At 46.4% G+C, this 57,671-nt stretch carries 44 protein-coding genes and 2 pseudogenes (1 of these 46 running past the window's edge); 18 read left to right on the top strand and 28 right to left on the bottom strand.

All coding sequences use genetic code 11. The features are described from left to right. Positions 1 to 212: pseudogene (locus CBF27_RS04560) on the top strand (DDE-type integrase/transposase/recombinase) (it extends 286 nt beyond the left edge of the window). A 221-nt stretch (positions 213 to 433) separates the two neighbouring features. On the opposite strand, the gene CBF27_RS04555 reads toward CBF27_RS04560, so the two are convergent. After that, the gene (locus tag CBF27_RS04555) at positions 434 to 1,780 is read right to left on the bottom strand and encodes a glucose-6-phosphate isomerase (RefSeq protein WP_126812821.1); all 1,347 of its coding nucleotides are present in this window, start codon (positions 1,778 to 1,780) and stop codon (positions 434 to 436) included. A 234-nt stretch (positions 1,781 to 2,014) separates the two neighbouring features. Continuing rightward, complete coding sequence (gene gdhA, locus CBF27_RS04550) at positions 2,015 to 3,364, bottom strand: NADP-specific glutamate dehydrogenase (RefSeq protein WP_126812819.1); 1,350 nt, start codon at positions 3,362 to 3,364, stop codon at positions 2,015 to 2,017. A gap of 125 nt (positions 3,365 to 3,489) precedes the next feature. Between gdhA and CBF27_RS04545 the strand changes: the two genes are divergently transcribed. After that, the gene (locus tag CBF27_RS04545; RefSeq protein WP_126812817.1) at positions 3,490 to 4,761 is read left to right on the top strand and encodes a BaiN/RdsA family NAD(P)/FAD-dependent oxidoreductase; all 1,272 of its coding nucleotides are present in this window, start codon (positions 3,490 to 3,492) and stop codon (positions 4,759 to 4,761) included. Between the two features lie 26 nt (positions 4,762 to 4,787). Here CBF27_RS04545 and ybaK read toward each other — a convergent pair whose 3' ends face one another. The 3 genes from ybaK to CBF27_RS04530 are packed head-to-tail and all read right to left on the bottom strand — an operon-like array spanning position 4,788 to position 7,257. Further along, on the bottom strand, positions 4,788 to 5,282 hold the full coding sequence (gene ybaK, locus CBF27_RS04540; RefSeq protein WP_126812815.1) for a Cys-tRNA(Pro) deacylase: 495 nt from the start codon (positions 5,280 to 5,282) through the stop codon (positions 4,788 to 4,790). Beyond that, entirely contained in the window at positions 5,275 to 6,048 is a 774-nt protein-coding gene (aroD, locus tag CBF27_RS04535) for a type I 3-dehydroquinate dehydratase (protein ID WP_126812813.1), read from the bottom strand. The genes ybaK and aroD overlap by 8 nt, the downstream gene beginning before the upstream one ends. 27 nt (positions 6,049 to 6,075) lie before the next feature. After that, the gene (locus CBF27_RS04530; protein WP_126812811.1) at positions 6,076 to 7,257 is read right to left on the bottom strand and encodes a class I SAM-dependent rRNA methyltransferase; all 1,182 of its coding nucleotides are present in this window, start codon (positions 7,255 to 7,257) and stop codon (positions 6,076 to 6,078) included. Between the two features lie 213 nt (positions 7,258 to 7,470). Between CBF27_RS04530 and CBF27_RS04525 the strand changes: the two genes are divergently transcribed. The 3 genes from CBF27_RS04525 (at position 7,471) to CBF27_RS04515 (ending at position 11,165) form a co-directional block, all read left to right on the top strand. After that, on the top strand, positions 7,471 to 9,609 hold the full coding sequence (locus tag CBF27_RS04525) for an LTA synthase family protein (RefSeq protein WP_126812809.1): 2,139 nt from the start codon (positions 7,471 to 7,473) through the stop codon (positions 9,607 to 9,609). A 185-nt stretch (positions 9,610 to 9,794) separates the two neighbouring features. Continuing rightward, positions 9,795 to 10,574 (top strand): hypothetical protein, encoded by a 780-nt coding sequence (locus tag CBF27_RS04520; protein WP_126812807.1) that lies wholly within the window; start codon positions 9,795 to 9,797, stop codon positions 10,572 to 10,574. A gap of 18 nt (positions 10,575 to 10,592) precedes the next feature. Continuing rightward, positions 10,593 to 11,165 carry a hypothetical protein gene (locus CBF27_RS04515; RefSeq protein ID WP_126812805.1) on the top strand — a complete coding sequence of 191 codons (573 nt, stop codon included), beginning with the start codon at positions 10,593 to 10,595 and terminating at the stop codon, positions 11,163 to 11,165. A gap of 46 nt (positions 11,166 to 11,211) precedes the next feature. Here CBF27_RS04515 and CBF27_RS04510 read toward each other — a convergent pair. Further along, positions 11,212 to 12,237 (bottom strand): annotated as a pseudogene (locus CBF27_RS04510) (branched-chain amino acid aminotransferase); the annotation flags it as partial. Between the two features lie 108 nt (positions 12,238 to 12,345). Beyond that, complete coding sequence (locus CBF27_RS14100) at positions 12,346 to 12,513, bottom strand: hypothetical protein (protein WP_170175003.1); 168 nt, start codon at positions 12,511 to 12,513, stop codon at positions 12,346 to 12,348. A gap of 233 nt (positions 12,514 to 12,746) precedes the next feature. Between CBF27_RS14100 and mvk the strand changes: the two genes are divergently transcribed. From mvk to fni, 4 genes are read left to right on the top strand one after another with little or no spacing between them, the layout of a single operon-like run. Further along, positions 12,747 to 13,694 carry a mevalonate kinase gene (gene mvk, locus CBF27_RS04505; RefSeq protein ID WP_126812801.1) on the top strand — a complete coding sequence of 316 codons (948 nt, stop codon included), beginning with the start codon at positions 12,747 to 12,749 and terminating at the stop codon, positions 13,692 to 13,694. Beyond that, the gene (gene mvaD / locus CBF27_RS04500; RefSeq protein ID WP_126812799.1) at positions 13,691 to 14,689 is read left to right on the top strand and encodes a diphosphomevalonate decarboxylase; all 999 of its coding nucleotides are present in this window, start codon (positions 13,691 to 13,693) and stop codon (positions 14,687 to 14,689) included. The genes mvk and mvaD overlap by 4 nt, the downstream gene beginning before the upstream one ends. 14 nt (positions 14,690 to 14,703) lie before the next feature. After that, complete coding sequence (locus tag CBF27_RS04495) at positions 14,704 to 15,804, top strand: phosphomevalonate kinase (RefSeq protein WP_126812797.1); 1,101 nt, start codon at positions 14,704 to 14,706, stop codon at positions 15,802 to 15,804. Positions 15,805 to 15,808: 4 nt separating this feature from the next. Then, positions 15,809 to 16,864 (top strand): type 2 isopentenyl-diphosphate Delta-isomerase, encoded by a 1,056-nt coding sequence (gene fni / locus CBF27_RS04490; protein WP_126812794.1) that lies wholly within the window; start codon positions 15,809 to 15,811, stop codon positions 16,862 to 16,864. A gap of 63 nt (positions 16,865 to 16,927) precedes the next feature. Here the strand turns inward: fni and CBF27_RS04485 are convergent, their stop codons facing one another. The 3 genes from CBF27_RS04485 to CBF27_RS04475 form a co-directional block, all read right to left on the bottom strand. Beyond that, entirely contained in the window at positions 16,928 to 17,881 is a 954-nt protein-coding gene (locus CBF27_RS04485) for an LCP family glycopolymer transferase (protein ID WP_126812792.1), read from the bottom strand. A gap of 72 nt (positions 17,882 to 17,953) precedes the next feature. After that, on the bottom strand, positions 17,954 to 18,274 hold the full coding sequence (locus CBF27_RS04480) for an inorganic diphosphatase (protein WP_126812790.1): 321 nt from the start codon (positions 18,272 to 18,274) through the stop codon (positions 17,954 to 17,956). Positions 18,275 to 18,291: 17 nt separating this feature from the next. Continuing rightward, positions 18,292 to 19,473 carry a MalY/PatB family protein gene (locus CBF27_RS04475; protein WP_126812788.1) on the bottom strand — a complete coding sequence of 394 codons (1,182 nt, stop codon included), beginning with the start codon at positions 19,471 to 19,473 and terminating at the stop codon, positions 18,292 to 18,294. Between the two features lie 223 nt (positions 19,474 to 19,696). Between CBF27_RS04475 and CBF27_RS04470 the strand changes: the two genes are divergently transcribed. Beyond that, positions 19,697 to 19,936 carry a FeoA family protein gene (locus tag CBF27_RS04470; protein ID WP_126812786.1) on the top strand — a complete coding sequence of 80 codons (240 nt, stop codon included), beginning with the start codon at positions 19,697 to 19,699 and terminating at the stop codon, positions 19,934 to 19,936. Further along, positions 19,937 to 21,847 (top strand): ferrous iron transporter B, encoded by a 1,911-nt coding sequence (gene feoB / locus CBF27_RS04465; protein WP_126812784.1) that lies wholly within the window; start codon positions 19,937 to 19,939, stop codon positions 21,845 to 21,847. It abuts the gene before it with no gap. A 53-nt stretch (positions 21,848 to 21,900) separates the two neighbouring features. Here the strand turns inward: feoB and CBF27_RS04460 are convergent, their stop codons facing one another. Beyond that, the gene (locus CBF27_RS04460; protein ID WP_126812782.1) at positions 21,901 to 22,581 is read right to left on the bottom strand and encodes a fructose-6-phosphate aldolase; all 681 of its coding nucleotides are present in this window, start codon (positions 22,579 to 22,581) and stop codon (positions 21,901 to 21,903) included. A gap of 310 nt (positions 22,582 to 22,891) precedes the next feature. Here CBF27_RS04460 and CBF27_RS04455 point away from each other — a divergent pair, with 310 nt between their 5' ends. Continuing rightward, positions 22,892 to 23,668 (top strand): glycyl-radical enzyme activating protein, encoded by a 777-nt coding sequence (locus CBF27_RS04455; RefSeq protein ID WP_126812780.1) that lies wholly within the window; start codon positions 22,892 to 22,894, stop codon positions 23,666 to 23,668. 1,012 nt (positions 23,669 to 24,680) lie between these two features. On the opposite strand, the gene CBF27_RS04450 is transcribed toward CBF27_RS04455, so the two are convergent. Beyond that, entirely contained in the window at positions 24,681 to 26,549 is a 1,869-nt protein-coding gene (locus tag CBF27_RS04450) for an ABC transporter permease (RefSeq protein ID WP_126812778.1), read from the bottom strand. After that, on the bottom strand, positions 26,539 to 27,288 hold the full coding sequence (locus CBF27_RS04445; protein ID WP_126812776.1) for an ABC transporter ATP-binding protein: 750 nt from the start codon (positions 27,286 to 27,288) through the stop codon (positions 26,539 to 26,541). The genes CBF27_RS04450 and CBF27_RS04445 overlap by 11 nt, the downstream gene beginning before the upstream one ends. Before the next feature lie 229 nt (positions 27,289 to 27,517). On the opposite strand from CBF27_RS04445, the gene CBF27_RS04440 reads away from it, so the two are divergent. Continuing rightward, positions 27,518 to 28,435 (top strand): prenyltransferase, encoded by a 918-nt coding sequence (locus tag CBF27_RS04440; protein WP_170175002.1) that lies wholly within the window; start codon positions 27,518 to 27,520, stop codon positions 28,433 to 28,435. Positions 28,436 to 28,497: 62 nt separating this feature from the next. On the opposite strand, the gene CBF27_RS04435 is transcribed toward CBF27_RS04440, so the two are convergent. Together CBF27_RS04435 and CBF27_RS04430 are read right to left on the bottom strand one after the other, a co-directional pair. Next, positions 28,498 to 30,843, bottom strand: a complete 2,346-nt coding sequence (locus CBF27_RS04435; RefSeq protein WP_126812772.1) for a DNA translocase FtsK — start codon at positions 30,841 to 30,843, stop codon at positions 28,498 to 28,500. A 90-nt stretch (positions 30,844 to 30,933) separates the two neighbouring features. Beyond that, positions 30,934 to 32,328 carry an aldehyde dehydrogenase family protein gene (locus CBF27_RS04430; RefSeq protein WP_126812770.1) on the bottom strand — a complete coding sequence of 465 codons (1,395 nt, stop codon included), beginning with the start codon at positions 32,326 to 32,328 and terminating at the stop codon, positions 30,934 to 30,936. Between the two features lie 190 nt (positions 32,329 to 32,518). On the opposite strand from CBF27_RS04430, the gene CBF27_RS04425 reads away from it, so the two are divergent. After that, positions 32,519 to 33,367: a metallophosphoesterase family protein gene (locus CBF27_RS04425; protein WP_126812768.1), complete on the top strand. Its 849-nt coding sequence runs from the start codon at positions 32,519 to 32,521 to the stop codon at positions 33,365 to 33,367. Between the two features lie 172 nt (positions 33,368 to 33,539). Here the strand turns inward: CBF27_RS04425 and CBF27_RS04420 are convergent, their stop codons facing one another. The 10 genes from CBF27_RS04420 to obgE form a co-directional block, all read right to left on the bottom strand. Beyond that, positions 33,540 to 34,223: a response regulator transcription factor gene (locus CBF27_RS04420; RefSeq protein WP_126812766.1), complete on the bottom strand. Its 684-nt coding sequence runs from the start codon at positions 34,221 to 34,223 to the stop codon at positions 33,540 to 33,542. A gap of 20 nt (positions 34,224 to 34,243) precedes the next feature. After that, positions 34,244 to 36,820, bottom strand: coding sequence for a sensor histidine kinase (locus CBF27_RS04415; RefSeq protein WP_126812764.1), 2,577 nt, complete (start codon positions 36,818 to 36,820; stop codon positions 34,244 to 34,246). A 23-nt stretch (positions 36,821 to 36,843) separates the two neighbouring features. After that, entirely contained in the window at positions 36,844 to 37,368 is a 525-nt protein-coding gene (locus CBF27_RS04410) for a potassium-transporting ATPase subunit C (protein ID WP_126812762.1), read from the bottom strand. Between the two features lie 16 nt (positions 37,369 to 37,384). Then, positions 37,385 to 39,415 carry a potassium-transporting ATPase subunit KdpB gene (kdpB, locus tag CBF27_RS04405; protein WP_126812760.1) on the bottom strand — a complete coding sequence of 677 codons (2,031 nt, stop codon included), beginning with the start codon at positions 39,413 to 39,415 and terminating at the stop codon, positions 37,385 to 37,387. 15 nt (positions 39,416 to 39,430) lie between these two features. Further along, entirely contained in the window at positions 39,431 to 41,107 is a 1,677-nt protein-coding gene (kdpA, locus tag CBF27_RS04400; RefSeq protein WP_126812758.1) for a potassium-transporting ATPase subunit KdpA, read from the bottom strand. Between the two features lie 211 nt (positions 41,108 to 41,318). Beyond that, positions 41,319 to 44,015: an HAD-IC family P-type ATPase gene (locus tag CBF27_RS04395; protein ID WP_126812756.1), complete on the bottom strand. Its 2,697-nt coding sequence runs from the start codon at positions 44,013 to 44,015 to the stop codon at positions 41,319 to 41,321. 387 nt (positions 44,016 to 44,402) lie between these two features. After that, on the bottom strand, positions 44,403 to 46,481 hold the full coding sequence (locus CBF27_RS04390) for a DNA topoisomerase 3 (protein WP_126812754.1): 2,079 nt from the start codon (positions 46,479 to 46,481) through the stop codon (positions 44,403 to 44,405). Next, entirely contained in the window at positions 46,411 to 46,788 is a 378-nt protein-coding gene (locus CBF27_RS04385) for a DUF1033 family protein (RefSeq protein WP_126812752.1), read from the bottom strand. The genes CBF27_RS04390 and CBF27_RS04385 overlap by 71 nt, the downstream gene beginning before the upstream one ends. Positions 46,789 to 47,015: 227 nt before the next feature. After that, positions 47,016 to 48,140 carry a tRNA 2-thiouridine(34) synthase MnmA gene (mnmA, locus tag CBF27_RS04380; RefSeq protein ID WP_126812750.1) on the bottom strand — a complete coding sequence of 375 codons (1,125 nt, stop codon included), beginning with the start codon at positions 48,138 to 48,140 and terminating at the stop codon, positions 47,016 to 47,018. Between the two features lie 165 nt (positions 48,141 to 48,305). Continuing rightward, on the bottom strand, positions 48,306 to 49,619 hold the full coding sequence (gene obgE / locus CBF27_RS04375) for a GTPase ObgE (RefSeq protein ID WP_126812748.1): 1,314 nt from the start codon (positions 49,617 to 49,619) through the stop codon (positions 48,306 to 48,308). 263 nt (positions 49,620 to 49,882) lie between these two features. Between obgE and pepI the strand changes: the two genes are divergently transcribed. From pepI to CBF27_RS04360, 3 genes are all read left to right on the top strand, one after another. Next, entirely contained in the window at positions 49,883 to 50,764 is an 882-nt protein-coding gene (gene pepI, locus CBF27_RS04370) for a proline iminopeptidase (RefSeq protein ID WP_126812746.1), read from the top strand. A 24-nt stretch (positions 50,765 to 50,788) separates the two neighbouring features. Then, positions 50,789 to 52,150, top strand: a complete 1,362-nt coding sequence (locus CBF27_RS04365; protein ID WP_126812745.1) for a peptide MFS transporter — start codon at positions 50,789 to 50,791, stop codon at positions 52,148 to 52,150. Positions 52,151 to 52,238: 88 nt separating this feature from the next. Next, complete coding sequence (locus CBF27_RS04360; protein ID WP_126812743.1) at positions 52,239 to 53,321, top strand: M24 family metallopeptidase; 1,083 nt, start codon at positions 52,239 to 52,241, stop codon at positions 53,319 to 53,321. A 61-nt stretch (positions 53,322 to 53,382) separates the two neighbouring features. Here CBF27_RS04360 and CBF27_RS04355 read toward each other — a convergent pair whose 3' ends face one another. The 3 genes from CBF27_RS04355 to CBF27_RS04345 all read right to left on the bottom strand — a co-directional run bounded on the left by CBF27_RS04355 (position 53,383) and on the right by CBF27_RS04345 (position 56,567). After that, positions 53,383 to 54,033, bottom strand: a complete 651-nt coding sequence (locus CBF27_RS04355) for a 3D domain-containing protein (RefSeq protein WP_170175001.1) — start codon at positions 54,031 to 54,033, stop codon at positions 53,383 to 53,385. Between the two features lie 308 nt (positions 54,034 to 54,341). Beyond that, positions 54,342 to 55,322 (bottom strand): DUF4003 family protein, encoded by a 981-nt coding sequence (locus CBF27_RS04350; protein ID WP_170175000.1) that lies wholly within the window; start codon positions 55,320 to 55,322, stop codon positions 54,342 to 54,344. Positions 55,323 to 55,475: 153 nt separating this feature from the next. Beyond that, a complete protein-coding gene (locus CBF27_RS04345; RefSeq protein ID WP_126812737.1) occupies positions 55,476 to 56,567 on the bottom strand; it encodes a DUF871 domain-containing protein in 1,092 nt (363 codons plus the stop codon). A gap of 156 nt (positions 56,568 to 56,723) precedes the next feature. Here CBF27_RS04345 and CBF27_RS04340 point away from each other — a divergent pair, with 156 nt between their 5' ends. Next, entirely contained in the window at positions 56,724 to 57,455 is a 732-nt protein-coding gene (locus CBF27_RS04340) for a peptidylprolyl isomerase (RefSeq protein ID WP_126812735.1), read from the top strand. Positions 57,456 to 57,671: the final 216 nt, after the last annotated feature.

The raw sequence follows: 57,671 nt of genomic DNA, 5'->3' as shown, positions 1-57,671 counted from the left end.
ACATCGCACGGTGAAATACCGAAATAACCTCATTGAACAAGATCACCGTCCCATCAAGCGACGAAACAAATTCTATCGAAGCTTACGAACAGCCTCAACGACGATTAAACGCATGGAAGCCATTTGAGGATTATATAAGAAGAAGCGAAAAGAGGGTACTCTTCGGTTTTTCAGTATGCACAGAAATGAAGATATTAGGAATACCTGCTTAACATATAGCTAGTATGAAACCTGTATTGCTCATTTCTAAACTTTGCAACAGAACCCCTGAAATCAAAAAACGCGCAATGGCAAAATACGAAACCTATCTAAACGAAAAAGGCATCTGAAAAAATCTCAGATGCCTCATTTTAGACAATGTAGTACCAAATTTCGTTTTAAGCAAACATATATGTAGTACCACGAATATGCCAAACACTGGATTAACGTTGATTTACAGACGTTTGTTCAACTCGTCAGCCAACTCTTCAAATCCTGGTTTCCCTAATAGAGCAAACATATTTTTCTTGTAAGCTTCCACGCCCGGCTGGTCAAATGGATTGACAGCATTCAAGTAGCCGGAGATACCGACAGCAATCTCGAAGAAGTACATCAGATAGCCTAATGTGTAGGCATTCATTTCCGGAATAGTAATCACAAAATTTGGTACATCGCCGTCTGTGTGTGCCAGCAAAGTGCCCTGGAAGGCTTTCGTGTTCACAAAGTCGATTTCTTTTTCTTCCAGATAACCCAAGCCGTCCAAGTCTTGCGCCATTTTTGGAATCGTCAGTGTGTGTCTTGCTTTATCAACTTTAATGACTGTTTCAAAAATATTGCGTTGGCCTTCCTGAATATACTGCCCCAATGAATGCAAGTCCGTGGAGAAGTTGGCGCTGGAAGGATAAATGCCTTTCTGGTCTTTTCCTTCTGATTCGCCGAATAATTGCTTCCACCACTCTGAGAAATATTGCAGGCCCGGTTCATAGTTAATCAGCAGTTCTGTTACTTTGCCTTTACGGTACAAAATGTTGCGCAAGGCGGCATACTGATATGCTTCGTTAGTTGCCAAGTCAGGCTGGCTGTACGCATCGCGCGCAGCAGCTGCACCGCTCATCAGCTCATCAATGTCAGCACCTGTCACAGCAATCGGCAAAAGACCAACCGCAGTCAACACAGAGAAACGTCCGCCGACATCATCAGGAATCACAAACGTTTCCCAACCTTCAGCATCAGCTTCTGTCTTAACAGCGCCTTTGGCTTTGTCAGTTGTTGCGTAAATGCGTTTGTTGGCTTCTTCCTGTCCGTATTTATTTACCAGTAATTCTTTGAAGATGCGGAAAGCAATCGCCGGCTCAGTAGTTGTCCCTGATTTAGAGATCACATTCACCGAGAAATCACGGTCGCCGATGATATGAATCAAATCAGCCAAATAAGTCGAGCTGATGCTGTTGCCCGCAAAAAAGACTTGCGGTGCGTTTCGTTCTTCTTTATCGAGCAGATTGTAAAAAGAATGGTTCAGAAAATCAATGGCTGCTTTGGCACCAAGGTAAGAACCGCCAATACCGATGACCACCAGCACGTCAGAATCTTTTTGAATTTTTGCAGCTGCCTGCTTGATACGAGCAAATTCTTCTTTGTCATAGTTGACAGGTAAATCAATCCACCCTAGATAATCACTTCCTGCGCCAGTTCCTTCGCGTAATGCTTTGTCGGCTGCTGTGACTTCATTTTGCATATACCCCAGCTCATGTTCGCCGATAAATTTATCCACTTTAGAATAATCAAACTTAATATGGCTCATTTTCATCCTCCTAAAAGACTTACTTTGAATTATCGTTCACATCTATACTTTACTTTTTTTTCGGTATTTTTTCAAGTTTTAATGAAAACAAAAAAGAAAATCATCTATTTATGTGACATTTTCATCAGCTAACCTGCTTTTGGAGCAGACTGGTCAGATAATTGACATGAAAAAAACGTTTGGAAGCAGTGATTAACTGCTTCCAAACGTCATCTTTTTTCAGCGTTTCAGTCGTTACACGAGACCTTCACGAATCATGGCATCCGCGACTTTTTCAAAACCAGCGATATTGGCGCCTGCCAAAAAGTCCCCTGCCGTACAATAAGTCTCCGCTGTATCCCGGCAATTTTCATAAATATCTTTCATGATTTTCTCCAGTTCACGATCGACTTTTTCAAATGACCATGAGATGCGGTGGGCATTTTGTGCCATTTCCAAACCTGATACGGCTACTCCGCCGGCGTTTGCTGCTTTGCCGGGACAGTACACAATGCCATGCTCATTTAATAAATGAACGCAAGCCATCGTCGTCGGCATATTCGCACCTTCCGCCACAATCGAAACGCCGTTTTCAACCAGCATTTCTCCCTGTACCACGTCGATTTCATTTTGAGTGGCACATGGCAGTGCGATATCATAGGCGAACGGCATCTGCCAGACACTGGCATTTTCTCGGTAAACAGCACTTTCTCTGGCGACGGCATATTCACTCAAGCGCGCACGCCTCACTTCTTTTATTTCTTTCAATAATTCTACGTCAATTCCTTCTGAATCAAAGACGTAACCTGAAGAATCCGAGCAGGCATACACTGTTGCACCGAGCTGATGAGCTTTTTCGATGGCATAGATGGCTACGTTGCCGCTGCCGGAAGCCACGATTTTCTTTCCTGTCAGCGTGTCGTTCTGGTCTGCCAACAGGTGTTTGACGAAATAAACCAAACCGTAACCGGTAGCTTCTGTACGTGCCAAACTTCCGCCCAGCGGAAGCGGTTTGCCTGTCAGCGTGCCGTATTCATAGCCGTTCAACCGTTTGTAGGCACCAAACAAATAGCCGATTTCCCGTGCCCCCACACCGATATCCCCTGCCGGGACATCAACGTCCGGGCCGATGTGCTTTTGCAACTCCAGCATGAAACTTTGGCAAAATCTCATGATTTCGCCGTCTGATTTTCCTTTTGGATCGAAATCACTGCCGCCTTTGCCGCCACCCATGGCAAGACCGGTCAAACTGTTTTTGAAAATTTGCTCAAAAGACAGAAACTTCATGATACTTTGATTAACGGTCGGATGAAATCTCAATCCGCCTTTGTATGGTCCTAATGCAGAATTGTATTGAACCCTATACCCTGTGTTGGCACACCAGTTGCCTTCATCGTCCATCCATGGTACTCTGAATTGAATTAACCTTTCAGGCAATAACAGGATGTCCAGCAGGTTTTTTTCCACGTAGACCGGGTTCTTTTCAAGGAAAGGGGCAATTGAGGGAATGAATTCCTGGACTGCTTGGAGGTACTCATCTTGCCCTTTATTTTTGGCCTCCACTTTTGTCAACAAGTCGGCCAAATATTGTTCTACATTTACCATTGTTTCCACACCCTTATTTTTTGATGCTAATAGTATACAGATTCTTTCAGAAAGTGTACAGCAAATTTTTCTAATTTTCTAAACATTTTTTTTAAGGATAGTTTATCGAATAGAGGAGGAATGACATGACTTACGATGTCATTGTTGTCGGGGGAGGAACCAGCGGCATGATGGCAGCCATATCTGCTGCCCAGTCTGGTGCAAAGACCCTCATTATTGAAAAAAACAAAAAAATGGGACGTAAGTTGACGTTGACAGGCGGCGGCCGCTGCAATGTCACGAACAACCGCCCGTCTGCACATATCATCGAACACATACCGGGAAACGGCACGTTTCTTTACAGTGCTTTTTCTCAATTCGATAATTACGATATCATGGCTTTCTTCGAAGAAAACGGCGTCTCCCTGAAGGAAGAAGACCACGGCCGGATGTTTCCCGTAAGCGACAGCTCTAAAACGATTGTTACCTGCCTTTTAAACCGTTTGAAAGAGCTTGGGGTCAGGACATTGTACCAACGTCCGGTTGCCCATCTAATCGTGACAGACGGTGCTATTGCTGGTGTTGAGCTGGCTGACGGCGAACAGCTGGCAGCGCGCTGTGTCATTCTCACAACCGGCGGGCTGACTTACGGCTATACAGGTTCCACTGGTGACGGCTATAAACTTGCCAAAGAATGCGGCCACCATGTGACACGCCTCTATGCAACAGAATCGCCGCTCAAATCCAATGCCGGCTTCATACGCGACAAAACGTTACAAGGACTCTCCTTACAGGATGTCACACTGTCTGTTTTGGATGAAAAAGGCAAGAGCATTGCGGCACACAGAATGGATGTGCTGTTCACTCACTTCGGACTCTCTGGCCCTGCCGCTTTAAGGTGCAGCATGTTTGTCAATCAAGAACTCGTCCGGCGGCCTGAAGTACTGGTTGAAATAGATGCCATGCCGGACAGCTCTGAGGCGGAGATTGTCTCTCAATTAAAAATGGAACAGACTCGTCAAGGCAATAAATCCGTCAAAAACGGGTTGAAACAGTTTCTGCCTGAGCGATACGTGTTGTTTCTGCTTGAAGTGTCCGGCATCGGCCAGCAAGAGCCCTTTAAACAGGTGACTGAAAAAAAATTGTTGGCATTTGCTAAATTAGTGAAACATTTCCCCCTGCCGGTTCATCAAACATATCCGCTGGAAAAATCCTTTGTGACCGGAGGCGGCATTGACTTGCCGGAAGTCACTCCCAAAACGATGGAAAGCCGATTAGTTGACGGCTTGTTTTTTGCTGGTGAATTGCTTGATATCAACGGCTATACGGGCGGGTACAACATCACAGCAGCTTTTGTGACCGGTTTTGTCGCAGGAAAACATGCCGCAGAAACAGCCAGTTACTTGCAGTGGACATAAAAAAAACAGCCTGTCTGGCTGTTTTTTTATGTCTTTTCAACAGTAACATCTGCAAAGGTACCATTGACTGCTTGGGCCAGTTGCTGCGGAGAAACCCGCATTTGCAAGCCGCGCTTACCGGCTGAAACGTATATGCTGTCAAATGACAGGGCTTTGTCTGAAAAAAAGGTGGCCAGCTGTTTTTTCATCCCTACCGGCGAACAGCCGCCATGCACATAGCCTGTGAGCGGTTCAAGCTCTTTTTGCGGCAGCATGTCAACTTTTTTGTTGCCGCTGATTTTTGCCAGTTTCTTTAAATCGAGTGTGTCGCTTCCCGGAATGACTGCCACTAACGGCCCGGTTTTATTCCCGACGGCGACCAGCGTTTTAAAAATCAGTCGGGGTGAAATCCCCAATGTGTCGGCTGTTTCAAATGCGCCTGTGTGGTGTTCCGTCCACTCATATTCAGATATCTCAAAGGGGATTTTCTTCTGCTCGAGGATGCGCAGTGCATTGGTTTTGTGCGGTTTCTTTTTAGCCAAATGACTCACTCCAATTTTGTTCACACGATAATGTTTTCATAGTTTCGCGCAGTACATCCACTGATAATTGCCCTGGTGCTGAACTCTCGCCTGCCGCGGCAAATGTCAACACCGAGCCGAATAACTCCCCGGAAACTCTGGTGACCTTACCGTACTCTCCCATGCCTATCGCAACAATCGGCATGGAGATCCCTTTGTGGTAATAGGCATCCGTTGTATTCAGTATCGTCAGGACATCACTGGATGAATGCGGCATCACAGCAATTTTGCCGATGTCCCCGCCTAATGAGGCCATTGCCGTAAGACGCTGCAGCAGGTCCTCTTGTGCCGGTGTTTTTTCAAAATCATGGTTGGACAGAACGACTTTGGTGCCGTGAAGATGGGCTGTTTCAATCGTTTCTTTCAACAGGCCCTCTTCCTGAAAAAATTCCAAATCAACGGCATCGATTAAACCTGATTGTGCGAGTGTTTGATTCAGTTTGAAATAATAATCCGGATGAAGGCGGCGCACTCCGCCTTCTTTGGCAGTTCGAAAAGTAAACAGAATTGGTTTGTCGCCCAGCACGCGCCTCAGCACCCAGGCGCCTTTTTGCACAAGTTCCAAATCATGAATGTATTTAAAGTAATCTGCGCGCCACTCAATCATGTCAAAATCCACGTTCAGCAGGTTGAATGCTTCATCGAACAAATCTTGAAATGTATACCCCATCACAGGCACGCAAATTTTTGGCTGATGTTTCCCGATTGTCAAATTTCTTATTCTCAATTAAACCACCAACATTCTTTTTTGTATTTACTGCACCCGATACACGAGTACTTTTAAATAATTCCCTTCCTTGAAATCTTTCGACAATGCGAAATCGAACGGCAGACGGTGGCGGCCGATTTGTTTGTAGGAACGCTGCGCCTTCCTGATCCCCTGTTCCACCATGACCATGAAGCGTTCCATCGGCAGGTTGGCGGCATTCGTCGATGCAATCAGGACACCGTCTTTAGTTATTAATTTTACAGCATTCTCAGTTAATTCACTATAATTTTTTGTCACAGAAAACGTATTTTTCCGGTTTCTGGAAAAGCTTGGCGGGTCTAAAATAACCACATCATACATCAACTGCTTCCTCACGGCATAGTTGAAAAATTCGAACACGTCCATGACAATGATGCGGTGGTCATCCGGGTCCAAGCCGTTGACTGAAAACTGTTCCCTCGTTTTCGGCAAACTGCGCTTGGCTAAATCGACGCTGGTCGTTTCGGCGGCACCGCCCATTGCGGCGGCAACCGAAAAAGCCCCCGTATAGCTGAATGTATTCAACACGGTACGTCCGCTTGCTAGTCCGTCAATCAAGAGGTTGCGGACATCTCGCTGGTCGAGGAATATGCCGGTCATCAGCCCGTCGTTGAGGTAAGTCGCAAAATGGATGCCATTTTCCCTGATAATCAGCGGCTCCGGAGCCGGCTCGCCCCAAATCAGCTGGGATTCCGGCAAATCAGGAGACGCAAAGCGGATTTTTTCATAAACACCGCTAATCTCAGGCAGCTCTGCCAGCAGTGCAGCTAAAATCACTTTTTGGTGATAATAAATACTGTCATTGTACCAAGACAAAACTGCAAAGCCGTTGTAGATATCGACGGTCACACCGCCCAAGCCGTCGCCTTCACCGTTAAATACTCGAAAAGCTGTCGTTTCCTCCGAATGAAACAGAGGTTGCCGTTTGGCCAGCGCTTGACGGAAAAGATGCGCAAAAAAAGACTGATTGATTTTGCGGTCGGGATCATGAGTGATAATCCAGCCGACACCTTTATTTTGTCTGCCAAGATAGCCTGTTCCGAGGTACTGATTATCTTGCGAATAAAACGTCAGCCACTCCCCGATTCGCTCTAAATCGGCCCGGTTCTTCAAATCGATTTCTTGAATCAACGGGTAGCCGCGCTGAAACTTCTTAATATTTTTTTCATTTAGTAACACTTTCTTCATAATTGTGACCTACTTTATTTTATAGTATCTATTACATACTATATCAGTTTTCCCTGTTATTAGGTAACTTTTTTATACGACTTGAGTCTGAATTACTTAAATGTAAAGGAAAATTGATTGACAGCCATTTTATTTGAATGTAAAATTAGGGTTAAATGTTTAGCTGTATTTTTGTTAAGCATATGTTTGACCTAAGAAAGGAAGATTAATACATTGAAACGGAATTATACGCCAAACTGGCTAAATACAAGAATCGGATTCTTTGCGATAGTAGCCGTTTTCTTTTGGCTGAAAACCTGTTTTGCCTACCTGATTGAATTCAATTTGGGAGTTGAAAACATCTTCCAGTACTTCATACTATTGATTAATCCGATAGCGACGACACTATTTCTGCTGTCCGCAGCCCTCTATGTGAGAGGCTCGAAAAAATACTATCTGACAGTCATGATTATTACTGGGTTGAATACTCTGCTGCTCTTCTCGAATATCGTGTATTACCGGGAATTCAGCGACTTTATCACCATCAACACCATTCTTGGTGTCGGCAAAGTGGCCTCTGGTTTAGGAGAAAGTGCTCTGAGATTGTTTCGGCCGTATGATATTTTGTACTGGCTGGATATCATTGTTCTCATTGTCATGCTGGCCACTAAAAAAATCAAAGTTGATACACGCCCGATCAAAGCGCGCAACGCGTTTGCAATGACCTGTTTTGCGGCATTTGCATTTTCCGTCAACCTGACGATGGCTGAGGCCAGCCGTCCTGAATTGTTGAAACGGACTTTTTCAAGAGACCATATCGTGAAATACTTGGGACTTGACGTGTTCACCGTGTATGACGGTGTGCAGACTTATAATGCCAACAAAAACCGTGCGCAGGCAAGTGAAAACGACTTGGTCGATGTGGCGGCATATGCCAAAGAGCACTATGCCAAGCCGAATGACAGCACCTTTGGTATCGCCAAGGGACGAAACGTCATTTACGTCCATCTGGAAAGCTTCCAGCAGTTTCTGATTGATTACAAGCTGACAGACGAACAAGGTGTGGAACACGAAGTCACACCGTTCATCAACAGTTTGTACCATTCCAATGCGACGTACAGTTTTGAAAATGCGTTTCACCAAGTCAGCTCCGGTAAAACCAGTGATGCTGAGACACTTTTGGAAAACTCATTCTTTGGTTTAAGTCAAGGACCATTGTTCACACAATTAGGCGATAAAAACACGTTCCAGGCCGCACCGGCCATCTTGAATCAGGCTGCCGGATATACGTCTGCTGTCTTCCATGGCAACGGCGGCACCTTCTGGAACCGGAATGAAACATACAAACGCTTAGGCTATGACTACTTTTTCGACAGCAGCTACTATGATGTCAATGAAAACAATTCATTCCAATACGGGCTGCATGACAAACCGTTTTTCGAGCAATCCGTACAATATTTGGAACATTTGCAGCAGCCGTTCTATTCCAAGTTTATTGCTGTTTCCAATCATTATCCTTATTCAGAATTTAAGGATGATGAAGCCGGCTTCCCGATGGCTGATACTGCGGATACTACCATCAATGGTTACTTTGCCACAGCCAATTATTTGGACAAGGCAGTTGAAGAGTTCTTCAACTACTTGAAAGCCAGCGGACTGTATGACAATTCCGTCATCGTCCTTTACGGAGATCATTTCGGCATCTCCCGTTCACGTAACAAAGACTTGGCTGAGTTGGTCGGTAAAGAGAAAGACCAGTGGAGCGACTTCGATGATGCACAGATGCAGCGCGTGCCGGTGATGTACCATATTCCCGGACAAACAAACGGCTTTGTCTCAGATACATTTGTCGGACAAGTTGACATGCTGCCGACTCTCTTGCACTTGCTTGGCATTGACAGCAAACCTTACTTGTTCTTGGGACAAGACATGCTGTCCAAAGAACATGAAAACCTGGTTGCTTTCCGAAACGGCGACTTTATGACACCTAAATACACAGTGGTCGGCAAATCCGTTTATGATAATCAAACACAGCTTTTGATTGAAGAATTGACACCAGAACAGCAGCAAGAAATCGATGCACTCACTGAAAAAGTAGAACAGCAATTGAGTATGTCGGACGCGCTGACAAACGGCGACCTGCTCCGCTTCTATACCGATAGCGGGCTGACACCGGTAAATCCGGATGATTATGATTATAAAAACGCAGTTGAAAAGATGAGAGCCATTGAGAATGAGAAAGGCGACGAGTCGACCAGCCTCTATTCGAAAAACGGCGGCAAATCGACGGTCGACCTGTACAGCACCAAATCTTTTCAGGAGTATTACGGACCTGTCAAAGACGAAACAACCTCATCCAGTTCCAGCCAGTAAATAGCTGATGCTCAAAACAGAGATTGCACACTTTTTGAAAGTGTCGACAATCTCTGTTTTTTATTTTGCGGATTTGATTATTAAAAAAACACAAACACAGAATAAATCAATGTTTTATTTCCCTTTATTCATAGTTTTTTCACATATTCCGATTATAATTATTACCATAATTTGGAGGCAGGCAGATGAGACTGATCAAAACAGCTTATTCAGGAACAAAATATCATAAAAAAAGCGCTTTGTTTTTTTGTGTACTGTTTTCTTTGCTGCTTCTTTTGTTAATGACCGTCATGCAGCTGATTCATATTCAGCAAATCAACAGCCGCATCGTACGCGAACAATGGGCGTTGTTTAAAGACAAAGGTCCTGCATTTATCTCGCAAATCTATGCGACTGTGCAGGCATCCAGCAGCGTGCTGGTTACTTCTTACCGCATCGTCCTGATCGGCTGTTTAATTTTGTCGGCACTGAGCTTTTTTCTCTTCAGTTACCTGACTGCCCGCAGACGCAAATCAGATATCCAGTCGCTGCGCTATATGAACGTCCCCAAATACGGTATTGCTATCAGTTTTTTAATGGAGCTTTTCATTTCGGTGATGACCAGCTTTATCCTCGTCGCTGTCGTTCTTTTTCTTTTTAAAGCAGATATTGTTCGTTCAATCTATCAGCTCGACCAGCACTTGCTGGAAAAACAAGTCGCTGTCGAACTCGTCAATCATCCGGATTTAACTGACAGACAAACATCAGACACACCGAACAACGATGATTCGGAGAAAGACAGGCGGCTCATCATCCCTTTCAGCGATACAGCGCTGGCAATTAATTACGGGTATGACATGCCGCTGTTTCAACTGTTCCAAATTTTTCTACGAAGTTTTTTGATACTCGTCGGACTCTTTTTGATTGTATCTTCTCTAGGCTTTTACAGCGTAATTTCCAGATGCTATCAAGTTTTCTATTATTAACGAAGGTGCAGAGATATCATGCAAAAAAAAATCGAGACTCAACTTCACCAGTTGGACCGATTGTTGAGTCATAAACTGTCGCTCATTTATGATGTGGCATCCTCATCAGAGGCATGCAAGAAAGAAATAGGCAAGCTGCTCGACAAACATATACAGCTCAATCAAGTCAGTTTGCTTGGCTATAATCAGATTATGCTGCCTTATTTGCCGGCTATCGACAACATGCTTATCGGGCTGCAAAAGAAAGACAGGGAACTGATTCTGTCAGAGCTGCCTGAAATGGCTAAATTTTTTCGTTTAAGCATGTCTCAACTGAAAAAGGATGCAAGCCAGCTGAGTGTCGAGGAAACAATTATCATCCAGCTGGCACGTGCCATCATTCTTCAAAAAAGCATCATCTTTTTCGATGATGCCAAGAACCATGCCTCAGAGGAATTTATTGCCTCGATTCTCCCCGTCTTCAAAATGATCCGGGAGAATCAGAATACAGCGGTCGTACTAGTCACCACCAGAGGCGACGTCCCTAAGGAGCCGGCTATTTACGACCAGTACTTGACGCTCAATGACATGATGAAGCTGATTAATGCTTAAAAGCCGGTGGCTCGCAGTCACCGGCTTTTAATAGTTATCCCTTGGATTATTGTACTGCTTTCATTATCCAGCCTTCTGGAGCCGCTACATCCCCAAATTGGATACCTGTCAGTTCATCATACAGCTTCTTGGTAATTGGACCTACTTCCGTTTCACTATGGAAAACATGGAACGTGTCGCCATATTGGATGCCTCCGATTGGAGAGATGACTGCTGCTGTGCCGCAAGCACCAGCTTCTTTATATCGGTCCAGTTCACTCAAGTAGACATCCCCTTCAATCGCTTTTAGACCCAAGCGGTTTTCTGCCAGGTAGAGCAATGAGTATTTGGTGATGCTCGGCAAAATCGACGGCGAAATCGGTGTGATAAATTCATCATCGTACGTAATTCCAAAGAAGTTGGCTGAGCCGACTTCTTCTATTTTAGTATGCGTTGCCGGGTCCAGATAAATACAGTCGGAAAATGAACGCGCTTTGGCATCTTCGCCGGGTAAAATGCTGGCCGCATAATTCCCGCCGACTTTCACAGCACCAGTCCCTTGAGGTGCTGCACGGTCATAATCGGAAATAATAAAATTCGTCGGTTTCAATCCGCCTTTGAAATAAGCACCTACCGGCATGCAAAAGACTGTGAAGATGTACTCATCTGCCGGTTGCACGCCGATGCTGTCTCCTACACCGATGAGCAGCGGGCGCAAATACAACGTGCCGCCGCTGCCGTATGGCGGGACATAGTCTTTGTTCGCAGTTACCACTTGTTTGACTGCATCAACAAATTTTTCTTCAGGCACATTGGCCATCATCAATCGTGACGCACTGCGGTTCATCCGTTTTGCATTTTCTTGCACGCGGAACAGATTAATCGAACCGTCTTTACAGCGGTATGCTTTCAATCCTTCGAAACATTGCTGACCATAATGCAGTGCAGGCGACCCTTCACTGATGTGCAGCTGGTTATCCTCAGTCAGCCGTCCTTCATCCCAACTCCCGTTTTTCCAGTGAGAGATATAACGAAAAGGCGTCTTTATATAAGAAAAACCTAAATTATCCCAATCAATTTGTGTCATATCTTGACTCTCCTTTCTATATGTTGACTATTTTACCACAAAATACACAGAATATTTAGTCAATTCTGAAAGTTTTATGTGTTTTTACATGATTACTTTTTTCCGCCCATCACGTTAATTTGAAAGTTGCATCCCCCTAAAAACATCAGCGTTTCTTTTAAGCGTTTTTGATACACAGAAAACAGCACATTCACCTTTTATTCCAATAAACTGATTGATAAAGTCACATGCAGACATACAAAAATTGTCTTTCCAGATGATTTTGTCAGCTTCATAAACCATCAAGCAAAGACATGACAGCAACCAAAAAACACAGCTCCTTTTTCTAAAGTCCGGTCAACATAGTTAGATTTGTTTGTATCACTTTAACCAACTCTCCTTTTTTTATCCGCCAACCACTAAAAATTTATTAAAAATATATAAAAATTGATAAAAAAAGCCAATTTAAGCCCTTATTTATTCAAAGATACTGTATGATAAGGATGGCAAAATTCATTTAAGTAAGAGGGGTATGTATGGAAAAGATTAAAACTGGCGTAGGACATGCCAATGGCAAAATCATTTTAATTGGTGAACACTCGGTTGTTTACCGGAAACCTGCCATCGCCTTTCCATTACCTTCCGCCTATATAGAAGCAGAAGTAACTGATTCTGCAAATGAGATTTCGATTGAGTGCGATTTTTACTCAGGACTCTTGACAGACATGCCGGAACTGCTTGACAGTTTAAAGAAAACGGTGGAAATCTGTCTTGACAGGCTGGATAAGAAAAACAGCCGCTTTAAACTAGTCATCAACAGCGCCGTTCCGGCAGAACGCGGCATGGGCTCCAGTGCTGCTGTCGCCGTTGCAACGGTGCGGGCAATTTACGATTACTTTCAAATACCTTTGACACAAAACGAGCTGCTGGACATTGTGGCTGTCTCGGAAAAAATTGCGCACGGCAACCCAAGCGGCCTTGATGCGCTGATGACAAGCAGCGATACGCCTTATTATTACATCAAAGGCAGTGTCTGTGAACCATTGGCAAGCAAATTGAATGCCGTTCTCATTGTTGGCGATACAGGAAAAACCGGGCGGACAAAAGAGGCAGTCCAAACCATTGCTGACATGCTGCATTCCGACAAATCACAACAAATCCAGATGTATATCGACCGGCTCGGCAGACTGACGGATGACGTCCGCCAGTGCCTGCATGCCGACATGCCGCAAACACTTGGTCAGAAGATGACAGAAGCACATTACTGTCTGCAGCAATTGGGGGCGTCCTCGCCAGAACTTGATAAACTGGTCATGACAGCACTGACCCATCAGGCCCTCGGTGCCAAGCTGACCGGCGGCGGCCGCGGCGGCTGTATGATTGCCCTCGCAGAAACAAAACAAGCAGCAGCCAACATAGCACGCGCATTACGGAATGCCGGTGCTGTGTCGACATGGCTGTATGAAATGGGTGAAACATTATGATAACTACCGGCATTTGTCGTGCCCACACGAACATCGCCTTAATCAAATATTGGGGAAAAAGGTCTGAGGCGCTGTTCCTTCCGATGAACAGCAGTTTGTCGTTAACACTTGACGCTTTTTATACAGATACGAAAGTATCCCTTGATGACCGGCTAACTGACGATGTGTTTTATTTAAACGGCCGCTTGCAAGGCGCAAAGGAAACAGCGAAAATCAGTCGTTTTCTCGATCTGTTCAGGCGAACTGCCGCAAGCAGCACACGCGCACGGATTGACAGTTACAATCATGTGCCGACTGCAGCCGGTCTTGCATCTTCTGCCTCTGCTTTTGCCGCGTTGGCGGGTGCAGCAAACGAGGCGTTTGGCTTACGTTTAGACAAACAGACACTCTCAACCTATGCTCGACGAGGCAGCGGGAGCGCCACACGCAGTCTTTACGGCGGGTTTGTGGAATGGCACAAAGGCCAAGACGAGCAAAGCGGATCGAGTTACGCGATACCGGTCGACGATGCTGATTGGGATATCGGCATGATTATTATTGCCGTCAATACTGGTAAAAAAGCAATTTCCAGCCGCGAAGGCATGAAACGGACGGTTGACACTTCTCCCTTCTACCCGGCTTGGGTAACAACAGCTGAAACCGATTTGCAGCAAATGAAACAAGCGATTGCCGAACGCGACTTTACACGACTCGGTGAAATCACGGAATCGAACGGCATGAAAATGCACGGCACGATGCTGGGAGCCGTCCCCCCGTTTTCCTATTGGGAACCTGATTCCATCCGTGCGATTCAAAAAATCACACAAATACGCTGTAACGGCACTCCTTGTTATGTTACAATGGATGCTGGTCCGAACGTCAAAGTTCTTTGCCGTTATTCGGACAGCGAACGAATCAAAGAAGAATTGCTGACAGAGTTTTCCTCTCAGCAGATTATCGTGTCACGACCCGGTCCGGGCATCAAAGTGCTTTCGGAAGCGGAGTGGCAGTATTAAAAGGAGAGATTTTGTTGATAAAGGCAAGTGCACCCGGCAAACTGTACATCGCCGGCGAATACGCAGTGCTCGAACCGGGTCATCCGGCGATTCTCGTCGCGTTGGACCAGTTTGTTACGGTGATTTTGGAAAAATCAGCACAAGGAACGATACGCTCGAGTTATTCCAACGGGATTGCGATTCCTTGGACAAGACGAAACGGACGCTTTTACATCGACGAGCGGGAAAATCCTTTTTCCTACATTGCTAAATCTATTACAATTACAGAACAGTACATCAAAGAGCTTGGACATACCCTCCAATTTTTCGACTTGGAAGTCCAAAGCGAGCTGGATAATAAAGACGGCCGGAAATATGGCTTGGGCTCAAGCGGCGCCGTCACTATCGCAACGATTAAAGCACTGCTGCGTTTTTACAATATTTCATACACATCAGAATTGCTTTATAAACTGGCAGCAGTGACTCATCTGTCGTTAAACAGCAACGGGTCATTTGGTGATTTAGCAGCCAGCTCCTACGAAGGCTGGCTGGCCTATTCCTGCTTTGAGCGGGAATGGGTGCTGGAGAAGATGCAGCAGCTGCCGCTGACCGAGCTCATCAGCCTGCCGTGGCCTCAGCTGATGATTGAACCGCTGACGGCACCTGAAGATTTGCGCCTGCTGATCGGCTGGACGGGAACACCCGCGTCGACAACATTTCTGGTTGACCAGATGAAAGATGAAAAAAGCGAGATGAACGGTTTTTACCGCCAGTTTCTTGCTGACAGCAAAGAAACCGTCAACCGGATGATTGACGCTTTTTACCAAAACGATGTGACCGCCATTCAAAAAAATATCCGGCGTTCGCGCGCGCTGTTGAATTCATTATCGGCCAAAAGCGGCATCGACATCGAAACAGAAGCGCTGACTACTCTTTGCACCCTTGCGGAAGAAGTCGGCGGAGCTGCCAAATCGTCCGGCGCCGGCGGAGGCGATTGCGGGATTGTCCTCTTCAATCAAAAAGACGAAATCCTGCCGATGATTGACCGCTGGAAACAAAACAATATCGTCAACTTGCCGCTGCAAGTTTATAAGCACCCGAATATTGTCACAAAAGCGATTCACTGGGAGAAATGATTTTATGACGTCAAAACCAAACCGAAAAGACCAGCATGTCCATCTCAGCGAAATGAATTATTCAGAAACAGCGCAGCAAGGGCTTGAAGAAATCCGCTTCGTGCATCATTCACTGCCGGAAATCGGACTGAAAGATGTCAGCCTGGCGACTGCCTTTGCCGGTCTGCAATTCGACTATCCGTTTTTCATCAATGCCATGACCGGCGGCAGTAAAAAAACTGCCGTCATCAACGGCAATCTGGCACTCATTGCCAAAGAAACCGGGCTGGCAATGGCAACCGGTTCGGTCAGCTCCGCACTGACCGACGCTGATGTAACAGATTCATTTCGCACGGTGCGGGAAAACAACCCCGAGGGCATTATCTTTGCCAATCTCGGCGCCCACCACACCCTTGACAACGCCAAACGAGCCGTCGACCTGCTAAAAGCTGACGGCCTTCAAATCCATCTCAACGCCGCTCAGGAACTGATTATGCCTGAGGGCGACCGGGATTTTTCCGCATGGCTGACAAACATCGAAGACATTGTCCAGCACATCGATGTCCCGGTCATCATCAAAGAAGTCGGATTCGGCATGTCCCAGAAAACCATTCAGCAATTAGTCGACTCCGGCGTCAAAACAATCGATATCAGCGGCCGGGGCGGCACCAACTTTGCCGTGATTGAAAATCAGCGCAGACCTGCTGAGGAGTACAGCTATCTTTATGACTTTGGCCAGAGTACAGCCGAATCGCTGCTGGAGTCCCAGCTTTATCAAGGCGCTGTCGAGATCATTGCATCCGGCGGCATCAAAACACCGGTTGAGATAGTCAAAGCGCTGGCTCTCGGGGCAAAAGCTGCAGGTATTTCAGGCGAAATACTGCACCTCCAGCTGACACAAGGTAATGACCGGACCATCGCTGCAATCGAACGCTGGAAAACCGAACTGGCCACACTCATGACGCTGTTAGGAAAAAAAAGCGTGCCTGACTTGGCAACGACTGATTTGGTCATCTCCCCTAATCTGGCACATTGGTGCGAAGCGCGGGGTATCCACTGGAAAAAACTGGCAAACAGATAAGTCAAAGGCAGCTTGCCGCAACGAGTATAAGCTCACTGCGGCAAGCTGCCTTTTTATTAGAGATTATTTCAATTGATTTTTCAACAAGTCTCGAACCCGCTGCATCTCCTCATCAGAGATGGCCTGATAGGACACGCCGTCTTGCATGAAGCCTTCGCCTTGCAAGTTTTCCTGTTCAATCGTAGTTAAGGCACTGCGGTAGTTCGTTGAAATTTTAACCAGTTCATCCCAGCTTAAATCTGTTTTCATGTTGTTTTCCAGAGAAGCCAGAATATCCTGATAAGTCGTCAGTGTAGACAGGCTCATTGCCTGCTTCAAAATACCTGAAACGACTTGACGCTGCCTTTTCTGGCGGCCATAATCGCCCTCTGCATCCTGGTAACGCATGCGGGAAAATGCCAGCGCCTGTTCCCCATTCAATGAAATCGTGCCTTCGTTGAAGGTGAAACCGTCCTGCTCAAAAGCAAAACCGTTGACTACTTGAATGCCGCCAACTGCGTCCACCAGTTCTTTGAGGCCTTTCATGTTGATTGCCACGTAATGATCGATAGGCACATCCAGCAGATTTTCCACACTATCCATTGCCATGGATACGCCCCCGAAAGCATAGGCATGGTTTATCTTATCGGTTGTACCGTGCCCGATGATTTCCGTATACGTGTCGCGGGCTATACTGACAAGTGTCGTCTGTTTTGTCGACGGATTGACAGTTGCCACCATGATCGTATCCGAGCGCCCCTGTTCATCTCTGCCCAAATCGCCGGTATCCAAGCCAAGCAGCAGGACAGAGAACGGCTTACCCGCTTTGATATTGTCTTTATTGCCTTTACCGGCCGGATATTGGCGCTCAGTCGCCGGCTCGGTCACTTGGTTGACTGTACCTTTGGCGTCAAAATACATTTTACCAAGGAAGACACCTGCTCCGATAATAAATACCAACAAAATGCCCAAGAGCGTTAAGAAAACTTTTTTTAATGGGGATTTTCTTTTTTTTCGTCTATTTTTTCTTGTCTCCATAAGTCATCTCCTAATAATAATCTATTTCATTATACCATAACGCCCGATTAAAAAACTTGTCTTTACTAATTTTTAATAATCCAGCATCTCTATCCAAACGTCAAAATATTGCTCCAAAAAGAAGGTGTCCTGCCTGATTTGGTCTTGCGTCACTGATGTGCCGGGCGGGATAACCACCCACTTGTCTTCCACATCATCTCTGCGGTGTATCACAGCCACTTGTTTACCTGTAAAGGTGCCGTGCAGCGGGACAGAACAATTTAAAATATAAACGTCCTGCGGCTCGCCGTCACCAGCCAGCACATTAGGGACATAGCCGTAATTGACCGGATAGATGTTGTGATAAGCATCCTCATAACCTAAAGGCCGGTCGATGATTACTGTGATAGTCATTATCGCAGCTCCCTTTTCTAGTTTGTCAGAGCGTCCGCCAGCCGCGTCATTGCCAGTTCGATGTTTTCCGGCTTGGTTGCCAGATTGATGCGGATGAACTGTCCGAAATTGCTGCTGAACCAGCTGCCGTAGTCGATAGCGATTTGTGCACGTTCCTGCATCATCTCCGTCATTTTTTCTTCAGTCACATAACTGCTCAAATCGAGCCATGCCAAGTAAGTGCCTTGTTTGTCGCTGACGACCGCTTTTGGCAGCAGACGGGCAGCCTCCCGGCGAATAATCTGATAGTTGTGTTCGATGACCTGCTGCAGACTGTCAAACCATTCCTCGCCGTAGCGGTAGCATGCTTCTGTCGCAATCATTCCCATGGTACTCTGCGCGTTGTTCGCTACTTTTTCCAGATGGGCGTCAAAACGTCGACGCTTCTCCTCATCAGGGATGATAACATGAGAATGCAGCAGTCCTGCCAGATTAAACGACTTTGAGGCAGAGGTCAAGACGAACAGCATTTCTTGATATTTTTCATCAAGTCTTAACGCACTGACAAACTCCTGCCCTTCACGAATAAAGTCCTGATGGATTTCATCGGAAATAATCAGCACACCATGCTTTTGGCAGATATCGAATAAAGTTGTCAGCTCCGCTCGCGTCCAAACACGGCCAACGGGATTATGCGGAGAACAGTGCAGCAAAATTTTTATGTTATGCGCAATGATTTTCTGTTCAATATCGGCAAAGTCCATGGTGAAGGCGCCGCCGTCATTTCTGAGTTCCGAATGTATCAGCACACGATTGTTTTTTTCAACTGCGGAAAAGAACGGATAATAAACCGGCGGAAGCACCAGAACTGCATCGCCTTCCTGTGAAAATGCTTGAATAATGAAATTGAATGAATTGACGACACCTGTCGTAAACCGTACCCACTCCTCTTTCAGCTCAATACCGTGGCGTTTTTGCTGCCAATTAATGAAGGCATCGAAATATGTGTCGGACGGTTTTGAATAGCCGAAGACACCATGCTCGACCCGCTCCATCAGCGCTTCTCTGGCTTTTTCTGGGATTTGAAAATCCATGTCTGCCACCCATAGCGGCAAAAGATTTCCCTGCCCGAATTTTTCTTCCAGACCATCCCACTTTTCTGAATCTGTTTGTTTTCTGTCAACGTAATAAGTATCGCAAAATGTTTTCACATCGTTCATTGTATCATCTCCTAGCCCAGCCGCATTGACTGGATAATTAATTGCGGTCGGACCGCAATCGCGATTGCATTATAATTAAATTACCACGCAGAAAAATTTTTTTCAATCCTTCTTTTATCTGCCGAGCCTTTTCTTCTCTATATAAATTCTTGAAACCGATTGCGATTAGGGTTATAATAAAGTAAAATTAGGTAAGCCTAAAACACAGGGAAGTGAATGCATCATGATGAACAATTTATTATCATTGACAAATCAGCAAGAAGGCATCATACTGGACATCATTCATCCCGACGAAGAGATGAAGCGCCGTCTTTTCGACTTAGGATTCTATCAGGGTTCCAAAATAAAAAAAACACTCGTCAGCCCCAAAGGCGACCCGATTGCGTATAAAATCAGAGGGACGACGATTGCCCTGCGCAACAGCGACGCACAGTATGTCTTGTTAAAGGAGGTATCATCTTAAATGGCTGAATCTGTTTACCCTTATGACATCAAGAAAAAATCACTTAATGACTGTGTGATTTCTCTTGCGGGCAATCCGAATGTCGGTAAAAGTTCAGTCTTTAACGAACTTACCGGCATGCGTCAGCACACAGGCAACTGGCCGGGAAAAACAGTTGACCTGGCACAAGGTTATACGAGCCACAACGGCAGAAATTTTGTGCTCGTGGACTTGCCGGGGACTTATTCCCTGATGGCGCACTCAGCTGAAGAAGAAGTCGCCAGAGATTTCATCACCTCAAACGATTCGGAAGCAACGATTGTCGTCTGTGATGCCACCAGTCTTGAAAGAAATTTAAACCTCGTACTTCAGATTATGACGTTCACCGACCGCGTGATTGTCTGTGTCAATCTGTTAGACGAGGCAAAAAAGAAAAAAATCGCCATTGATTTGCCGAAATTACAATCTTTGCTGGGAGTCCCGGTCATCGGTACTTCAGCTGTGAAGAAACAAGGGCTCGACGACTTGATGAGCCAAGTCGAAAAGGTCGTTGACGGGACAGTTACGGCTAATCCGTATATGATGTCAGCATTGCGCCAACTGGCCGAACAGCCCGATGAGCTGGTACCGGCGATTCTTGACAGAGCCAGCGTCATTGCAAAAGAAGTCGTCACCTATCAAAATAAAAACTATGATCAATTCGACCGAAAACTCGATACTCTCTTAACGCAAAAAACCACCGGCATCCCGATTATGATTTTACTGCTGATGCTGACATTCTGGTTCACCATTGAAGGGGCCAACACTCCCTCTGATATGCTCGCCAGTCTATTCAATGCAATCGGCAATCAATTATACGCCTTTGCCGAATCCATAGGCATGCCGGTTTTCTTGAAAGAACTGCTGCTGGACGGCGTCTATAAAGTCGTGACGACCGTCATTTCGGTCATGCTGCCGCCAATGGCTATTTTCTTTCCAATCTTCACTCTTTTGGAAGATTTCGGATATTTGCCGCGTGTCGCTTTCAACCTTGATAAATTTTTCCAAAAAGCCGGCGCCTGCGGCAAGCAGGCACTGACAATGTGCATGGGATTCGGTTGTAATGCTGCCGGTGTCGTCGGTACACGCATCATTGATTCACCGCGTGAACGTCTGATTGCCACTATTACAAACAATTTCGTTCCCTGCAACGGCCGGTTTCCGATTTTGATTGCGGTCATCACGATGTTTTTTGCTGGAAGTGCCGTCTCAGTCATCGGCTCAGTGACTTCAGCTGTCGTCTTGACCGGTGTCATTCTGCTCGGTGTCCTCTCCACGTTTTGGGTATCTCAATTACTGTCCAAGACTGTGTTGAAAGGTATCCCGTCATCCTTTACACTGGAATTGCCGCCTTACAGGAAACCGCAAATCGGGAAAGTCATTGTCCGCTCCGTATTCGACAGAACGCTGTTTGTGCTATGGCGCGCAGTGGTCGTTTCGATTCCGGCCGGTGTCATCATCTGGATCATGGCAAATATCCAGTACCACGACCAGACACTCTTGCAGACCATGACACAAGTCGTTGATCCCTTTGCCAAACTAATGGGACTTGACGGGACTATTTTGCTGGCTTTTATATTGGGACTGCCTGCCAATGAAATTGTCATCCCTATCATGATTATGGGATACATGGCGACCAGCACGATTACGGACTATCATTCGCTGAGCGAATTTAAACGGCTGCTGATTGACAACGGCTGGACGTGGCTGACAGCATTAAACGTGCTGCTGTTTACTTTGTATCACTGGCCGTGTTCAACAACACTGATGACTATTTATAAAGAAACAAAAAGTGCGAAATGGACCTTCATGTCCTTCATCGTACCCACACTCATGGGTATCGGTATCACCATGCTCACCACATTAATCGCCCATGTGTTTCATCTCGTATAACAAAAAAAGCAGCTCCTCTCACCTTTCGTGAAAAAAGCTGCTTTTACTTTTGGTTATAAATCAGCGATAGTAACACCTGCTGAAAAGACTGATTCCCAATCTTTTGTAAAATCTGATACTGCTTTAGACACTGACGGCATCGCAAATGCCTGGTCGAAAATATCTGTGCCGAGTGTTGCGGCCTGCGCGCCACACTCCAAAGCTGCGTTTACTTGTCCGACATTTTTGAAACTGGCTGCCAGCACTTTCGTTGAACTCCCGGTCCGCCGGATTTCATTGACCATTTCCCGGATTGCATCTGTCGGGTCGATATTCAAGTTTTCCATGCGGTTAAAATATGGTGCGATATAGTCCGCACCGGCAGCGATTGCCAAATACGCCTGAAATTTTGTATAAATTGCCGTAGCTGTGACATTTCTGCCTTTTGCTTTCAATGATTTAATCACTTTTAAGCCTGCCTCGGTCACCGGTACTTTGATGTAGACTCGCTCATCGATGTGATTGACGATGGCATCAGCATCCGCCATCATACCGTCGTAATCATCTGCAACCACTTGCACGTGAAGTGACCGCTCTGCACCAATAACCTCGCGAATCTCCCGCATATGTTTAAAAAAGTCGATGCTGCCTTCTTTCTTAATAATTGACGGATTCGACGTCACTCCTGACACCGGCAGTGTATCCACATATCTTTTAATGGCTGGAATATTGGCCGTATCCAACATAAATTCCATGAACTCCATCTCCCTTGATTATTTTCCTTCTTTTAGCCGAAGCTTCCTTGCAACTGTCGGCTCTTTTAAAACTTTCTTTCGTAACTATCTTAACAACAATCAGGAAAAATCTCAACAACTTATTGTTCTATTTATTTTTTGCACATTTGTGCTCTGCTGAAAAAATACCTCGTTAAAATCCGTTTTTCAACATCACTTTGACGTGCTGTTACAGTATTATCAAAATTCCTTTGCTTTCGTACGAAAGTTTTTGTATTTACGTTTGATTTGTTTTGTGATAAGATGAAGATACTAACAGGAGGGAAATTTAATGTCTGAAAAAGCGTGCATTTTTAATATTCAAAAATTCAGCATTCACGATGGCCCTGGTATCCGTTCCGTAGTTTTCTTCAAAGGATGTCCGCTGCGGTGCTACTGGTGTGCCAATCCGGAATCCCAATCCGGCGAGCCGGAGCTAATGTGGGACAACCAGCAGAAAAAAAAGATTACCGTTGGCGAATATAAAACAGTGGATGACATCGTTGAAGAAGTGATGAAAGACGAACCGTTTTATGAAGAGTCCGGCGGCGGTGTCACCTTGTCCGGCGGCGAAGTGCTTTATCAAGCTGATTTCGCAATCGACCTGCTCAAAGCTTTAAGAGAAAAAAACATTCACACTGCTTGTGAAACAACCGGATATGCGAACCCGAACGTGTTCAAACGATTTATGGAACAAGTCGATTTGATTTATTACGATGTCAAACATTATGATTCAAAAAAACATCTCGAAGGAATTGGTGTCCCTAATACAGTGATTCTTGACAATCTTCAAACGGCGATTGCCAACCACCCGGCAGTCATCGTCAGAATTCCCGTCATCCCCTCTTATAATGACAGTCTGGAAGACGCCCGGCAATTTGCGGAACTGTTTAAAAAAATCGGCGTTCAGCAAGTCGAGCTGCTGCCGTTTCATCAATTCGGCGAAAAGAAATATGACTACCTTGACCGTGAATACTGCATGCATGACATCCCCCAGATGCATTCCGAAGATCTGGTCGATTTCAGCGACATCCTGACAGCCGCAGGTATTCAATGTGTGATTCGATAATTCAGTTAACTATAAAAATCCAAAGCGTGCTGATACCTCATCATTCCGCTTTGGATTTTTTTCTGTGTATTTTCAAAAGTTTTGCGATAGCCAATGTATTATAGCTTATTTCTTGACTGTAAAAAAATTGACATGATTAACCATAACCGTACCGAGGTAGCTGCATGATAAAATTCACTGCTATTGTTTTGAAATCTTCTGTAATTTTTCTTGCCTATCTCAGCACGTTTTTTTCTACCAAAACGTGTCCATAAATTTATTCTAACTTAATTTGACAAATGAAGATATAAATTATTTTAATCTTTGGATTGCCTTTTTTTCATGTAAGCAAAAGAAATGGAGGCAATTATCGGTGCTAAAGCGATAAGTATTGTTAAAATCATGAAAATCCCACCTTTTCAAATTAGTAAATTCCGTGACACACAGCGCTTTTAACACCCCCCTCTCATTGACGGTATAAACGTTCTCTCCCATCCAATGATCACTTTCAGAAGTGTTTCCAATAGGATGACTTGTTACGACACAACGCCAATTTTTCCCCATACTGCTGAAGCGGCGAGTACAGTTCCAGTTTCACTAGTAAATGGCATACAAATGACGCAGCTAGAATTAAAATGACCTTTAATTTTTCCTAAGCTAATTATATGATGAACTGAGTAGTTAGAACCATTTTTAAGACGATGTGTCGGCTAATTTTATGGTAAAAGACAATCATGTTTTGGAATTAGAAAGTGTTATTAGATATATTTATTTAATAAGAAAGCATAGATTAAAAGCTTTATACACATCTAAAATTTAGTAAAAAAAAATACGGTCAACTCAATATAAACAAAAAGGAATATATACTCTTAACTAAAAGATTAGTCATAAATCAAAATCATGACTTCAAAATTGTGTCCACTATCTGTTACCAATTTTTGGTTCAACACCGTAGCTGAAAAGGGGCTCGCATTTTTGACAGGAGTAAAAAAAGAAGCTGGGAGTATGCTCCCAGCTTCTTTTTTGATTATGCTTAATTTTTCAAATCCGTAACTTCCTGATAGACATTTTTAAAGTAAACTTTACGTGCAACAAGATAGTAAACAACTTGAATGAGCAAGAATGTTCCCAGCACGTAAACAGCTGTCAGTTCCATTCCTCTATCAAACACCGCATACATGGCTTTCAACGCCACTGCACCGTGAACCATCGCAACAATTATCGGGGTAAAGAACAGCAGTCCGACTTGCTGGTAGATGACTTTTTGCATTTCCTTGCGGCTCATACCGATTTTATAGACCATCTTGAATTTCTTCACGTCAACATCACGGTCGCTGTATAAGCGGAAGTACAGGAAACTGCCGGCTGAGATGAAGAAGACAATCCCGATGAACAGACCGACAAACAAGACCGGTTTATAGCCTTCGACTGTTTGCTGCATCATGTAACTATTACCGGCGACTTCATATTCGGTCAGCAATGCTTCGCTTGCGCGCATCAAATCATCAGTTGCCACATCTGCTTGCGGCTGCCAGATAGCAAGCTCCCGTACTGATCCGCCTGCTGCCAGACGGTCAAAAACGGCATCGGAAACCACAACTGGGTTATTCCCCAGCGACATAAAGTTAAATCCCAGTTTTATTTCAGATAATGGTAATGCAGTTCCGTCAGTCAATTGGATAGTCGTCGGCGACGCAGCTTTCTCTGTACCAGGCAGCGGCTCTTTTAGAAAGATGCCTTGATCAGACGTGTCCGCTTTTTCCAAACCGATAAAATCAGCTAATTGATTATATTGATTTTGCGGAATCACTGAAAAGTCCGTACCGTCAGCCGCTGAATAAGTGACAATCGAAATTGGAAAATGTTCAAAAGCGACATTGTTTTCATTCAGAATTTTTTCAATACCGGCTTTTTGCGAAGTGATATCGGTCTGGCCTTCTGCACCAGATGAATAATAAAATTCAATCGGATTTTCCATATAAGTGCCCAAAATCATTTCGCGAAAACCTGTCAGCGACCCAATCGCGGCAAAAGCCACTGTTGAGATGACTGCCACAAGGAAAAAGGAACGGGCATTGTCTTTCATACGATAGGCTAAATCTGAAAATACCAGCATGTTCGTTTTTTTCCAAAAACGGCGTTCATTGCTTTTCAGAAGATTAACCATCCAGACTGTCAGCTGGTTGAAGAGTAAATTAGTACCGATAATGACAACGACAATAACTGGTACCATCGCCACTATCACTTCAAGACCTTTTGCGTAGAGTGCAGCTGCATAGCCAGCACCAATCAATAGTACCGCCAGCAGTGTCTTGATTTTCGAATTTTTCAATTCGCCTTTCCCCATGGCGTCGCTTTTCAGCAGCTCCTGCACATTCATCTTAGGGATTTTAAACTGAATAAAGACTGAAATCAGTAAAAACAGGATAATGAATGACACGAGCGTGATAGCCATTGCCATGACAGGAAAGTAGAAGTCGAATGAAATATTCATCGTGACTTTGCTCAACCACAAAATAATTTGCGAGAAACCGACACCTACAACAATTCCGGCAACAGTCGACAACAGGCCGACAATCAGATTTTCCTGAAAAATCATCTTGCGCAGTTGTTTCGGTGACATCCCTTGAATCAGCAGCAAGCCGAATTCGCGTTTGCGCGACTGCAGAAAAATATCCATTGAGTACAAGACAAAGAAAAAGGAAAAGACATACACAATGCCTGCCGCAGCATTCATGCCGCTTTGCACACTGGACTGCAAGTTTCCGGCAATGCTCGGATGAAAAGCAAACACGTTAAATGTGAAAAAAGTCATCACAGTGAACATCGTGCTTAGAAAGTATGCCAAGTATAAATGTTTGTTGCGAAAGGTGTTGCGGAATACAAACTGATTAAAATTCATCGTTCGCACCTACAATCTCTCTGAGTGAATACATGATTTTATCATAAAATTCCCGCCGTGATTCCGTCCGGTGAATTTCGTGGACCAATTCGCCGTCTTTGATAAACACAATCCGCTGACAGTAACTGGCAGCAAACGGGTCATGTGTCACCATCAATACAGTCGAACGGTTTTCGGTATTCAGCTGTTCCAATAGTTCCATAGTGTCCTTGGAGGACTTGCTGTCGAGATTTCCCGTCGGCTCATCAGCCAGCACCAGTCGCGGCTGGTGAATCATCGCACGGGCAACGGCAACTCGCTGTGCCTGTCCGCCGGAAATATTGCCGATACGTTTTTTCAGCAGCGACTCGATGCCCAGTGTAGCCGCCACCTCATGCAAGGCGCGCTTCATGACAGCTACTTTCTCCCCGTCAAGCGTCAGCGGCAAAACGATATTTTCTTCCACGGTCAGTGTCGGCATCAAATTAAAATCCTGAAAAATAAAGCCGAGTTCCCTTCTTCTGAATTTCGCCAGTTTTTCCTGATTGAAAGCCGCTGGGTTGACACCGTCTATTTCAATACTGCCTGTTGTCGGCGTATCGATTGTCGCAATTAAATTTAGCAGTGTGGACTTGCCGCTCCCGGAAGGTCCCATGATTCCGATAAACTCGCCGTCATCCACAGTCAAGTCGATTCCTTTTAATGCTTCGTACTGCACGCCATTACCATAAACTTTTCGTACATTTTCTATTTTTAACATCTTTATGTCCTTCTTTCGATTTTGTGAATTCAGTTTACCTTATCCATACTGTTAATGCCATCAAAAGAGCTAACAACCAACTAACGTTTTTGTAAGGTGGCTCCGCCGCTCTCTCAATTCAGTCACAAGGTGGCGAAAAAAAAGACAGAAATACGCAAAGAGAGCCATTGTCCCGAAAGATATTTTGCGTTATAGTAAAAGACAGTTCACCCAAAGGATGTGGAGAGTTTTGACTTTAAAATGGTCAGTATTTGTTGAATTAACAGAAATTTATACCTTTATCGGCAATGTCTTTCTAGGTTTAATCGGCATTGCCTATTCTGTCTATGTCAATCAGTCGTTTCATTTGTTACATACGCTTGTGTATATGTTAGCAATCTTCTGCTTTCACGTATTTGCCAATGCGTTTAATAACCTGAAAGACTACCACAATGCTTCAGACGCGCACAACTATAAGGAAACATCCAATACAATCGGACGCTACCAGCTCCCTTTGAGACTGGTTGAGATGACTTGTCTGATAGCCATTGTGCTGTTTTTAATGTGCGGCGCCTACTTTTTCTTCCAGCACCACTGGCTTCTCATGGCGGTAGGCGTCATCGGCTTTGGCGTTGGTGTCCTTTATTCATCCGGACCAGCACCGCTGAACTCCCTCCCGGTTTCAGAAATCATTGCCGCGGGTGCGATGGGGTATTTGGTACCGCTGGGGGCTTTTTTGGCAAATCAGACTGTCGCCGGCATAGATTTTTCTGTCTTGGTCAATCTGCTACTCATCTGTGTCGTGCCTGTGATGACAATGTTCAACTGCCTGCTGGCCAATAATACGTGTGATTTGGAAGAAGACATCGTCAACGGTAGAAAAACACTGGTCTACTATCTGGACAAGCCGCTGGCAGTACGTTTCTTTCAATTAGTATGCGTGCTGATGTTTGTGGTTCCCTTTTTCCTGTTGCTTACTCACAGAATCGCCGGTCTGCCGGCTCTGCTGATAGCGTATGCGCCAATTGCTTGGCGGGGGCTTCAACCTTATTACCAGAATCAACTAAAAAGGCAGACATTCCCGCTTGTGATTCATCATATGGAAAGAACGCTGCATCTCTATGCGCTTTTGTATGCCTGCGACGTCCTGCTGAAACTCGTTATGTAACCATTGGAACAAAGAAAAACAGCCTCCGGACCATTTGTTTCCGGAGGCTGTTGACTTATTCTTTATTCTTCTATCGGCGGCGCATTGTCCTGAGAGGCGCTCGGCAATTCTTCAATTAAGACTTTACGGGGCTTGCTGCCCTCGGAAGGTCCGACAATGCCGTTAGCTTCCAAGTCGTCTACCAGTCGTGCCGCCCGATTGTAACCGATACGAAAACGTCTTTGCAGCAGTGACACACTGGCAGTCTGCATCTCTACTACCAGCTCCAGCGCATCCTGATAATACTCGTCCTGAGAGGAATCAGCCGCCCCTGCGCCGACTTCTTCCGTCGGCATCATATGTTCCTGATAATCAGCTTCCTGCTGTGCTTTGACGAATTCCACCACCTGTTCCACTTCCTGATCTGAAATGAATGCGCCTTGGACACGAATCGGTTTGTTTTCGCCCATCGGCAGAAACAACATGTCGCCGCGTCCCAGCAGTTTTTCTGCCCCATTGCTGTCAATGATGGTACGGGAGTCTGTTCCGCTGGATACGGCAAAGGCAATCCGCGAAGGAACATTGGCTTTGATGATACCAGTAATGACATCGACACTTGGTCTTTGTGTCGCCAAAATCATATGGATACCGGCAGCCCGTGCCATTTGAGCCAGTCGGATGATGGCATCTTCGACTTCATTGCTCGCCACCATCATCAAGTCCGCCAGCTCATCGACAATCACGACGATAAATGGCATCGTCGGGTCATTTTTCCCGGATGTTAAATTATTTTGAACAATCATCTCATTGTACCCGGTAATATTTCGCACGCCGAAGCCGGCAAACTTTTCATAGCGCAGTTCCATTTCTTCCACAACTTTTTGCAGTGCCTGGGCCGCTTTACGCGGATTCGTGACGACCGGTGTCAAAAGATGCGGGATGCCGTTGTAAACATTCAGTTCGACCATTTTCGGGTCAATCATCATCAATTTTACTTCGTGCGGCTTGGCACGCATCAGCAGGCTGCAAATGATGCCGTTGATACATACCGACTTCCCGCTTCCAGTTGAGCCGGCAATCAGCAAGTGCGGCATTTTCGCCAAATCTGCTGAAATAACGGCACCTGAAATACTGCGTCCGAGCGGTACTTCCAGCAAACGGTCCGGATGCTCTTCCTGGGATTCAATGATGTCCCTGAAAGACACTGTGCTCGTGCTGCTGTTGGGCACTTCAATCCCGATTAGCGATTTACCCGGAATCGGCGCCTCCATACGGATGTCCTTGGCCGCCAGCGCCAACGCCAAATCATCTGAGAGATTGACGATTTTGCTGACTTTCACGCCGACAGCCGGCTGCACTTCAAATTTTGTGACTGAAGGCCCCAGACTTGCACGGACAACCTTTGCATCCACACCAAAACTTTCAAATGTCCGCTCAAGGATACCGACCTTTTTTTCAACCAGCGAATATTCCTTGCTCTGGTCAGACGGCGGAATGTCATTCAACAGTGTCGACGGCGGCAGAACGTAATCCCGGTTTTCCGCCTCTTCTTGAATGGCAAACGAGAGATTGTTGTCATCATCTGTGTTGTCGGCAAGCGGTTCTTTGGGCGATTGCGTGCGGGACTGGTAGCTGTCGATTTCCAGTGTCAACTGTTCCGGTCCGTCCTGTCCGGGATTGGCTGATGCCGCCTCCGATTTCGCCAGTTGTTCGCCCTCGGTCAATGGGCGGACATTGTTTTTAGCGGAGGTTTTGGTCTTCTGGTCCGCCAGTTTCTGTTGTTTTTCGGCTTGTTCCGCTTGCCGTTGTTTCTTTTTTTCCGCGCGCTTTTCATTCGATGAACGAATCAGCGACACAAGTGACTGTATGATTTTTTTTAACCGGTCAAGTACTTGTGAAATCCCGATATTGAACATCAGCATGATACCCGCAGCCATTGCCAGAAAAGCTATCAAGTAAGAACCGAGCCGTGCAACCAGATAATGCGTCGCACTGTAGAGCACTGCACCGGTCATTCCTCCGCCGACTGACTGGCTGACCGCGTTGTTGGCAATGTCGGCAAACAGTTTTTGCCATGTAATCGACACGATGTTCAGTTGTTTACCCGCCATGCCGTTGAACAAACGGATGTGTAAAAACAGCAGCAGGCCAAGAAAGAAAACCACTCCGCCGATCCAGATTGAGGCACGCTTGAATTTAGGGTCTTTACCCATAAATAAAATCAAAACACCATATAAACCTAATATAACTGCGGCAATCTGATACAAGTCGCCGGCGATAAAGCGAAAGACATTCGCCATCAAAACTCCGAGAAAGCCCAGTTTTAACGCACCGAAAATCGCAAACAAGATAAAACTCAGTCCGATGATGAGATAAGTTGTCTTTTCCTGCTGTTTTTTCTTTTGGGCACGTGTTTTTTTCTTTGCCATATACCTAAATCCCTCTTTTCATCACAAACATTATACACTAAAATGAAAAAAAATTCTTTGAAAAAAATAGCCGCTTGATTCATAAGCCCATCAGCCTAGAAAGCGGCGAATGATGCCTTCTTTCTTTGACGTATACGGCGGATACATCAACGGCAGGCGGATGCCGGTCCCGCGCGTCAAGATGGACTGCTTGTGCGTGAATGTCTCGAAGCTGTCTTTGCCGTGATAGCGTCCCATGCCTGAGCTGCCGACACCGCCAAATCCCAAATGATTGTTGCTTAAATGGAGGACGGTGTCATTGACAGTCGCACCGCCGAATTGCACGGCGCGCAGCAAATGCTGCTGTTCATTTTTTTGTTCTGAGAACGGGTAAAATGCCAGCGGCGCTTCGCCGTCGTTGATGATGTCGATTGCCTGCTGCAACTCGTCGTAGCCTAAAACCGGCAGTATCGGACCAAAGATTTCCTCTCTCATACTGGCTAGTTCAGTTGTTATGTGTGCCGAAAGAATGGTCGGTGATACATAGCTGTCGGCCGCATCCGCAGTCCCTCCGAAAACCAGAAATTCCCGGTCAGCCTCAATAAGAGCCGTCAGCCGCTCTAGTGCTGAACGGTTCACGATTCTGCCGAAAAACGGTGATGATTGCACCGCTTCGCCGTACATGCGGCGGACTGCCTCCTGCAGTTGGCTGAGCAGTTCTTTTTGGACCTCTTGATCGACCAGACAATAGTCCGGGGCAACACACGTCTGCCCGGCATTGACACATTTCCCCCAAGCAATCCGCTCGGCAGCTGTCCGAATATCGGCATGTTTTGTAACGACTGCCGGACTTTTCCCGCCCAGCTCCAACGTCACAGGCGTCAAGTGCTGACTGGCGGCCGACAGCACAATCTTCCCGACCCGTGTACTGCCGGTAAAAAAGATTTTATCGAAACGCTCAGCTAAGACAAACGTATTCATGTCAATGCTGCCGGTGTAAAACGCCAAATAATTTTCCGGAAAACAATCCGAAATCATCGCTGTCAGCGTTTCACTGACATGCGGCGTCTGCTCGGACAACGCAACAAGCGCAGTGTTGCCTCCTGCCAGCGCCCCGATCAGCGGGTCAAGCGACAGCAGCAGCGGATAGTTGAACGCGCTGAGAATCAGTGTATTGCCGTAAGGGACATTAACGGTATAACTTTTAGCAGGGAATAAAAAAAGCGGTGTGTTGACGCGCTGTCTGCCGTCCCATTTCGGCAGATATTTCAGCATGTCATCAATGTGATGGTACAATAAACCAAGCTCTGTCATGTAGCTTTCAAGGGGGTGTTTGCCTAAATCCTTTGCCAGTGCATCAAACAGCTGCTGCTCATAGGCTTTCAGTACCTGTTTCAGCCGTCTCAACTGAGAAAGTCTGAACGTTAGCGGACGTGTTTCACCTGTTTTAAAATAAGCCCGCTGGCTGTCGATGACTTGCTTCAGCTGTTCTTTCGTTTGAATCAATCGCCTTCCCCCGCTTTCATTCTGATAATGTTCTTATTATAGCATATCCTTCATACGGCTTTCCTAATCGCTTGGATAAATGTGCCGAATCCCTGCCTGACTGACAGAAAAGCGCCAACTGCAAAATAAAACTTTTATTGATTTTTGAAATATCGTATAATAAAAGGAAAAAGGCTGGTATAAAATAGACATGTTGACCCACAAAAAAATAGCTTTATTATCAGATATTCACGGAAATATGACTGCCCTAAAAGCAGTTATCAATGACTCGCGGACTGAGGATGTTACTGATTATTGGGTTTTAGGCGACGTCATCATGCAAGGTTACGGTGCATCTGACGTGTTTGACAAATTATATTCACTGAACCCTGCTGTTTGGGTGAGGGGAAATTGGGATGACCTTTTATTAAGTGTCATGAAAAAAGAAGACATTGATATCAATGACCCTACCGATGTTTATATTGCTAAATTGGGCATGACCTTACTGGCAGACCTGACAGATAAAAACATACAAGACTTGAAAAACCTGCCATTAAACCAGATAAAAAATGTCAACGGACTTAATATCAGCATCGGCCATCACCTCCCAAATAAAAATTACGGCAGAGAGCTGGCGACTGTCGGGCAGCAGGAAGCGTTTGACAAGTTGTTTCAATCAGAAGAAATAGATGTCGCAATCTACGGACATATTCACCATCAGTTAATGCGTTACAGTTCTTCCGACCAATTGATCATCAATCCTGGTTCTGTCGGCTACCCTTTTTCTTCAAGAAGTAAGTTAAGACGTGAAGGCCGGGCGCAGTATGCTGTTTTAGAGATTGATACTGAGGGAATGATACAGGTGCATTTCAAACAAATCAAATACGATGTGCAAGATGAACTCAACTACTCTAAAAACAGTCAGCTGCCTTATCAGGCGCTATATGAGGAACAGCTTATCCACGGCATATCAAGAACCCACGACAAAACGTTTTTAGAAAAAGTAAACGATGCCTACCACTATACGGAAGAGGTAAAAAAATACTTAAACAAACACTAATTTATTTATTGAAGAATTTGGCTTCTCGTCTGTTTGCAAAGTCCTGATACTTTTCTGGATTGACTCACATCATGCCCCAAAAAAATTTATGCCCCGGGAAATCTTTTCAGATCCCGGGGCATTTTTCTATACAGTCTGCTCGGCTTTTGCTCACGAAGGCGACCCGTTCCTTCTACCGGTAGTCCTTCAGGCGATAGCCCACACCAATTTCCGTAATCAAGTACTCGGGGCTTAATGTGTCCGTCTCGATTTTTTTGCGGATATTGGACATGTTCACCCGGAGTATTTGCGAATCATCGCCGTAAGGTCCCCAAACTTCTGTCATCAGTGTCCGGTAAGTAACCACTTTTCCTAAATGTTGGAACATGATTGCCATGATGCGGTATTCATTCTTGGTTAAGTGAATCTCGACACCGTCTTTGTATAGCTGCTGTTTGTCAAAATCAAGTGTCAGCGCCTTGTTGGTGATGACCGATGAAGCCATTTCAACAGATGAATGGTGACGGAGCGCTGTCCGGATTCTGGCCAGCAGCTCATTCGTGCCAAAAGGTTTGGTGACATAATCATCCGCACCTAAATCCAGTGCTTTGACTTTCTCGCTTTCACTGTTGCGTGCAGAAATCACAATTAGCGGGGTTGTCATGCGTTTGCGGATGATGGACAACAAGTCCATTCCGTCAATATCCGGGAGTCCCAAGTCAAGCAGAATCACATCGACTGATATTTTTTGAAAAGCGGTCAGAGCCTCCATCCCTGTGGCGGCGGTGACTGTCTGATACCTTGCTTTTCTCAATACGACCTCCATGAAGTCAGCGATATTCGGGTCATCTTCAATCAGCAATACTGTCTTATTCATAGCGAACCCCCCTTTCTGATTTACACTAAATAAATCCGCACGACTGTCTTGCCGTCAGCCGCCTTTATCTCAAGTTTGCCGCCGTGGGCCTGGACGATTGTCTTGACGATGCTCAAGCCAATCCCAAGGCCGCTTTTCGAATCGACGGACACTTCCGCTTCGCCAGTCAGATTCCTTTGAATCGTGTGGTACTGCTTCATGGGAATCTCTCCCTCATTAGCAACTTCAAAAACAGTGAACTGATTTTCCTGAAACACAGTCAGATGAACGACACGATCGGCAGTCCCATGACGAAAGGCATTCTCGATTAAATTGAAAACAGCCTGTTCCATCAAAATCGGGTCAGCCTGTATAAACACCATCTCCTCGGGCAAGGAAATAACCAGCTCTTGTTCAGGATAAACTTTTTTTGTATGCTTGTAAACAGCTTCGATAATCTCTTCCACCGGCTCGTCTGTTTTATTGACTGCCATTTTGTCGATATTAATGCGCGTGATGGACAGTAAATTCTCCACCATGCGTATCAGCCACTGGGATTCGTCTTGAATGTCGGTCAAAAGCCGCTGTTTTGTTGATTCTTTGAGTTCTGTGTTGGTTGCCAGCGTTTCTGCAATACCTGATATCGCAGTCAGCGGCGTCCTGAGGTCATGGGAGACAGCTCTCAAAAGATTGCTGCGAACCTTTTCGCGCTCATTTTCCAGCTCGATTTTTTCTTTTTCCGTTTTTAAGTCCGTCTGTTCCAGAATAGCCGCAATCTGAGTCAGCACCAGCTTCAAATAATTCAGCTGGCTGTTTTCCAGAGGCGCCCCCTGACTCCGTCTGATACCCAACACGCCCAGCGCCTTGCCGTTTGACACAATCGGCAAGTAAAAACCCTTGGCGCCGATCAGCGTATCTGTGCCGCTTCCGGCCTCTTTCTGGTTTTTAGCAGCCCAGAATGCAACAGCTGCTTCATCCGGTTCGTTCAATTCAGAAGCAGTGCCCTCCGGATAATTCAAACTTTTCAGCTGTCCGCTCTGGTCATAGAGAATCACTTCCCGCTCAAGCAGCCGCGCCAGATAAGTCGTTGTGATGTCAAAAATCTGCTGGCGGGTGTCTGCTAAGAGGAACTGCTTGTTCAGTTCGTAAAGAATTTCCATCTGCTGTTCTTTTTCCATGGAACTCAGCGCCTGCTTTCTCAGCCTCACCACTAAGTTGCTGATCATCAGCGCAACAATGCACATGATGATGAGAGTGATGGGATAGCCTTTTTTATAAACTGTCAAAGAATATAACGGCTCGACAAAAAACCAGTTAAATGCCAAGATGCTCAAGATGGACGAAAGCGCGCTCCAGACATAGCCGGAAGTCAGCCGGGCGACAAGCATCACGAAAAAAATATAGACCAGCATCACATTTTGGTCGCCCACATGGAGGTACTGCATCACTTCAGTCACCAGTGTGGCAGCGAAAACGCCGCCCAGCGAAACAGCCAAATCTTTGGCGCCGCCTTCGAAAATTGTCTTTGAAAAAGAAAGGAGGGAACTCTTTTCTTCTTTATACGGAATCAGGTGAATCTCCGTTTCAGGGAGACGTTTCAACAGACGGTCTTCCAATTCTTCCGAAAATAATCTCTCATACCAGCGCCTGCGGAGATTTTTACCCATGATGATATCCGTCACGCCGACCATTTTGGCATATTCGACGATTGTTTCGAGGCTGTTGTCTTCTTCAATACTGACCACTTCCGCTCCTAGTTTTTCAGCCAGCGGCACAGTTGTCGGCGCCGTCTCCTGCGTCCGGATTTGAATCACGATCCATTCGGCCCCCAGCCCCTGGGCCAGCCGTGCCGTCCAGCGGATGCACTTTTCTGCCATTTTAGGAAAGCTGTCACTGATGATCGTCATCAATTTATTTTGGATGCCAGTCGTTTTCCCGCTGAGGCGGTTGATGTGGTCCGACGCCCGCTGAATAGCCAGACCTCTCAGCTGCTCCAGCTTCTTGGGAATGAAAAAATGCTGCAGCGCCCGCTTGGCATTTTCGTTCGTATAGATTTTACCTTGTTCCAGTCTGTCAATCAGCTCATCCGGCTCAATATCGATGACTTTGAGCGTCGCATGCTGAAAAAACGTGTCAGGCACGGTTTCTTTGACCTCAACACCCGTGACTTCCTCCACAATGTCATTCAAGCTTTCGATGTGCTGGACATTAACAGTCGTAAACACATCAATACCGGCATTCAGCAGTTCATCAATATCCTGATATCTTTTCCGGTTGCGCGAGCCTTCCGGATTAGTGTGGGCCAGCTCGTCAATCAGGACAATGTCCGGCGACCGGCGCATGATGTCATCCACATCCGGCTCGTACAGCACGATATTCTTATACGGAATTTGTTTCAAAGGAATTTGCGGCAAGCCTTCAACCAGCTGATTGGTCTCGGGCCGGTCGTGAGGTTCGATGTAGCCGATAACAACATCCTTGCCGGCATTCTTCAATTCATGTGCTTCCATCAGCATGGCATACGTTTTGCCGACTCCTGCGGCAAATCCGAAAAACACTCTCAACTTGCCTTTTTTGGCGTCTCCTAATTTATAATCCGAAACTGGTTCGCTCACCATACATATTCCCCCAAACGTTGCCCTTAAAGCTGGTCAAGAGCCAGATTCAGCTCCAGCACATTCACAAATGTCCTGTTTGAAAACCAGTCTTGCTGTTTATTTTTTTCTATTATATCACGAATTGCCTGTTCGCTGACCTGACGTACGGCGGCAATCCGCTTCACTTGAAATTCGGCAGCTTCCGCACTGATATGAGGATCAAGTCCGCTCCCTGAAGCTGTCACCAAATCATTGGGAACTGCCGTTTCTTCAGGATTTTTCTGCAGCTCTGCCTGCGTGCGCTCAACGACCAGCTGATGCTGCTGGCCGGAGAATAGCGACAGCTGGCTGACATTGCCGCTTCTGCCGGAAAAATATTCCGGACGGTCGAATGGCTGGCCGATTAACGCAGAACCTGCGACTTGACCGTCTTGGATGATTAAACTGCCATTTGCCTGTGCCGGAAAAAGCAGCTGGCCGATGCCTGTCGCCACGGCAGTGTAAAGACCGCCGAATACGAGCAGGCTCACAGCCAAAAAGCGCAAGTGACTAACTATCATGTTTCTCATTTCCACTCTCTTCCCTCTATAAGATGATTGCCGAAAGCAGCAGGTCAATCAATTTTATGAAGATAAACGGCGCAACAATCCCGCCAACCCCATAAACCAGCAAATTATGACGCAAAATCTGACTCGCCGGTTTTTCCTGATAGGCGACACCTTTTAAAGCCAACGGAATCAATGCTACGATGATTACAGCATTATAAATCACCGCGGACAAAATCGCCGTCAGCGGGCTGCCCAAGCCCATGATGTTCAGCTGTCCCAGTTCAGGGTAGATGCCAAAAAACAAGACCGGGATGACAGCAAAGTATTTGGCGATGTCATTGGCAATACTGAACGTAGTCAGTGCGCCCCGGGTCATCAGGAGCTGTTTGCCAATTTGCACGACTTGCAGCAGTTTGGTGGGACTCGAATCCAAATCAATCATATTGCCGGCCTCTTTAGCTGCTTGTGTGCCGGTGTTCATCGCCATCGCCACGTCCGCCTGCGCCAGTGCCGGTGCGTCGTTCGTTCCGTCGCCAGTCATCGCCACCAAATGGCCTTTTTCCTGATACTCTTTAATCAGGTTCATTTTATTTTCCGGTGTGGCTTCCGCGAGAAAATCATCTACGCCGGCCTCGGCTGCAATCGCAGCGGCAGTCAAAGGATTGTCGCCGGTAATCATGATAGTTTTAATGCCCATTTTGCGCATATCGGAAAATTTTTCCTGAACACCGTTTTTCACAATATCTTTTAAATAAACAACTCCCATCACCTGATTATTTTTGACCACGACCAGTGGAGTACCGCCGGAGCGGGCGATGTCAGCCACGATATTTTCGCACTGCTGCGGGTAGTTGCCGCCATTTTCTGTCACAAATTTTTTCATCGTGTCAGCCGCCCCCTTGCGGATGACGTCCCCCCGGTAATCAATACCGCTCATCCGTGTCTGCGCACTAAAATCGACAAATTTGACTTCAGATTGTCGAAACTGGCGTTCCCGCAAGTTGAATTTTTCTTTTGCCAAAATAACGATGCTTCTGCCCTCGGCTGTTTCATCTGCCAGAGAAGCCAGCTGTGCCGCATCTGCCAGCTGCTTTTCCGTCACGCCGTCGACCGGCAGAAAATCACTGGCCCGCCGGTTGCCCAGCGTGATGGTGCCGGTTTTATCCAGCAGCAGCACGTCCACATCCCCTGCCGCTTCAATTGCCCTGCCGCTCATGGCAATCACATTTTCCTTGGTTAGTCTGCTCATGCCGGCAATCCCGATTGCTGAAATCAGTGCCCCGATCGTCGTTGGTGCCAGACAAATCAGCAGCGCAATAACGATGACGGCGGATAACGGTTCCCCCTGTCCTGCCAGCACACTGCTGAAATCAGTGAACGGAATCAATGTAATAGTGACCGTCAAAAAAATAATCGTCAGTGTGATAAGAAAAATCTGCAGCCCGATTTCATTTGGTGTTTTTTTCCGCTGTGTACCTTCAACCATCGCAATCATTTTATCCAAAAATGACTTGCCGTTTTCAGAAGTCACGCGGATAACAAGATAATCGGAAACGACAGTCGTGCCGCCGGTGACTGCACTCCGGTCGCCGCCGGATTCCCGGATGACAGGGGCCGATTCGCCGGTAATCGCACTCTCATCAACTGATGCCGCACCTTCAATGACGTCGCCGTCTGCCGGAATTTGCACACCGGAAGGCACATAAACCATGTCCCCTTTTTTTAAGTCAGACGACGCTACTTCAACAAACTTTTTCTTTGCGACATCTTCCGGCGCACTGATTTTATAAGCGGTGACATCCTTCTTTGCCTGCTTGAGGCTGTCAGCCTGTGCCTTGCCGCGCCCTTCGGCAACAGCTTCGGCAAAATTGGCAAACAGCAAGGTCAGCCACAAAAAAACTGTGACAGCTATGGTGAACCAGAGCGGCACACCGGAATGAACGAAACAGAGGACCGTCGACATTATGGCACCGACATATACGACAAACATGACAGGGTTTTTCATTTGCTGGCGCGGGTCAAGTTTTTTGACCGCTTGTGCCGCTGCCCACGTATAAATTTTTTTCATTTGATTTCACTCCACTTATTTCATCGTCAAATATTCCGCAATGGGTCCCAAAGCGATAGCCGGCAGAAAACTCAACGCGCCGATAACCAGAATGACCACAATCAGCATGACAACAAATGTCGGGCTGACCGTCGACAGCGTCCCTTCGCTCGAGGCAGTTTTTTTCTTGCGGTTCATGTTGCCGGCAAGCAGCATGATTGCAATCATCGGGACAAAGCGTGAAACGAGCATCAAGACACTGCCCAGCAAATTGATGAACGTTGTGTCTGCTGTCAATCCTGCAAACGCACTGCCGTTGTTATTTGCCAGTGACGTTGCTCCGTACAGCACTTCGCTGAACGCATGCGGTCCCTGATTGGTGAGCCAGCTCATGACCTCTGTGTGCAGAACAATCGCCATCGTCCCGAACAATGTCAGCATCAGCGGCGTCAAGATGACTATGCTTGCCATTTTTATATCAAACGCTTCAATTTTTTTTCCGAGATATTCAGGTGTGCGTCCGACCAGCAGACCAGCAATAAAAACTGCCAGCAGCAGAAAAGCCAGCATACCGTAAAGTCCGCTGCCGATACCGCCGAAAATAATCTCGCCCAGCTGCATCAAGAACATCGGAATCGCCCCGCCCAGCGGTGTAAAGCTGTCCAGCATGGCATTGACGGAGCCATTGGAAGCTGCTGTCGTTGCAATGCTCCATAGACTGGACCAGCCTGTCCCGAACCGGACTTCTTTACCTTCCAGATTTGCCGCCCCCATCACATTCATGAATTCAGGACCGTAAGTTTCACTGATGGCAACGCCAAGGAAAGCCAGCCCCGCAAAAACTAAAGACACAATGATAATCGTGCGGCCTTGTTTCCAGTCTTTCACCCAAAAACCAAAGGCGAAAATCAGCGCGGCCGGTATCAGCAAAATCGCCAAGTTTTCCAAAAAATTAGAAAGCAGCGTCGGGTTCTCAAAAGGATGAGCCGAGTTGGCGCCGAAAAAACCGCCGCCGTTTGTCCCGAGCTGTTTAATGGCTATTTGACTGGCTGCCGGCCCAAGAAACAGCTTTAAGCTGTCTCCCTCAAGTCCCTGATATGCGACACCGCTGCTGAATGTCTGGACCGTTCCTTGTGAAATCAGCAGCACCGCTAACACCAAGGCAAGCGGCAGCAGGACGTAAACCAGACTGCGGACCATATCTTGCCAAAAATTACCGAGATATGTTTCTTTTTTCTGAGTGATTCCCCGAATCAATGCACACAAAACGGATAAACCGACCGCTGCTGAAACGAAATTTTGAACTGTCAAGCCAAACATCTGGCTAAAATGCGACAGCGTCAATTCACCTGTATAAGCTTGCCAGTTAGTATTGGTCACAAAGCTGACTGCGGTATTGACCGCCAGAGGAAATGACAGGTTGGCGACCGATCGCCCTCCCGGCAGCCAGTGCTGTGTCATCAACATCGCTGTCAGCAGAGCCAGTGAAAAAGCACTCAGCAACAGGACATTGCTCACATACCGTTTGGCTGACATTCTTACGCGGCTGGCAGGTCCGATTACCTTGTAAAATCCCTTCTCCAGAGGTTGCAAACACATCGCATAGCGCGGTATGGCTCCCTGCATGACTTCCTTGATATACCAGCCCAGCGGCACCGCAATCAACAGCAGCACGGCAAAGAAAAACACCCCTTGAGCGATCACACTGCTCATTGCTCTTCCCCCTTAAATAAAAACCAAAACAGATAAATCATCAATGCAAAACCGATTGCTCCTAATAACGTGTTCATCTCTCTCTTCTCCTTTACACCCTCATCATAAAAAAAAAGCTGTAAAGACAGTGTTAATCTTGTAAAAATTTCTTTACACTATCTTTATAGCAGAGGTGATGTCGCGATTCGCTGCACGCAAAAAAACCAGCGAGTTACTCTCGCTGGTCAATTGCCGCGCGGCCGGCAGCTGAAAATCTGCGCTGCCGCCAGATGCGGATGTACTTTGCGGCTTCGGTGATGACTAAAACAAGAAGGCCTGAGCCGACTGCTATCAGCCAGCCCGTAAAGGAAATGCTGTCTGTATGGAACGCCGTCTGCATAAACGGCACATACGTCAGCAACACTTGCAGAGCAATCATCACACCGATAATGAGGAAAGCCATTTTATTGGTAAACAAGTCTTTGGACAGAGCCGGTTGCGACGTCCGGATATTGAACAAATAAAAAATTTTGCTCATAACAATGATATTAATCATCAGCGTACTCGCAACAGGTTGCGCAACCCCTTGATTCAGCAGTGCCTCGTAAGCAATCAGACTCAACACCGCCATCAGTACCGACACATACCCCATTTGAAACACATCCGACCTGCACAACAGAGAACCGTTCGATTGTCTCGGTTTTTTATCCATGATGCCGGCTTCTGACGGTTCAAAAATAAATGAAAACTGGATGGTAATAGCTGACACCATGTTAATCCAAAGCAGCTGTGTCGGCTGAAGCGGCATGTCTTTTTGCATCAGGATAGTGATGGCGATAATCAGTCCTTCCGCGAATGAAGTCGGCAGCAAAAATAAAATACTCTTTTTGATGTTGTCATAAATTCGGCGTCCTTCTTTTATGGCAACCGCCATCGTGCCGAAGTTATCATCAGTCAAAATCATATCTGCGGAATCTTTGGCAACGTCGGTTCCCTTGATGCCCATCGCCACACCGATGTCTGCCCTTTTCAGTGCCGGCGCATCATTGACACCGTCGCCGGTCATCGCTGTGACTAGCCCGTTTTCCTGCAAAGCTTCCACGATTTCTAGTTTATTCTTTGGTGTTGTCCGGGCGAAGACCTGATGACTGATGACAGCCCGCTTGAACTGTTCCTCTGTCATCTCATCCAGCTCCGGTCCGGTGATGACCTTGATTTCCGGCGCCAGCCCGAGCGACTCGCCAATCGTTTTAGCTGTGACCGGGTGGTCGCCTGTAATCATTTTGACAGCCACGCCTGCCCGGTTCATCTCTTTGAGGGCTTCAATCACTTCTTCCCGCGGAGGGTCGATAATCCCCGCCAGCCCCAATAGCTGAATGCCTTCTGCTATCAGTTCATGTGTCAGCGTGTCCACACGCTTGTCCACTTTTTGATAGCCGACTGCCACCACTCTTTGTCCTTCGGAAGAGAGCTTCCTGACGTGTGCTTCCCAATACGGTTCGTGAAAATCAGCTGAACCGGCTTTCGCCATTGGAAACAGTTTGTCCGGCGAGCCTTTAATAAACAGATAACGTTGTCCCTGTTGGTCATCAACCAGCTTTGCTACATAACGGTAATCGGAATCAAAGGGCAGCATGTCGATTTCATCATAGTCCGGTACAGCCTTTTCCGGAAAAACTTTGTGGTACAGTGTCAGGAACGCACCATCTGTCGGCTCGCCGTTTATCTCCCACTGGCCGTCCTCTTTGACCAGCATTGTGTCATTAGCCTCATAGCCGACCTCCAAAAATAATTTCAGCGTCCCGTTCAGCTTGGTCACAGTGCCGGCTGACAAGACATTGCCCTCCGGCGAATAGCCGTTGCCCGTCACATCGTAACTCTCTTTTTTCAGGATAACTTTTTTGACGGTCATTTCATTTTTGGTCAGCGTGCCGGTCTTGTCGGTGGCGATAACATTGACAGAGCCGAGTGTTTCGACTGCGGGGAGCGTCTTGACAATCGTCTGCTTGTTTTTGGCCATGTCGCTGACACCCATTGCCAAAACGACTGATGTTGTCGCAGGCAGTCCTTCAGGTATCGAGCCGACAATCATCGTTATCACCGCCAAAGACAGGACAGACAGCGCATAAGTTTCCAGTACGAGACTGAAGATGAACAGGGCAACGGATACACTGATAATGACATACGTGATTCCTTTGCCTAGATGGTCGATTTCTTTCATCAGCGGCGTTTTTCTCTGTCCGGTGTGACTGACCTCAGTTGAGATTTTGCCGATTTCTGTCTGCGCACCAGTGGCAATCACGATACCTTTGCCGCTGCCGTTTGTCACTGACGTTGAGGCAAAGGCCAAGTTCGAACGCTCAGCAAGCGGGATGTCGGCACCGATGAGCGGGTCTTCTGTCTTTTCAATTGAATCAGCTTCCCCCGTCAGTGCCGATTCCTGTATTCTTAAATTATCGGCCTCAACGATTCGCAAGTCGGCAGGGACGTTGTCGCCGGCTTCTAAAAAAACCACGTCGCCGACGACCAGCTCTTCGCTCGGGATGTCGGTCCTGATGCCGTCCCGGTAGACGGTTGCTTCAGCTGTCAGCATCTCCTTGATTTTTTCCAGGGCATCGGATGCGCTGGCTTCCTGATAATAACCGATGAAGGCATTTGTGATGACTACCAGGCCGATAATCACCGCATCCGACGTATGACCCATTAACAACGTGAGTGCGGCTGAGCCCATCAGAATATAAATAATCATGTTATGAAACTGCCTTAACAAAATTTTCCATTTCGGGGTCGACTTGCTTTTAAGGGCATTTTTCCCGTTGGCAGCGAGCCGGTCCTTTGCAGCCCGGCTGGGTAAGCCGGCATCTAAATCGACCAGATTGTATTTCTTCAAGAGGTCTTTCGTTGATAAAAGATAGTCTTTTGTTTGCATGTTTTAGCTCCTTATTTGATAAAAATGTGCAGCACAAATAACCCCTGTTGACTGGTTTTCCGGGGGCTGCCCTTTTTATAAAATAAGATAGTGCACTTTTTTCCTTTTCGGGTCGCTTTCACTATCGCTGTCCACTTCATTACCACCTCCAAAACTAATTTAGAACAGTATATCAACGGCGGCGGCTTTAAGCAAGAAGCAGACGTTATAAATTGCCTGACACATCCTTAAACAAGGGGGAAAAATACGCCTGCGCCCGTCTGTCAGCCTGTCCGCCGCTAAACGCAGCAGCCCGCATAATAATAAATAGAAACAATTTCCCTTTCTTTCGCTTCGTCACGGTGCGACAAAAAGACCTGCTTGACGTGAAGCAGGTCTTTCGTTTATTTATTTTTCTTCCATGGCTTTTCTGAGAGCGGCGGCCAACGGGCTTTCCGCCGGTTCGCTCTCTTGGTTGATTTTTTTCATCAGACGGCGTTCTTCATGTTTGCTGATTTTCTGGTTGCGTGCTTTTTTACCCAGCATTTTTTCAGTAGTACCGTCATGCGGGCAACGGAAATAGGCCCCGTTCTTCCCTTCAATGATTTGCATTTTCCGCTTGCACGTCGGGCAGCGGTGATTACTCAGTTTCGGCTCTTTCCGCCGCCGGTAAGTACATTCCGGATTGGAACACACATAAATTTTGCCGTCTCTGGTATTGCGCTCCCTCAACAGCTCGCCGCATTCAGGACATTTTTTGGTCGTCAAAGAAAAATCCCGGTATGTCTTGTCGCTGGTTTTGATTTCAGACACCAGCTGTTTCGTATCTTCTTCGATTTCACGGATAAACTTGCGGCCGTCAAGCTGACCTCTGGCGATTGCTTCAAGGGCTTTTTCCCACTTTTCAGTCAACTCCGGACTCACCAGCGACGGATTCACCAGTTTCAGCAACTGCCTGCCTTTAGCTGAAACAGACAATTTGCCATTGTTCCGCTCCATCAAATCCGAAGAAATCAATTTCTCGATGATTTCCGCACGGGTTGCCGGCGTGCCGAGATTGTGTTTTTCCATTTGAGCCAGCAGCGTGCCCTCTGATAGCGGAGCCGGCGGTGTCGTCAACTCTTTATTGATATGAAAGTCCAGCGGGATACCTTGCTGTTTTTTGAAAACCACCTGTTTGCCGGCGACATCATCACTTTCTTTCCAGCCGGCTTCTTTGATTTGCTCCTGCCTGAAAAGAAATTCGGCATCATCTACTTTCACAGTAATCGTTTGCTTCAAAGCAACGTGAACCGGTGCGAACAGCCCGAAAAAGCGCTCCACAATCATCCGGTAAATCCGCAATTCATCATTATCCAGTTTTTCCACGCGCGGCGCCACTTCTGTCGGTATCAGCCCGTGGTGGTCCGTCACTTTGGCATCTTGAAAGACTTTCTGCTGGACGACTTTCCCGCCATTTTTCAAATAGCGTTTCGCCCGTTCGGCATCAAAAGCCACCAGCGCCTGCAGCCGCTCTGTCATGGTTTGTTTCATATCAGATGTCAAATATTTGGAGTCCGTTCTTGGATACGTCACTATTTTGTGCACTTCATAGAGCTGCTGGATGACCGACAAAGTTTTTTTAGCCGAAAACTGATACCGCTGATTCGCTTCCCGCTGGATTTCGGTCAAATCATAAGGCAGCGGCGCAGACTCGCGTTTTTCTTTTTCTTTGATGTCCGTGACAACACCTTGCTTGGCTGAAAAATTCTCAATCAGCGCTGCCAGCTGTTCGCGTTCTTTGTACATCCGCGGCTGCTTCAACTGCAGTCTGCCTTTCAACCCTTGATACAGCAAATCCAGTGTATAGTATGTTTCAGGTTTAAAGTGTTCGATTTTTTCTTCCTGACGGCGGACCATCGCCAATGTCGGCGTCTGCACCCGGCCGGCTGATAAACTGTCTTGGTATTTCACCGTCAAAGCCCGGGTCACATTCAGCCCGACCAGCCAGTCAGCCTCAGAGCGTGCCTGTGCGGAAGCGTAGAGATTATCATACGCTTGGCTTGGTTTTAATTGCTTAAACCCTTCACGTATCGCCTTGTCAGTCTGGGAGGAAATCCATAAACGCTTGACCGGTTTGTCAAACTTGACATACGCTAAAATCCAGCGCGCCACCAGCTCGCCTTCGCGCCCCGCGTCAGTTGCAATAACTGCCTCTTTGACATCAGACCTTCTGGCCAGCTGGGCAATGGCCGACAACTGGTGCCGGGTTTTCGGCAGCGGTTTGATACCGTGCTTCTTAGGAATCATCGGCAGTGTAGCCAGCTGCCACTCTGCCCATTCTTTTTTGTAATCCTCCGGCATTTTCAATCCCAGCAAATGCCCCAGCGCCCATGTGACGATTACATTGGGGCCTTCAATATATGTTTTGGTTTTCTTATTCGCGCCCAGCACCTTTGCCAAGTCTCTTGCAACACTTGGCTTTTCCGCTATAATCAACTGCTTCATCAATTAATAATTCCTCTTCTTTTAATTTTTTATAATCTTTAATCAGCATCAATCCGTGATACAATTGCAAGTCGTCATCACACTCCTCGCAAAAACGCACATCACCATCATTCCAGAAAGCAGACAAATGAGCTGTTTTCAGCTGCCGATGGTCATAGTCCTGTGCAAACTCGTGAAGCAGCTTTAAATACTGCAATTCAGCTTCTTCAAAAGACTCGAATTGATATTCCTCTACGATGTCATCCTGCCAGTCGTCAAAAAACCACCAAGGCTCGCTCTCTCCATAAATGATGACTACTTGGTACATGTCCTTATCAACCTCTTACCCTTATAAGTTATACATACAGATTAGTGGAAAATCAATATTTGAGCAACTAAAAAGCCTTTTTGCATACTTTCATATCAAAAAACATGTCACTGAAGAACTCTTTTTTATCCGTCCCTTTTTTATTTTCCAATGTCGGATTAAGTCAGTATACCCTAGCTTTTGAACATAACGCAAAAAGAGGCTGAAACACAGCCTCTTTCTTTACGCTAGATGTACTGCAGCACCTTGTCATCCTGATACGCCTGGTCAATGATGCCCCCGCCCAGACATTCCTCGCCGTCGTAAAAAACAACTGCCTGTCCGGGAGTCACCGCGCGGGCCGGCTCGTCGAACACGACTACAGCTGTATCAGCATCACGGTTAAGCTTGACCGTCACGCCGACATCTGCCTGTCTGTAGCGGAACTTGGCTGTACACTTAAACGTTTCAGGTTTTTCCTCGTTAGTCGTAAAGCGAATTCCGCTGGCATCCAGATGGGTCGCATACAGGTTCTTGTGATGAAACCCTTGCCCGACATACAGAACATTTTGCTTTAAGTCCTTGCCGATAACGAACCACGGCTCTGTCGACTCCTTGGTGCCGCCGATCCCCAGTCCGTGGCGCTGACCGATTGTGTAATACATCAGCCCGAGATGTTCACCCATGACTTCCCCGTCAAGTGTCATCATCTTGCCTGACTTTGCCGGCAAATAACGGCTCAGAAACTCTTTGAAGTTTTTCTCGCCGATAAAACAAATCCCTGTCGAATCTTTTTTCTTGGCAGTGGCCAGTCCGGCACGCTCCGCTATCTCGCGCACTTCTTTTTTCTGCAGTCCGCCAAGCGGGAACATTGCCCGGGACAGCTGCTCTTGTGACAGCTGGCTGAGGAAATAGGTCTGGTCTTTGTTGTTGTCCACACCTCTCAGCATGTGCGCCACACCGTTTTCATCGCGGCGAATGCGGGCGTAGTGCCCCGTTGCCACGTAATCTGCACCCAGCTGCAGCGCATAATCCAGAAATGCCTTGAATTTGATTTCCTTGTTGCACATGACGTCCGGATTGGGTGTCCGCCCTCGTGTGTATTCATCGAGGAAATACTGAAACACCCTGTCCCAGTATTCTTTCTCAAAGTTGACGGAATAATAGGGAATCCCGATTTGGTCCGCTACCTTTGCCACATCCTGATAATCCTCAGTCGCCGTACAAAAGCCGTTTTCATCAGTATCATCCCAGTTTTTCATGAAGACACCGACAACATCATAGCCCTGTTCTTTCAGCAGCAGTGCCGTCACAGACGAGTCCACCCCGCCGCTCATGCCGACAACAACCCTTGTTTGACTGTTATCAGTCACTTTTGATCACCATCATTTCATTAAAGATTCTGAAATCCATTACGATTTGAAGGTCGCATTTTTCTCAGTCGCTTCATTATAGACGCTTTTCGAAATTTTTGCATCCCTTTTACTTGAAAAAACCCCCGCGTCCGGCCGTTGACCGGAAAACACAGGGGAATCATTTTAATCCACAAATTCAAACACAAACTCATTGATTCTGACCAAGTCGCCGTCACGGGCACCCAGCTGGCGCAGCTTCTCATCCACGCCCATCGAGCGCAGCTGTCTGGCAAAGCGCATCGTGCTTTCATCCCGGTCGAAGTTAGTCATGCTGAACAGACGCTCCAGTTTTTCGCCGGAAAGCACCCACGTGGCATCATCATCTCTGGATACCTCAAACTCAGGTGCATCGTCATGAAACTCATAGCGCACAACATCTTCCACCACTTCATCTTCATAAAGCGGAAATTCATCCGTTACTTCAAGCAAATCAGCCGTCGCACTGAGCAGCGCCTCAATGCCTTGACGGGTCACGCCCGAAATCGGGAACACCCGAGTTTCCTCAACATCATCCGTCTGCTGGAGTGCTGCCAGCTGTTCTTTGAATAAAACCAGATTGTCTGCTGCGTCCGGCATATCCATTTTATTAGCCACGATAATCTGCGGACGCTCCAAGAGGCGCAAATTGTGGGACTCGAGTTCTTTGTTGATGGCCAAATAATCCTCAAAAGGATCGCGCCCTTCCATTCCGCTCATGTCAATGACATGCAAAATGACCCGTGTGCGTTCGATATGACGCAGAAACTGTGTGCCCAGCCCGACACCTTGCGACGCGCCTTCAATCAGTCCCGGCAAATCCGCCATGACAAAACTGCGTCCGTCCTGCGTTGTCACCATCCCAAGATTAGGCACAAGTGTCGTGAAATGATAAGCACCGATTTTCGGTCGTGCCTTCGACACAATTGAAAGCAACGTCGATTTGCCGACTGACGGGAAACCGACCAGCCCGACATCAGCCAGCACCTTCAGTTCCATCAAAACAGCGCGCTCTTGACCGGGTTCGCCATTTTCAGCGATTTCCGGTGCGGGATTTCTTGGCGAAGCAAAACGGATATTGCCCCGGCCGCCCCGGCCGCCTTTGGCAATCGTCAGCGTCTGGCCGTGCGTCAGCAAGTCGCCAAGCAGATTGCCGGTCGCCTCATCACGGACAGTGGTGCCCGGCGGCACTTTGACAACTAGATCTTCGGCTCCTCTGCCGTGCATCCCTTTGCTCATACCGTTTTCACCTGATTGCGCTTTGAAGTGCCGGTTGTAGCGGAAATCCATCAGCGTTCGCAGTCCTTCATCGACCACAAGTATCACATCGCCGCCGCGGCCGCCGTCGCCGCCTGCCGGCCCGCCGTCCGGGACGTATTTTTCTCTCCTGAAAGCAACCATACCGTCGCCGCCTTTTCCGGCTTTGACTTGAATGGTCACCTGATCTAAAAACATGGACATCATGCGTCCTCCTATTCCTAACTGAAATCTCTTTCTCATTGTAAAGGCTAATCAGTTGTTTGTCCAATAGAAACCAGTTTCATTTTGACGGATGGAACAGATAAAACCTCTTTCCGAACCCGTTATTTTTCAGGCAAGTATGAGAGAAAACGTTTGTTATGAGTTTTTCATTGTTTTATTATAATGCTTTCATTTTAAGCAAAGCGTTTCTATCAACGTGATATACTTAACAAGTAGACATTTCAAGAAAGGAAGGGTTTCAATTGAAAGTAACAGAAGGGTACATGCCATATCTCGGGTACCAAACCTATTATCGTGTAGTCGGCGAAAACACCGGCGGCAAGAAACCGCTAGTACTGATTCACGGAGGGCCCGGTTCGACGCACAATTATTTTGAGTTGCTGGACGACTACGCTGAAGACGGCCGGATGCTCGTGATGTACGATCAGATAGGCTGCGGGAAATCCGCTGTGACAGGCAGACCTGACTTGTGGCATCAGGAAACGTGGATCGAGGAATTGATTGCTTTGAGAGAACACCTCGGATTGGACGAGGTTCACCTCTTGGGACAATCATGGGGCGGCATGCTGACAATTGCTTATTTATGTGATTATTCTCCCAAAGGCATTGCCAGTGCCGTTTTTTCCAGTACATTGCCGTCTTCTCAGCTTTGGAAGCAGGAACAGCGCCGCATGATTACATTTATGACAGAAGAAGAACAAGCCATTATTCGCCATGCTGAAGAAACTGAAGACTACGACAATCCGCAATATTTAGCTGTGAACGCCAAATACATGGTACGCCATGCCACCGATGAACCCGACGAGCATTCGCCGGAACCTCTCAGACGCAAAAAAACACCGGGAACCGAAGCATATATGACCGCTTGGGGACCAAACGAGTATTCACCGACCGGGACGCTAAAAGACTTCAACTACGTGGATAAACTGAAAGATATTAATGTGCCGGTGCTGCTTACCAGCGGTACAAACGATTTGTCCACACCGCTAATCAACAAAGTAATGTATGACGCTTTGCCGAACGCGCGCTGGGAATTGTTTGCCCACAGCCGTCACATGCCGTTTGTTGATGAAAAAGAATTGTATAAAAAAATATTGCTGGAATGGCTGAATCAGCATGACTAGCTTTTTAGACAGGAGAGAAAACAAGTGAACACAACTGCGGAAAAAACCAAATTTCCTGTAGGATTTTATTTTTGCTCATTGACCTTTACATTTGAAAGAGCCGCCTATTACGCCTCAAAATGGCTGATTTACAACTTTCTGATTTATTCGATTGCGACCGGCGGGCTGGGAGTCAGTAAAGGCGAAGCAGCTGTTATGCAATCGTACTTGGTGGCCTTTACCTATCTGGCTCCGTTTATCCTCGGCGGAGTCGCCGACCGCTGGATCGGCGCAAGATATTTGATACCTTTAGGAATGGTATTGATGGGGGCCGGCTATTATGTCGGGTCGATTGCGACCTCTTCATCCATGATGTGGGCCACGATCATCCTGGTGTCAATCGGCACCGGCTTTTTCAAAGGCAACTTGATGGCCGTCACAGGGGAGTTGTTTGACAATCAGCGTCAGCTGGATTCGGCATACTCTGTCCAGTATTCGTTTATTAACGTAGGATCGTTGATTGGCACGACTGCTGTCGGCGTTCTCGTATCATTCACTTTCATGAGAAACGGCATTCAAGGCTTTTCTCAGGCATTTTTGATTGCGGCACTTATCTGTTTAGTCGGTGCAATCTGGTTTGTGATTTCTTGGCGTTTCCTGGGAGATGCCGGCAGACTGCCTTTCTCTAAAACCAAGAAAAAAACTGCCGCTGCTGACGAAGAACAGGAAAAGAAACCATTGACAACTACTGAAAAGAAACGCGTCTTCGCTATTATTCTTGTTTCTCTGTTTTCAATTATCTTCTGGCTGTTCTGGTATATGTCTTACCTGTCAGTCTATGATTACATGTCAGAATTTGTTAACTTAAACGTCGGCAAAGTCGTCGTTCAGACCTCATGGTTTGATTCATTGAACGCTCTGACCTGTATCGTTTTAGGCCCGATTCTCGCGGCATTGTGGCTCAAATTGTCCAAGCGTCCGCAAGGCGACATGAGTCTCTTCCGCAAAACCGGTATCGGTCTGCTGCTGCTTGGTGCCTCCTTCCTGCTCCTGATTGGTGCAGAGTTGACACGGGGCGTCGGTGCTTCCAGCGACCACAAAGCGAGCCTGCTTTGGATTATCGTGTTCGGCATCATGCTGAGTGCCGGTGAGATGTTCTTCTCGCCCCTAGGCAACTCCTTTGTCAGTAAATTTGCACCTAAACGGATTTTAAGTATCATGATGGGTGTCTGGACAGGTGCGACGTTTGTTGCCGGTTTCAGCTACGGCCATTTGTACGCTTTCGTCCTGCAATTTGACATGATGATTGTTTACACAGTCATCCCGGCCATCGCTATCGCTTCAGCTTTGCTGCTGTTCATTTTCGATAAAAAATTGAGCAGACTGGTTGTTGAGGACGAAGAATAGCCTGGCATACATCTTTACTTTGATTAATTCATGGTATAATTGTACTGTGTTTTAAGGTATAGCTTAACAATATAAGGAGGAACTTTTTATGAAACAAGATCGTCTTGACAATGTGTTGCACCAAATGAAGGAAAAGAACGTACCGCAGCTGCTGATTTCAGATCCGACGACTATCTTTTATCTTACTGACAAATGGTTCCATCCGGGTGAGCGTCTGTTAGTCTTAGTTATCAGAGAAGACGGCAAACACGCCTTGGTTCTGAACAAATTGTTCCCGGTCAATGAAGACTTGGGCGTTGATGTCGTCTATGTGGATGATGCAGATAACGGCATCGGTATCCTGCTGGATCATCTGGATACCGCCAAAAAAATCGGCGTGGATAAATTCTGGGCGACACATTTCTTCCTTGACTTAATGAAACAAGCAGGCAAGTCTGCTGACGACTTCGTGATTGGTTCTGACATCACCGACTACGTGCGTGCACGCAAAACAGCGGAAGAAGTCAAACTAATGCAAGATGCGCAAAAAGACAATGAAATTGCGATGGAAAAAATGAAACAACTGATACCGCAAAAACTGACTGAAATGGAAATGACAAAGGAACTGGCCAAAGTCTATGACGAGCTGGGCAACACCGGCTTCTCCTTTGAACCGATTATTGCGTATGGTGCCAATGGTGCCGACCCGCATCACGTGACAGATGATTCAGTAGTCAAAGAAGGCGACAGCATCGTCGTTGACATCGGCGCCATCAAAAACAACTATGCGTCCGATATGACCCGGACCTTCTTTTACAAATCCGTTTCTGATAAGAGCCGCGACGTTTATGAAACTGTCCTTGAAGCAAATAAACGGGCGCTGGCTGCCATCAAGCCGGGTGTGCCTTTCAGTGAAATCGACGCGGCTGCCAGAGACTACATCACGGAAAAAGGGTATGGCAAGTATTTCACACACCGTACCGGCCACTTCATTGGCATCGAATGCCACGAAGCAGGCGACGTATCCAGCGCCAACCATGATGTCGTTGAACCAGGCATGGCATTCTCGATTGAGCCGGGCATCTACTTGCCGGGTGAAGTCGGCGTCAGAATCGAAGACTTGGTTATCGCGACAGAAGACGGCTACATCAACCTGAACGATTATCCAAAAGAACTGACGATTATAGACTAAATAAAGCAAACTAAAAAAACTGTTAACGCCCGTTATCCTGTCGGGTGTTAACAGTTTTTTATTAGTCTAAAATCGTGACAGTCACCGTACGCCGTCCCCACTGGATGGCATCCGCTGTGCTCATGTTCAGGTCGATGATGTGGCCGTTGATTGCTCCGCCGGTATCCCACGCAACAGCCGTTCCGTATCCTGGTATATAGACCTTGCTGCCAAGCGGAATGACATTCGGGTCCACGGCAATCACTTTGTCATCGGTTGTGGCAATAATATTCCCTGTCGCAGTCACACCGCCAAGCGATACTCCGTCATAGGCAGTAGTCTGAACTGTCAGCTGACGGCCGGAAACTTGTTCCTGAGACTCAGCCGGCTGCTCGGCAGCTGCTTCTTCAACCGGTTCTTCCGTTTGTTCGGCTGCTTCCTTTATTGTGTCTGCTTCTTGTCCTTCAGCTACCTCTTCCGGTGTCGCTTCAGACACTTGCCCCGCGGCATCGACTGTTAGTTTTTGACCGATAAAAATCAAATCCAGATTGTTGATTTCATTCGTTTGTGCCAGTTGGTCCATGCCTGTCAAGCTGCCGTGCAAATCAAACAAGATGCCTGAAAGTGTGTCTCCTTTTTTTACTGTATAAATGGTATCAGCCTGAGCTGTAGTCGTTGAAAATCCCAATCCGATTGCGGCAAAAGCTGCTAGTGTTAACCATACTTTTTTCATGAAAAATCTCCTTATCGTTTTTTCGACAGTCTGTGCTGTCAACAACAAGGAAAATGATAACAAGAACAAATGACAGAGCTGTTGCATTTCCATTAATGCAGCGTTAAGTTGAACGCGGAAATATGTCAAACATTGTGATTTTCGTTCAATCCTTTGACCGCGCAGTTTAACCAGTTTGAACCGGGAAAAAAATAGAGCTGAAATTTGGAAATTTTTTATCTGAAACCAAAAAATGCCGGGAAAACACTCCTGTTTTCTCCCTTTATTACAACTGCATAACAAAAAAGACAGCGGAAAGCTGCCTTTTTCTAATTCAAAAGTTCCGATGACAAGGTGATATTGCTGGCATCAATAATCTGCTCCTGCATAATCACGTGGTTGACCAACAGCGAATAATTGGCCACACTGGAACGTGTCAGCGACTGGATTTTTTCTTCAATGTATAAATTTAGCGACAATGCCAGTTTGTAATCTTTCTCGAACAATAATTTCATGGACGAGTCGAACGTTTCAATGTACAGGCTGATTTCCTGCGGATTGAAGTAATCATCCACCAGTTTGACATATGCCACAAGAATCACAGGAATATACGTAGTGCCCTTGATGATGCCGTACTCCCCCAGTTCTTCTGCGACTTCGTCAATCAGGCGCAAAATATCATGACGCTTCTTCGCCGTCAGCATCGTCAAAATAGCTGAACCCATCAAGAGCGCCTGATGATTTCTCACCCCTACTGCCGGCAGTTCTTGAAAATAATAGTCTTGAATATCGCAGATTTCCTCTGGCGACAGCGACTTGATACTCTGAGCTTGAGCCAGCGAAACAATCAGACTGTAATCATCTGTGCCGGTAATCCACGGATGCCGCTCTTTCATGACATGATACAAGTCCGATGCCCGTTCCACGACAGCTTGCCGTTTGGTCCGCTCGCAGCCAAAAAGCTGGTATGCGGCAAAATATGTTTGGCTGGATGATTTGAATTGACTGTCACGCAATAATTTATAATTGAAATACAACTCTTCAATGCCGCCGATGGAATTAAACCCGTCCAACACCATCAATCCGCTAATCGTCTGACGCACGATTTTAGTCATGCTGGTAATCAATCCTGATTTTTTGCTCAAAGCGAAATCAATCTTGTCAAAATCAGACACATTGATCAGCATCCCTTTGCCGGTATACATACGCGCAAGCAAATAGCGTATGCGTTTATCCAACCGCTTCGCTCTCGTACTGCTGATTAAATCAAAATTCTGTTCAAAAAGAGAGATCGTTTTATCTATCGTCATGTAATGCACACCTCTTAATCCAATTACCCTATATTTTATCATAATCTTTGCAAATGTAATCAGACTAAAGTTAGAAATTCTGCATTTAAACCACTAAAAAAACAACTTGCCCCTGAGCGGACGAATCGTCACATCTCAGAGGCAGGCAGCATGTTAATTATTTTCGATTAATTTAAAACTGGACCACGGCTTCAAATAATCCAGCAGGAACAATTCGTCAGCCGCGATTTTTCCGACAACGTTTACCCGTCCGTCATTTTCCATCTCTGTCAGCGCAATCTGTGTTTCGCCTTTGTACTGGCCATAGCCGACATTGTCAATCAGCACGTCCCCTTTTTTGATTGCCACAGTATTGTGGGCCGGGAATGGCTTGTCTTTATAATAAATCCGTGTCATCGTCGAACGCAGAACATACGCTGAACGGTCGCCGCGGTAGCTGTGAAGACTGTCAAACAGACAAATCCGCTCATCGTCTGTGATGTCTTCATGCACGTCCACTTTTACCGTCGGAAACTCGGAGAAGAAGGCTTCTGACATCGCTTTTATTTCTGCCTCAGATGCATAAGCATTACCGATAGTAATATCATCAATCAAACCGGTCAGCATCAGATGCTTCACTTGCGTGGAGAGTTCCAGATTGCGGTGCTCTTCAAGGGTGCAAAGTCCGTCTTGTGTCGGCCACGGGCCAAATGTCGCATCATGCGAGTTGACGAATGCCATTGTATTTAAATTGTATTTGCGGAACTTTTCCGAGCAGAACAAAAAGTGCTCATACGACAGCCCCGTGTAGCGGTGCGGATAAAAGTTGTGCGAGCCAAGCAAGTTCGCTGTGTTCGGCGAATAGCTCATGATATTGTCCACATAGCTGGTGCCGGAACTCATATTGATTTCGATTTTCAACCCGTAAGGATTACGCGTCATTTTAGCTTCTTCCGAACCGGTAAATCCAACGTCCAGACGAATCCCGTCAGCACCCATTTCTGCAAAAAAGGACAAGTCGTCATAAGAAATGTTCAGCTGCTCGAACAGACTCGGTGCAATATCTACCATTACTTCAAAATCCAGACTGTTTGCATAGTCGACAACTTTTTTAAAATCCGCCAACACTTGCTCTTTGTCGCCCTTGATTTGCAGCAAACTTGTAAAAACACGTTTAAATCCATACTGGTGCGCTAAATCCAAGTAAGCTTTATCCTGTTCGAACGTTGAACGTTCAGGATATATCGATATACCTAATTTTCCCACTTTGATAGTTCCTCCATTTTCTTCTGTTTGAAAGTTTATTTTATCAATGATGCCCACCTTTGTCCAGAATACATACGCACAGTTCCCTCTTGGAATAACTGTTTTTTTTTGTTACTATGGGGAGTGTGATTAACCAATCTGGAAAGGACTCTATTTATGACAGCAAAAAAAATGATACGGGCCGTTGCCTGCTCTGCCCTCCTGCTTCTCTTAGGCGGATGCGGCACAAACAGCCAAACGGATAAAACAAAAACAACCGCTTCATCAGAAGAACAAGTCGATCTGAACAGTCTGGAGTTGCCGCAGTTAAACAACGAAGTGGCCGACAACGAATATCTCGTGGAAATGGAAACGACCAAGGGCAACATCAAACTGAAACTCTTCCCTGAACAAGCGCCTAAAGCCGTTGAAAATTTTGTGACCCACGCTAAAGACGGCTACTATAATGATGTTATTTTTCATCGTGTGATTCAAGACTTCATGATTCAAAGCGGCGACCCTGAAGGCACAGGTATGGGCGGCGAAAGTATCTGGGGCACAGAATTCGCCCCGGAAATCTCCAAGCAACTCTACCATTTGAACGGTGCACTGGCTATGGCGCGGACACAAGGAGACATCACTGACAAAACACAAGGCAGCCAATTCTACATCGTCAGCAACGAAACCGACCAGTCAGACGGACTGCTCTTTGAAGACTATCCTGAAAAAATCATCGAAGCATATAAAAACGGCGGTGTGCCCGCTTTAGATCCCAACTATTCCGTCTTCGGGCAAACGATTGAAGGAATGGATGTCGTCAAAGCCATTGCAGCAGTCGAAACAGAAAATGAAAAACCGAAAGAAGATATTGTCATCAAAAAAATCACTATTTTGCAGGAACCGAAGTAATTGAAAATACGTCCTTGTCCGCATACTTTTGACAAGGACGTTTGTTTTTTTGTTGCATTTCAATTATTTTTACACAACATTATGAACTTGACATTGACTAAAAGGAAACCACTTCTATCAGCCAAAACCTACAGAAAAATAAAAAAAATCGTTAAAAAAACTTTCTTAAGTCCGACTATTCACATCTTAAGAAAGTTTATTTTTTACAACAACTAA

It is taken from the genome of Vagococcus acidifermentans (assembly GCF_003987655.1).
GTDB lineage: Bacteria > Bacillota > Bacilli > Lactobacillales > Vagococcaceae > Vagococcus_B > Vagococcus_B acidifermentans.
This window is presented reverse-complemented; position numbering and strand designations above follow the sequence as displayed.

What these genes read in the sequence shown, in the direction of transcription:
- CBF27_RS04460 (WP_126812782.1), bottom strand. Translation starts at nt 22,581, where the DNA reads ATGGAATTTATGTTGGATACGGCCAATATTCCAGCCATTAAAAGATAT.
- CBF27_RS04450 (WP_126812778.1), bottom strand. Translation starts at nt 26,549, where the DNA reads ATGAATTTTAATCAGTTTGTATTCCGCAACACCTTTCGCAACAAACAT.
- CBF27_RS04520 (WP_126812807.1), top strand. Translation starts at nt 9,795, where the DNA reads ATGAGACTGATCAAAACAGCTTATTCAGGAACAAAATATCATAAAAAA.
- fni (WP_126812794.1), top strand. Translation starts at nt 15,809, where the DNA reads ATGACGTCAAAACCAAACCGAAAAGACCAGCATGTCCATCTCAGCGAA.
- CBF27_RS04515 (WP_126812805.1), top strand. Translation starts at nt 10,593, where the DNA reads ATGCAAAAAAAAATCGAGACTCAACTTCACCAGTTGGACCGATTGTTG.
- CBF27_RS04350 (WP_170175000.1), bottom strand. Translation starts at nt 55,322, where the DNA reads ATGACGATAGATAAAACGATCTCTCTTTTTGAACAGAATTTTGATTTA.
- CBF27_RS04395 (WP_126812756.1), bottom strand. Translation starts at nt 44,015, where the DNA reads ATGCAAACAAAAGACTATCTTTTATCAACGAAAGACCTCTTGAAGAAA.
- CBF27_RS04355 (WP_170175001.1), bottom strand. Translation starts at nt 54,033, where the DNA reads ATGAAAAAAGTATGGTTAACACTAGCAGCTTTTGCCGCAATCGGATTG.
- mvaD (WP_126812799.1), top strand. Translation starts at nt 13,691, where the DNA reads ATGATAACTACCGGCATTTGTCGTGCCCACACGAACATCGCCTTAATC.
- CBF27_RS14100 (WP_170175003.1), bottom strand. Translation starts at nt 12,513, where the DNA reads ATGGTTTATGAAGCTGACAAAATCATCTGGAAAGACAATTTTTGTATG.
- CBF27_RS04545 (WP_126812817.1), top strand. Translation starts at nt 3,490, where the DNA reads ATGACTTACGATGTCATTGTTGTCGGGGGAGGAACCAGCGGCATGATG.
- CBF27_RS04475 (WP_126812788.1), bottom strand. Translation starts at nt 19,473, where the DNA reads ATGAACGATGTGAAAACATTTTGCGATACTTATTACGTTGACAGAAAA.
- CBF27_RS04480 (WP_126812790.1), bottom strand. Translation starts at nt 18,274, where the DNA reads ATGACTATCACAGTAATCATCGACCGGCCTTTAGGTTATGAGGATGCT.
- kdpB (WP_126812760.1), bottom strand. Translation starts at nt 39,415, where the DNA reads ATGAAAAAAATTTATACGTGGGCAGCGGCACAAGCGGTCAAAAAACTT.
- CBF27_RS04340 (WP_126812735.1), top strand. Translation starts at nt 56,724, where the DNA reads ATGACAGCAAAAAAAATGATACGGGCCGTTGCCTGCTCTGCCCTCCTG.
- CBF27_RS04420 (WP_126812766.1), bottom strand. Translation starts at nt 34,223, where the DNA reads ATGAATAAGACAGTATTGCTGATTGAAGATGACCCGAATATCGCTGAC.
- CBF27_RS04390 (WP_126812754.1), bottom strand. Translation starts at nt 46,481, where the DNA reads ATGAAGCAGTTGATTATAGCGGAAAAGCCAAGTGTTGCAAGAGACTTG.
- CBF27_RS04485 (WP_126812792.1), bottom strand. Translation starts at nt 17,881, where the DNA reads ATGGAGACAAGAAAAAATAGACGAAAAAAAAGAAAATCCCCATTAAAA.
- CBF27_RS04385 (WP_126812752.1), bottom strand. Translation starts at nt 46,788, where the DNA reads ATGTACCAAGTAGTCATCATTTATGGAGAGAGCGAGCCTTGGTGGTTT.
- feoB (WP_126812784.1), top strand. Translation starts at nt 19,937, where the DNA reads ATGGCTGAATCTGTTTACCCTTATGACATCAAGAAAAAATCACTTAAT.
- kdpA (WP_126812758.1), bottom strand. Translation starts at nt 41,107, where the DNA reads ATGAGCAGTGTGATCGCTCAAGGGGTGTTTTTCTTTGCCGTGCTGCTG.
- CBF27_RS04445 (WP_126812776.1), bottom strand. Translation starts at nt 27,288, where the DNA reads ATGTTAAAAATAGAAAATGTACGAAAAGTTTATGGTAATGGCGTGCAG.
- CBF27_RS04425 (WP_126812768.1), top strand. Translation starts at nt 32,519, where the DNA reads ATGTTGACCCACAAAAAAATAGCTTTATTATCAGATATTCACGGAAAT.
- CBF27_RS04530 (WP_126812811.1), bottom strand. Translation starts at nt 7,257, where the DNA reads ATGAAGAAAGTGTTACTAAATGAAAAAAATATTAAGAAGTTTCAGCGC.
- mvk (WP_126812801.1), top strand. Translation starts at nt 12,747, where the DNA reads ATGGAAAAGATTAAAACTGGCGTAGGACATGCCAATGGCAAAATCATT.
- CBF27_RS04455 (WP_126812780.1), top strand. Translation starts at nt 22,892, where the DNA reads ATGTCTGAAAAAGCGTGCATTTTTAATATTCAAAAATTCAGCATTCAC.
- obgE (WP_126812748.1), bottom strand. Translation starts at nt 49,619, where the DNA reads ATGTCCATGTTTTTAGATCAGGTGACCATTCAAGTCAAAGCCGGAAAA.
- CBF27_RS04415 (WP_126812764.1), bottom strand. Translation starts at nt 36,820, where the DNA reads ATGGTGAGCGAACCAGTTTCGGATTATAAATTAGGAGACGCCAAAAAA.
- CBF27_RS04470 (WP_126812786.1), top strand. Translation starts at nt 19,697, where the DNA reads ATGATGAACAATTTATTATCATTGACAAATCAGCAAGAAGGCATCATA.
- CBF27_RS04360 (WP_126812743.1), top strand. Translation starts at nt 52,239, where the DNA reads ATGAAACAAGATCGTCTTGACAATGTGTTGCACCAAATGAAGGAAAAG.
- CBF27_RS04435 (WP_126812772.1), bottom strand. Translation starts at nt 30,843, where the DNA reads ATGGCAAAGAAAAAAACACGTGCCCAAAAGAAAAAACAGCAGGAAAAG.
- CBF27_RS04555 (WP_126812821.1), bottom strand. Translation starts at nt 1,780, where the DNA reads ATGAGCCATATTAAGTTTGATTATTCTAAAGTGGATAAATTTATCGGC.
- CBF27_RS04410 (WP_126812762.1), bottom strand. Translation starts at nt 37,368, where the DNA reads ATGAGAAACATGATAGTTAGTCACTTGCGCTTTTTGGCTGTGAGCCTG.
- gdhA (WP_126812819.1), bottom strand. Translation starts at nt 3,364, where the DNA reads ATGGTAAATGTAGAACAATATTTGGCCGACTTGTTGACAAAAGTGGAG.